This window comes from Micromonospora sp. LOL_023 (assembly GCF_048060115.1).
Lineage (GTDB): Bacteria > Actinomycetota > Actinomycetes > Mycobacteriales > Micromonosporaceae > Micromonospora_E.
This window is the reverse complement of the sequence record NZ_JBHMIM010000023.1, coordinates 1-57,671: the sequence shown is the minus strand read 5'-3', so window position 1 is coordinate 57,671 and position 57,671 is coordinate 1. Positions and strand designations below refer to the sequence as shown.

Genomic DNA, 57,671 nt, shown 5'->3' with positions numbered 1-57,671 from the left:
TCCGCGACACCCGCCCGATCGAGGCGGGCGTCGCGACCAGCCTGGCCGGGATGATGGCCTACTCGTCCAACGTCGGCACGATCAAACTGGCGGATCTGCTCGGTCCCGAGCGGCTGTACGCGTACCAGGAGGCGTTCGGCCTGGGCAGCCCGACCGGCGTGGGACTGCCCGGTGAGGCCAGCGGGCGGGTGCTGCCGGTCGACGAGTGGAGCGACTCGTCGTACGGGTCGGTGCCGCTCGGGCACAGCGTCGACGCCACCCCCCTGCAGATGGCGGCGGCGTACGCGGCGATCGCCAACGACGGCGTCTACATCCAGCCCACACTGGTCCGGGAGATCATCGACGAGCACGGGGAGCGCACCCCGGCGGGCGAGCCCACCACCCGACGGGTGCTCAGCGCCGAGAACGCCGCCGCGTTGCAGACCATCATGGAAGCGGTCACCACCATTGCGGACGCCACCGGCACCGCCGCGGCGATACCGGGCTACCGGGTGGCCGGCAAGACCGGCACCGGGCGGCGGCTCGTCGGCGGCGTCGTGCAGCCCGGCGAGGTGGCCTCGTTCATTGGCATGGCGCCGGCCGACGACCCGCGCTACGTGATCGCCGTGGTCGCGCACACGCCGGGCGGTGGCGGCGGGGACGTCTCCGCACCGGCGTTCCGCGACATGATGCGCTTCACCCTGCTGCACTACCGGGTGCCGCCGAGCGGCACTGGGCCGCCCGAGTTCGTGGTGCATCCGTGACGGCGGGTGTGTCGGAGTAATGTCCGAGAGTCACCCGTACGGACGAAACGACCTGCAATGCGGCGTGGCCGGTACGCCGCTGCGCGGGCCGGGTCCACGGACCGGGTAGGGTCTAGCGCCGTGCCCGGCAATCCACGACCTCGCGCCAACCATCCGGTTCCGCTCGCCGGACTCGCCGCCGCGCTGGCAGTGCCGCCGCCGGTCGGCGCAGACCCGTCCATCAGCGGAATCACCCATGCCAGCGGCGAGGTTCGCCCCGGTGACATCTATGCGGCGTTGCCCGGCGCACGCCGGCATGGCGCCGAATTCGTCGCCGACGCCGCCGGCCGGGGCGCGGTGGCCGTACTGACCGATCCGGCCGGGGCCGCCGCTGCCGAGGCCGCCGGGCTGCCCGCCCTGATCGTGTCCGATCCGCGGCACGTGCTCGGGCCGTTGGCCGCGATCGTGTACGGCGAACCGAGCCGGCAGCTGACGATGATCGGCCTGACCGGCACCGCCGGCAAGACCTCCACCGCGTACCTGGTGGAGTCGGGGCTGCGGGCTGCCGGGCAGAGCACCGGGCTGATCGGTACGGTGGAGACCCGTCTCGGCGATCTGGTGGTCTCCAGCGCGCGGACCACCCCGGAGGCCACCGACCTGCACGCCATGCTGGCGGTCGCCCAGGAGAGCGGGGTGCACAGCGTGGTGATGGAGGTGTCCAGCCACGCGCTCGCCCTCGACCGGGTCGGCGGGGTGCGGTTCGCGGTCGGCGGCTACACCAACTTCGGCTCCGACCACCTGGACTTCCACACCGACTCGGCCGACTACTTCGCCGCCAAGGCCCGGCTCTTCGACGGCCGCTGCGCCGTCGAGGTGCTCAACCACGACGACCCGGCGTTGGCGCCCCTACGTCGCCCGTACACCGTCACCTACTCGGCGAGCGCCGCTGCCGGCGCCACCTGGCGGGCCGCGGCGATCAGCGACGACGGTTACCGGCAGCACTTCATCGCGCTCGGCCCGGACGGCATCTCGATCGAGGCCGGGGTGGGCCTGCCGGGCCGGCACAACGTGGCGAACGCGCTGCTGGCCATCGCCACCCTGGTGGCGGTCGGCGTCGATCCGGCGACAGCCGCCGCCGGGGTGGCCGCCTGCCCCGGCGTCCCGGGCCGCCTGGAACGGGTCACCGCCCCCGGGCCGGTGCTCGGCGTCGTCGACTACGCGCACAAGTCGGATGCGATCGTCGCCGTGCTGGCGGCGCTGCGCGGGCTGAGCGACTCCCGGCGCGGTCGACTCATCTGCGTCGTCGGCGCGGGCGGCGACCGGGACCGGGGCAAGCGCCCGACGATGGGCGACGCGGCCGCGCGCGGCGCGGACCTGGTGATCGTCACCGACGACAACCCTCGCACCGAGGACCCGGCGACGATCCGGGCGCAGGTACGGCGCGGCGCCGACGCCGTCGCCGGTGCCGAGGTGGTGGAGATCGCCGGTCGACGGGCCGCGATCGACGAAGCGGTCCGGCTGGCCGGCGCCCCGGACGTGATCGCGGTGCTCGGCAAGGGCCACGAACAGGGCCAGGAGATCAACGGCGACATCCAGCCGTTCGACGACCGGATCGAGCTCGCGGCGGCGCTGACCGCCCGCTTCGGAGCATTGGTGGTACGGGCATGATCGCGATGACGCTCGCCGAGGTCGCCGAGGCGACCGGTGGTCGGCTGCGGGCGGTCGACCCGACGGTACGGGTCACCGGCGGGGTCGAGTTCGACTCTCGCCGGATCGGGGCGGGCGGGCTGTTCGTCGCCTTCGCCGGGGAGCGGGTCGACGGCCATGACTTCGCCGCCACGGCGCTGGCCGCCGGCGCGATCGCGGTGCTCGGTACCCGGCCGGTCACCAGCGACGCCGGGCCGGTGCCGATGGTGCTGGTGGACGATCCGCTCGATGCGATGGCCCGGCTGGCGCGGGCCGTGCTGGACCGGCTGCCGGAGCTGACCGTGATCGGCCTGACCGGGTCGTCGGGCAAGACCACCACCAAGGACCTGATCGCGCAGCTCGCGGCTGGCCTGGGCCCGACCGTGGCACCGGCCGGCTCGTTCAACAACGAACTGGGCCATCCGTACACGGTGCTGCGGGCCGACGCCTCGACCCGGTTCCTGGTGCTGGAGATGGGTGCGCGGGGGATCGGCCACATCCGGCACCTCTGCGCCGTCGCCCCGCCCCGCGTCGGCGTGGTGGTCAACGTCGGGGTGGCCCACATCGGCGAGTTCGGTTCGGTCGACGCGATCGCCACCGCCAAGGGTGAGTTGGTGGAGGCGCTGCCGGCCGACGGCGTGGCGGTGCTCAACGCCGACGACCCACGGGTGGCGGCGATGGCCAGACGCACCGGTGCCCGGGTGGTGCTTGCCGGCGAGGACCCGGCCGCGACGGTGCGCGCCGAGCAGATCACTGTCGACGCGCGGGGTCGCGCCGCGTACCGGCTGGTGACCCCGGCCGGTGCGGCGCCGGTGCGGCTCGCCGTCAGCGGCCGCCACCAGGTCGGCAACAGCCTGCTGGCGGCGGCGGTCGCGATCGAACTGGGCCTGACCGACCCGGCGGCGCTGGCCGCCGCGTTGGGCGAGCTGCGGTTGGTCTCCACCCGCCGGATGGACGTCTTCGACCGGCCGGATGGAATTACCGTGATCGATGATTCCTACAATGCGAATCCGGCTTCCACCGCGGCGGCGTTGCGTTCGCTGGCGGATCTGGGCCGGGACCGACGGACCTTCGCGGTGCTCGGCTATCTGGCCGAGTTGGGCGACTACGAGCACGAGGGGCACGCCGAGGTCGGCCGGCTGGCCGCCGAACTCGGCGTGCATCGGCTGTTGGTGGTAGGTGAGCAGGCCGCGTCGATCCGACAGGGGGCGGCCGCGGTGGCGACATGGGAAGGGGAGTCGGTGCTGGTCACCGATCAACAGGCGGCGATCGACCTGCTCCGGCGGGAGATCACCGCCGGGGACGTGGTGCTGGTCAAGGGTTCGCGGTACCGCACCTGGGAGGTTGCCGACGCGCTGCGCGACGGCGTCGGGGAGGCGACGGCGTGAGGGCGGTCATCGTCGCGGCCGCGGTGGCCTTCCTGGTGTCGCTGTTCGGCACCCCGGTGGCCATCAAGGTCTTCACCCGGCTCAAGGCCGGCCAGCCGATCCGGTCCGACGGCCCGGTGATGCACCAGGGTAAGAAGGGCACGCCGACGATGGGCGGCGTGGTGTTCATCGTGGCCACGGTGATCGCGTACGTGGCCGGGCATCTCGCCCTGACCACGTTGCCGGAGCAGCAGATCGCCCAGGTCGGACCGACCATCACCGCGTTGGTGCTGCTCGGCCTGCTGGTCTTCTCCGGCGCGGTCGGCTTCATCGACGACTTCCTCAAGGTCCGCAAACGCAACAGCGCCGGGTTGAACAAGCGCGGCAAACTGTTCGGCCAGATCATGGTCGGCGCGGTGTTCGGGATCATCGCGTTGTACTTCCCGAGCACGATGGTGGACGCCACCGGCGACGCGACCAACACCGAGACGGTCGGCAGCACCACGCTGTCGTTCATCCGGGACATCGACGTCCTCGACGTCGGCAAGGCCATCTCGGTGGTCATCTTCATCCTGGTCGTGATGGGGACGACCAACGGCGTCAACCTGACCGACGGGCTCGACGGGCTGGCCACCGGTGCTTCGGTGATGGTGCTCGCCGCGTACGCGTTGATCGCGTTCTGGCAGTACCGCCACTGGTGTGCCGACCCGAACTACACCGCCCAGTACTGCTACGAGGTGCGGGATCCGCTGGACATCGCGCTGATCGCCGGGGCCGCCGCCGGGGCCTGTGTGGGCTTTCTGTGGTGGAACACCTCACCGGCACGGATCTTCATGGGCGACACCGGCGCGCTCGGGCTCGGCGGGCTGATCGCGGGCATGGCGATGGCCACCCGGACCGTGCTGCTGCTGCTGATCATCGGCGGGTTGTTCGTCATCATCACCATGTCGGTGGTCATCCAGATCATCTCGTTCAAGACCACCGGCAAGCGGGTGTTTCGGATGTCGCCGCTGCAGCACCACTTCGAACTCGCCGGCTGGAGCGAGGTCAACATCGTCGTCCGGTTCTGGATCATCGCCGGCATCGGGGTGGCGATCGGCCTGGGACTGTTCTACAGCGAGTTCCTCGCGGTGGTGGGATAGTCGGGGCCCGCCCGGGGTAATCGACCACCAGTGCGCTGCCACGCTCGGTCGCCTGCTGCCTACCCATCGGACATCCGCGACACGCCGGTGCCGACCCGTTGCCGGGCGGGCGCCGGCGTGAGCGCCGATGATGGACCGATCGGGAGGACGGGGAGGCTGCCCAGGTGACCGCTGAACCCGGCCGTACGGCCGTACAACGGCCGGCGGCCCCGCCGCCGGCCGGTCCGGCCAGCCAGCCGGCCGCCGGTGGCGGCTGGGATCCGGTCGCCGGGCTTGCGGCGTTGCGGGGCCTGCTGGCCAGGCCGCTCGCCTCGTACTATTTGTTGATCTTCAGTAGCGGGCTGCTGCTGATGATCGGCCTGACCATGGTCTTCTCCGCGACCAGCATCAAGGCCTACATCGATGACGGTAGCGCGTTCAGCGTGCTCAGCCGGCAGGCGACGTTCGCGGTGATCGGGCTGGTCGCCTTCTGGCTCTGCCAGCGGCTGCCCTGGCGCACCTTTCGGGCGCTGGGCATCGTGGTGCTCGGTGCCGCGGTCGCGCTGCTGCTGGTGCTCAACGGGATGCTGCTGATCGCCTCGCTGCTCGGCTGGCCGGCGGCGCGGATCGGGCCGGTCGAGGCGGACCTGCTCTGGCTCTACTTCGGCTCGTTCCAGCTGCAGCCCTCCGAGCTGGCCAAGCTGGGTCTGGTGCTCTGGGGGGCCGACGTGATCGCCCGCAAGGGCACCGAGCTCGGTCAGTGGCGGCAGTTGGCCATTCCGCTGTTCCCGACGGTCGGCCTGCTCTTCCTGCTGGTCGGCTACAACGATCTGGGCACCATGCTCTGCATTCTGGCGCTGGTCGTCGGGCTGCTCTGGGCGGCGGGCGTACCACTGCGGATCTTCGCCACACTGGGCGCGGTCGGGCTGACCGGCATCGGGCTGCTGGTCGCCGCCGCCTGGCAGGGCGCCGGATCCGGCGAACAGGACGCGAGCAACTACCGGCTGGCCAGGCTGACGTCGTTCTTTGTCCCGCCGGAGCAGTGCGTCGACGACTGCTACCAGGCGCTGCAGGCCCGGTACGCGATCGCCAACGGCGGCTGGTTCGGCGAAGGGCTCGGCTCCAGCCGGTTGAAGTGGGGCTACCTGCCGCAGGCCGAGGACGACTTCATCTTCGCCATCGTCGCGGAGGAACTCGGGGTGGTCGGCTGTGTCGTGGTGTTGACGCTGTTCGCGGTGCTGGCGTACACCGGGTTGCGGATCGCCCGCCGGGTCGACGACCCGTTTCGCCGGCTGGCCGCAGCCGCTGCGGCCAGCTGGCTGATCAGCCAGGCGGTGATCAACATCGGTGGGGTGGTCGGACTGCTGCCGATTACCGGCATCCCGCTGCCCTTCATCTCGGCCGGCGGCAGCGCCCTGGTGGTGACGCTCGCGGCGATCGGCATGCTGGCGTCGTTCGCCCGGGCCGAACCGGACGCAGCGCGGGCGCTCAACGCCCGCCCGCCGGCGCGCTGGGTGCGACTACTCTGGGCCCCGTTGCCGCCGGTGCCGCGTCGCCGGCATCCGGCGAAACCCCGGATGACCGGGGTAGAGCCGCGTTCCGGTCCGGCAGCAGCAGCCGATCGCGGCGGGCGTTCCGGCGGCGCGACGGGCTCACGGGCCGCGTCCGGAGGGTCGCGTCCGGAGGGGGCGGTGGGCTCACGCGCCGCATCCGGGCGGTCGCGGCCCACCGGCGGCGCAGGCTCTGCGGTGCCCCGTGCGTCGGCGCCGCGCGGCGAGCGTTAACGTACCCCGCGACACCGCGCGCCCGATTCGGTGGCCCGCAGGTGTCGGCGGTGGCACGCGCCGCCGCCGCGCCCGACTGGCTGGTACGCCAGCCCGGTCGCGTCCACCGAGCCGAGCGAGAGGAGATGCTGATGGGTCCGCTGCGATCGGTGGTGCTGGCAGGTGGAGGGACCGGTGGGCACATCTACCCGCTGCTCGCGTTCGCCGATTGTCTACGCCGGCACGATCCGAGCGTCCGGATCACCTGCCTCGGCACCCCGAAAGGGCTGGAGAACGAGCTGATTCCGCCGCATGGCTACGATCTGCGGCTGATCCCCGCACATCAGCTGCCGCGGTCGGTCAACATGAACCTCGTGCGTACTCCGGACCGGATGTTGAAGGCCGCCCGCGCCGCCGGCAAGGTCATCGACGAGGTGCAGGCCGACGCGGTGGTGGGGTTCGGCGGCTACGTCTCCGTTCCGGCGTACCTGGCGGCCTGGCGCCGCGAGCTGCCGATCGTCGTGCACGAGGTGAACGTGCCACCAGGAGTGGCCAACCGGATGGGAATGAAGTTCACCAAGCATGTGGCGGTGGGTTTTCCCCACCAGCCGGTGCAGGCCGAGTCGCTGCGCGACGCCCGGGTGGTCGGCGTGCCGCTGCGCCGGTCCATCGCCGGTCTGGATCGGGCGGCGGCCCGCGACGCGGCCCGTGCCCACTTCGGGCTGCGCCCGGACCTGCCGGTCGTCTTCGTCTCCGGCGGGTCACAGGGTGCCCGGTCGATCAACCTCGCGGTCTCCGGGGCGGCCAAGGAGCTGACCCAGGCGGGCGTGCAGGTGCTGCACGTGATCGGGGCCCGCAACGAAGCGATCTCCGTGCCGAGCGACCTGCCGGTGCCGTACGTGACGCTGCCGTACCTGTCGGAGATGGAGCTCGGTTACGCCGCCGCCGACCTGATGGTGTGCCGCGGTGGCGCGATGACCTGTGCCGAGGTGGCCGCACTCGGGCTGCCCGCGATCTACGTCCCGTACCCACACAGCAACCAGGAGCAGAAGCGCAACGCGCTGCCGGTGGTCGAGGCGGGCGGTGGGTTGCTCGTTGACGACGGCGAGATGACGCCGGCCTGGGTGGAGCAGGTCGTCCTGCCGTTGGCGCGGGATCCGCAGCGACTGGCCATGATGGGCGCGGCGGCTGCCGCGTACGGCCGGCGCGACGGCGACGAGGCGCTGCTCGACTTCGTCTACGAGGCGGTGTCCCGTTGACCCGCCAGGGAAGGTGACCACGTGAAGTCCACCGAGCTCGCACCGACCGGCACACTTGCCGCTGAAGACCTGGGCACCGTCCATCTGATCGGTATCGGCGGCGTCGGGATGAGCGGCCTTGCCCGTCTCCTGCTCACCCGCGGCATCCCGGTGACCGGCAGCGAGTTGCGCGACTGGCCGTCGCTGGCCGGGTTGCGGGCGCTCGGTGGGACCATCCACACGGCCCACGTGGCCGGCAACCTCGACGGGGTGGACACGGTGGTCTACTCGACCGCCATCCCGGCCGACCACGTGGAACTGGCGACCGCCCGTGAGCGTGGTCTGCGGGTGCTGCACCGTTCCGAGGCACTCGCCGCCGCGATGACCGGGCGCCGGACCATCGCGGTCGCCGGTACGCACGGCAAGACCACGACCACCTCGATGATCACGCTGATCCTGCAGCAGGCCGGTGAGGACCCGTCGTTTGTGATCGGCGGGGAGATCTCCGAGGTCGGGTCCAACGCCCACCACGGCACCGGTGATCTGTTCGTCGCCGAGGCGGACGAGAGCGACCGGTCGTTCCTGCTCTACCGACCGTTCGTGTCGATCATCACGAACATCGATGCCGACCATCTCAACACCTACGGTGACCTGGCCGGTCTGGCCGCCGGGTTCGCCGAGTTCGCCCGGCTCACCGATCCTGCCGGATTCGTGGTGACCTGCGCCGACGATCCGGCCACCCGCCAGCTCACCGAGGCGCTGCGCGACGAGGGCCGGACCGTCCACACGTACGGCGAGTCGGCCGACGCCGACCTGCGGTTGACCGAGATCGCCTTCGACGCCCACGGCGTCCGCTACCAGGCCAGCCTGGACGGTGTGTCGCTGGGCGAGATCGCGCTGCCGGTGCCGGGTCGACACCTGGGCCTCAACAGCGCGGCAGCGGTGCTCACCGCGTTGCGCCTGGGCCTGCCGTTGGCCGCGGCGGTCGCCGCGCTCGGCGCGTTCCCCGGCGTCCGTCGCCGGTTCGAGCGCAAGGGGTCGGTGGCCGGGGTGACGGTCTATGACGAGTACGCCTACCATCCGACGTCGATGACCGCCGCCCTGAGCACGATGCAGGAGGTGGCCGGGGCCGGCCGGCTGGTGGTGGTGTTCCAGCCGTACCGGGTCTACCGGACCCGGGACCTGCAGTTCGAGCTCGCCGAGGCGCTGGCGATCGCCGATGAGGTGATCGTCATGGAGGTGTTCGGCCCGGGCGAGTTGCGGGAACCAGGCGAGGGTGGGGTGTCGTTGACGGCGGCGGTGCCGCTGCCACCGGACCGCAAGGTCTTCGTGCCCTCCTGGGAGGACGTCGCGGCGGAGGTGCTGCGTCGGGCCAACCCGGGCGACATCGTGGTCACGATGGGCGCACCACCCATTTCGCTGCTCGGCGACGAACTGCTGGCCGCGCTGGCGGTCGACGCGGGATGACCCCGGAGGCCCGGCCTGGCCTGGCGGACCGGCCGCCGCGCCGCTGGCGGCTGGTCCGGGCCAGCCGGGAGGCGGTGCCGCCGTCGGTGCGGCGGTTCATGCGCCGGGCCCGACAGCGTCGGCTGCGGTCCGCCCTGCCCTGGGCCGTTGTCGGTGGACTGGTCGTGTTGGTAGCGACCGGCTGGTGGGTGGTGGCGGCCACCTCGGTGTTCGGCGTGGACCAGATCCGGGTCACCGGATCGGTGGTGCACAGCGAAGAAGAGGTGCGCGCGGCCGCAGATGTCGCGGTGGGAACGCCGCTGGCCCGGGTGGACCTGGCCGCGGTGGCGGGCCGGGTGGCGGGGCTGCCCGCTGTGGAGCGTGCGGTGGCGAGTCGTGACTGGCCCGGTACACTGGTGCTCACTGTGGTCGAGCGGGTGCCTGCCGCGGTGGTGCCAGTGGGTGACGAGTTCGTGGTGGTCGACGCGGCCGGGGTGGGGTTCCAGACCGTCGCGTTCCGGCCGGACGGGCTGGCGGTGATCCGGCTCGCGACACCAGAGGTGGATCAGACGTTGGCCCGGGACGCGGTGAGTGTGCTGGCCGCGTTGACGGCACAGTTGCGCGAGGCGTTGGTCGAGATCGCGGTGAGCGGTCCGGCGGGCATCGAGTTGCGGCTGGCCGACGACCGGGTGGTCATCTGGGGTGACGCCACCGAGAACGACGTCAAGGCGGGGGTGGCCGACGCGTTGCTGGCCCAGGAGGGCACGGTGATCGACGTCAGTGCGCCCGACGTGGTGACGATCCGCTGAGCAAAGTTGACGTCCGCGTGATTTCAGGACGGCTCGCCTCAGAAGGTACATTACGGTGTGCCGGGGTGGACTCCGTCCGGTGCGGCGGGCGACACGCCGTCGCGGTCCTTGGATCGCGCGGTACGTGCGCATACGTTGCCCCGAGAGGTTTAGTGGTTGACATAACCCTAACCCTCTAGTAGAGGGTTAGGGTTCCGTCCCGCTCTCGGCACCGACGGGTCCGTCCTGCCTGATCCACCTGGGTCAGGTCGGGCCGGCGCCCGCCAATCTCGAAGGGAAGGCACCCGATGACACCTCCGCACAACTACCTGGCGGTCATCAAGGTCGTCGGCATCGGTGGCGGCGGCGTGAACGCCGTCAACCGGATGATCGAGGTTGGTCTCAAGGGTGTCGAGTTCATCGCGATCAACACCGACGCGCAGGCCCTGCTGATGAGCGACGCGGACGTCAAACTCGACGTCGGCCGGGAGCTGACCCGTGGCCTCGGTGCCGGAGCGAACCCGGATGTGGGCAAGAACGCGGCCGAGGACCACCGCGACGAGATCGAGGAGGTCCTCAAGGGCGCCGACATGGTCTTCGTCACCTGTGGCGAGGGCGGCGGCACCGGCACCGGCGGGGCCCCGGTGGTCGCCAACATCTCCCGCAAGCTCGGCGCGTTGACCATCGGGGTGGTCACCCGGCCGTTCTCCTTCGAGGGCAAGCGGCGACAGGTGCAGGCGGAGGCCGGCATCGAGGAGCTGCGCAACCAGTGCGACACCCTGATCGTCATCCCGAACGACCGGCTGCTCGCGCTCGGTGACCGCGGCATCAGCATGATGGACGCCTTCCGCCAGGCAGACCAGGTGCTGCTCTCCGGTGTGCAGGGGATCACCGACCTGATCACCACGCCGGGCCTGATCAACCTGGACTTCGCCGACGTCAAGAGCGTGATGAGCGGTGCCGGCAGCGCCCTGATGGGCATCGGCAGCGCCCGGGGCGAGAACCGCGCGGTGGAGGCGGCCGAAGCGGCCATCTCCAGCCCGCTGCTGGAGCAGAGCATGGACGGTGCCCGGGGTGTACTGCTGTCCATCGCCGGCGGCTCGGACCTGGGTCTGTTCGAGATCAACGACGCGGCGCAGCTGGTCACCGACGCTGCCCATGCCGACGCCAACATCATCTTCGGGGCGGTCATCGACGACGCGCTCGGCGACGAGGTGCGGGTCACCGTGATCGCCGCCGGGTTCGACGGCGGCGCGCCCGCTTACAAGCCGGCCGAGGCCCCGCGCAAGATCTCACCCGCGCCGGTCTCGCCCGCCGCGCCCGCCGGCCCGGCGGTCACGCCGGCTCCGCAGGCACCCACCCAGCAGACCCGGCGGGTGCTCTTCGACGACGTGGACGTGCCGGACTTTCTCAAGAACGGCTCGTGACCGACGCCCGGGCGGGTCAGACCCCCGTCGGCGCCGGCCATCCGCCCGGCACCGCGCCGCTGCCCGAGGCGCTCGCCCAGCGGCAGATGGAATTGGCGAACCGGCTAACTCAGGTCCGTGCCCGACTCGCTGACGCGGCGGCGGCCGCCGGCCGGGCCCCGGACGAGCTGACGCTGGTCGCGGTGACCAAGACCCATCCGGTGACCGACGTGCGGTTGCTCGCCGGCCTCGGGGTCACCGATTTCGGTGAGAACCGGGACCAGGAAGCGGCGCCGAAGGCCGCGGCGGTCGCCGCCGATCCGGCGGTACCACCGCCGCGCTGGCACTTCATCGGGCAACTGCAGCGCAACAAGTGTCGTTCGGTGGTGGCCTACGCCGACCTGGTGCAGTCGGTGGACCGGGTGCCGCTCGTCCGGGCGCTGGCGGCCGCGGCGGGTGGGCTGCGGGACCGGCCGCTCGACGTGCTGGTCCAGGTCAGCCTCGACGGCGGGACCGGCCGCGGCGGCGCGTCGGTCGACTCGGCAGACCCCGCGTACGGGTTCTGGCCGGTCGTCGACGCCGTCGCGACCCAGTCCGATCTCCGACTGGCCGGGGTGATGGCGGTGGCGCCGTTGGACAAGCCGGCCGAGCCGGCGTTCGTGCGGCTCGCGGAGATCGCCGCCCAGGTCAGGGCGGCGGTTCCGGGTGCATCGATCATGTCGGCCGGGATGAGCGGCGACCTGGAGGCGGCGATCGCCGCCGGCGCGACACATGTACGTGTCGGAAGTGCGTTGCTCGGAAACCGTCCAACGCTACGGTAGCCTGGCGCCGGGGTACCAAACTACATCAGTGTTGTTTGAGACGGGCTCCCCGTAGTCGGGGGTCGACGTCCGTGACTGGGTACAGGTTACGGACGGGGGGACGACTCGGACCGGTGGGCACTGCAGTGTTCACGCGCGACAGCGGCACGGCGGGGGTGCGGGCCGCACGGCGGACGGAGGGGCGCGGCATGGGTGCACTGCGCAAGGCGGGGGTCTGGCTAGGCCTGGTCGAGGAGGACGACGACCGGGGCTACGACGACGGTGGGTACGAGAAGGGTGGGTACCGCGAGTCGCGTTACCGCGACAGCCGGTACGCCGACGAGTTCGCCGACGACGAGGAGCCGGACGATCCACCGCCGCGTGCCCGCCCTGCGGTGGAGCGGCTGCGCCCCTCGGATCGGATGCACGCCCGGGCCGCCGAGCGCGAGCACCGGGCTGTCGACCGGGAGTCCCGGGTCGCGGAGCCGGAGCGCACCGAGCGGGCGAGTGTGCGTTCGATCACCCGCACCGGTGCCGATAGCTCGGCCGGATCTTCCTACCCGACCAGGGACAACCTGGCTCTCGCGCCACAGCCGGTGGTGCGCGAGCGGGTGGTGGTCGCCGAGGAGGAGCAGCGTTACCAGATCACCACGCTGCACCCCACGACCTACCGGGAGGCCCGTACGATCGGCGAGCACTTCCGGGACGGCACCCCGGTGATCATCAACCTCACCGAGATGGATGAGGCTGATGCCCGCCGTCTGGTTGATTTCGCTGCCGGTCTGGCGTTCGGTCTGCGCGGTACGATCGAACGTGTGACCAACCGGGTGTTTCTACTCTCACCGGCCAACGTCCAGGTCACTGCGGAGGACAAGGCCAAGATCGCCGAGGGTGGATTTTTCAGCCTGAGCTAACAACCAGACCCGAGGACCTCACCTGCTGTGTTGTCGATCTTGTTCCAAGTCCTGTATCTGCTCCTGTACGTATTTTTGCTCACCCTGTTGGCGAGGTTTGTCCTGAGTGCGGTACTGCAGTACGGGAGGCGTTGGCAACCCGGGCGGGGGGCCGCCGCTGGATTGGAATCGGTGTGGAGCGTCACTGATCCCCCTCTCAAGGCGTTGAGGCGGGTGATCCCACCACTGCGAATTGGTACCGTGAGCTTCGACCTGGCCTCCCTTGTGCTCCTGGTTATCCTGTTCGTGCTGATGAGGTTCGTGGTGGAGCCGCTGATCAGGGCAACCAACTGACCGGCGCGCTACGCGGCCGCAACTGACCCGAGGAGTTTCGATGCCGCTTACCCCGGCCGACGTCCACAACGTCGCCTTTAAAAAGCCTCCGATCGGCAAGCGGGGGTACGACGAGGAGGAGGTCGATGCCTTCCTTGACGAGGTCGAGCGCGAGCTCGCCCGTCTGATCGAGGAGAACAACGAGCTGCGCGCCCAGGTGGAGCGCGGTGGACGCGGCGGGCCAGCCGGCCCGGGTGCCGATCCACGCCTCGCTGCCGAGCTGAACGACGTCAAGGCCCAGCTCGACCGAGTACAGCGGGACAAGGCCGCCGCTGAGCAGGCGGCCCGAGCCATGCAGGCGGAGCTCGAGCAGGTCCGCTCCACCGGCGGCCCCGGCGGAGTCGGTGGCGACGGCGAGCAGCAGGCACTGCGGGTGCTGATGATGGCCCAGCGCACGGCGGACGACCACGTCTCCGACGCTCGCCGGGAGGCCGACAAGCTGCTCACTGACGCGCGGACCAAGGCCGAGGAGGTCACCCGCGAGGCGCGGGCCAAGGCCGACGCGCTGGAGCGGGACGCGCGCCAGCGTCACCAGGAGGCGATGGGCGGGCTGGACGCCAAGCGCACCGCCCTGCAGAAGCACATCGAGGAGCTCAAGCAGTTCGAGCGCGAGTACCGCACCCGGCTCAAGGCCTACCTGGAGAGCCAGCTGCGGGACCTCGACGGTCGCGGGCAGGGCCTCGAAGCCGAAATGGGCCGGGTCGAGGGCGGGCGGTCCGCTGCCGGCTCGGGTGGTCTGGCCGCTGCCGGCCTGGCCAGCTCGTACGGCGGGGGACGCTCCAGCGCTCTCGAGGCCGGCCGCTGAGGCCGGGTTTCCCACGGGGGACAAGCCAGCAACGGTGTGGCGGGGGTGAGCCGTGATAGTCGCGAGTCTGCTGCTCATCCTCGTCGCCGTCACGTTGCTCGTCCTCGGGCTGGCGAGCGGTTCCAGCATGCTGCTGGTCGGATCGATCGTGGCGAGCCTGCTCGCCGCGGTCGCCCTGGTGGCCGGAGCCCGGCAGGCGGCGGCAGCGCGGTCGGCCTCGCTCGACCCCGACGGCGGTGTCGCGCCCGAAACGTATCCTGGCCTGGCTGATCCCGACTCCCGGTGGCACGTCGCGGTCGGCCCGCACGGCGGCGTGGGCGGGGCCGAACCGCCACATCAGGCACCGCCGGCACACCCCGCGCCGTCGGCATCCTCGCCACACCCGGCCGCGCCGATCGCCCGGCAGTCGACCGGTCCGGTCGGCGACCTCTCCGCCGCGGAGCCCGACGATCCGGTCGAGTCCGCCAGCGGGGCCACCGCTGCGGCGGACGGCGACCCGCCGGACGAGCCGGCCGCCGAGGAGATGGCCGGGCCGGACGTGGAGCGGTTGTCCCAGGTCGACGCGGACGTCGTCGTGGTCGACGGTCGGCCCCGTTACCACCGGGCGGACTGTGTCCACCTGCTGGCCAGGCAGGGCGAGCCGCTGCCGGTGCGCGAGGCGCTGGAGCTGGGATTCACCCCATGCAGCCTCTGCGAGCCGAATCGGGTCCTGTTGGCACAGGCCGGTCGGGTCTGATCGGTCTCGGGGTATCCGGACCGTGGCCGACTCATCGTCGCCGGCTGCCGCGAGGCCGCTGGTGGTCGCCGTCCGGGTCAAGCCGGGCGCGTCGCGAACCCGGGTCGGCGGTGCCCACGCCGGGGCGAGGGGTCTCGCTTTGGTGATCGCGGTGACCGCGCCGGCGGTTGACGGGCGGGCTACCGAGGCGGCCCGGCGGGCTCTTGCCGAGGCGCTCGACATCCCGGTCCGGTGGGTTGCGCTGCACACCGGTGCCAGCAGCCGCGACAAGTTGTTCTCCGTGGCCGCTCCGCCCGCTGCGGTTGCCGGGATCGCGAGTCGGGTGGACCGGCTTCGGGACGGCTGACCGGCGCGTCCAGGTCAGCGTCCTTTGGTAGATCTCGCTGTTCTTCGTGATAAGGTGCCTTTCGCCCCTTTTGCTGTGGGCGAATCATGACAGTGCGGGGCGAATGCTGCGCCGTTGTTGTCGGATGCCTTCACGTTCCGTATCCTTGCGGTTCTCCGGAGTGTGCAACGAGCATGTTGTACGCCCGTTTTGTGCTTGGAGGCAGCATGGCCGAGCTGACGCACGCGGTGCGCCGGACGGGGCCCGTGGCCCGTCCGACGATCATCCACACTGCGCCGGTAGGGCCTGCCGGCGCCGGAGGATCCCGTACAGGCACCGCTGACTGCCGCAGGTGACGCGGCCCGAGGGAGCGACGATGGCGAAGCCAGCCGACACGAAGACCGCCACCCGTAGGCCGGCGGCTCGGGCGACGCGAAGCGCGGCCGAGACCACCAAGATCCAATCTGCCCTGCAGGTCCGTCGGGACGAGTTGCGTACCGAGTATGATCAGACGTTGAGCGAGATCGCCGAGCTGCAGCGGGAGCGGCTGACCGACTCGGCCGGCGACGACCAGGCCGATACCGGTACGAAGACGTTCGAACGTGAGCAGGAGATCTCTCTCGCCAAGAACATCCTGGATCGCATCAACCAGGTGGAACGGGCACTTGAGCGGTTGGGCGAGGGCAACTACGGCTGGTGCGAGCGGTGCGGTACGGACATCCCGGTCGAACGGCTCGCCGCCTTTCCCTCAGCGACCCTCTGTGTGACCTGTAAGCAGCTTGAGGAGCGCCGCTAGCCGGCCCGGCAGACGCAGCCGGCCGCTCCCGCGATGGAGGGAGGGGCAGCTGTCCGCCGACCCACGGCAGCGCCCGGCATCCGACGGCACCCGTGCCGCCGGCCGGCCGCCGAGCAGCGCGTCCCCGGCTCCGGACCCACCAGCGGGCCCGGAGCCGGTGCGTACCCGCGCCACCGGGCGGGCGTTGTGGATCTTCGCTCTGGCTGCCGTGAGCGCCCTGCTCGTGGATCTCGGCACCAAGCAGTGGGCGCTCAGCGCCCTCGCCGACCGTGAACCCGTGCGGTTGCTCGGTGGAGCCCTCTACCTGACGCTGATCCGCAACAGCGGTGCCGCGTTCGGCATCGGGTCCGACCACACGTGGGTCTTCCCGCTGGTCACCGTCGTCGTGCTCGGCTGGATCGGCTGGCTGGCCCGTGGCCTGCGGTCGGCGCCCTGGGCTGTCGCCCTCGGCCTGATCCTCGGCGGAGCGCTCGGCAATCTTCTCGACCGTATGTTCCGCGCACCTGGTCCGTTCCTCGGACACGTGGTCGACATGTTCAGTGTCTTCCACCCTCACGGTCAGGTGTTTCCTATCTTCAACATCGCCGACAGCGCACTGGTGTGCGGCGTGCTACTCGCCGTGCTGCTGGAGCTGACCGGGCGCCAGCGCGACGGGCGCCGTCTTACTGGGAGAGCCGAACGATGAACCTTTCCGCCCGAACCGGCGAGAGCCGTTCACTGCCCGTACCGGAGGGCCTCGACGGGATCCGTCTCGACCAGGCGGTGTCCCGGCTGTTCGGCCTGTCGCGAACCGCCGCGGCGGCGCTGGTGGAGTCGGGTGACGCGGCGCTGGACGGCGTTACCCGGCAGAAGTCCGACCGGGTGAGCGCCGGCTCCTGGCTGGAGGTGGTACTTCCCGCGCCGGCCGTCGCGCCGGTGGTCGTCGCTCGGGCCGTCGACGGGCTCGGCGTCGTCCATGCCGACGAGGACATCGTCGTGGTGGACAAGCCGGTCGGCGTGGCCGCCCACCCGAGTCCGGGTTGGAGCGGCCCGACCGTGCTCGCCGGGCTGGCCGCCGCCGGGCACACCATCGCCACCAGCGGGGCGGCGGAGCGCCAGGGCATCGTGCACCGTCTCGACGTCGGCACCAGCGGGCTGATGGTGGTGGCCAAGAGCGAGCAGGCCTACTCCCTTCTGAAGCGGGCCTTCAAGGAACGTGAGGTGGACAAGCGTTACCACGCGGTCGTGCAGGGCCATCTCGACCCGTTGCGGGGGACGATCGACGCGCCGGTCGACCGCCATCCCACCCACGACTACCGTTGGGCGGTGGTCTCCGGCGGCAAGCCGAGCATCACCCACTACGAGACTGTGGAGGCATTTCCGGCCGCCAGTCTGGTCGACGTCCGGTTGGAGACCGGCCGGACCCACCAGATCCGGGTGCACTTCTCCGCGCTGCGGCATCCCTGCGTGGGTGACCTGACGTATGGTGCCGACCCGACACTCGCCGCCAGACTCGGACTGACCCGCCAGTGGTTGCATGCCCGTGCGCTCAGTTTCATACACCCCCGTACGGCCGAAGAAGTTAGCTTCCGCAGCGACTACCCTGACGACTTGAAGCGTGCTCTCGCCGTGCTCGGCGAGTGAATCCCCGTACGCGCACAGTTGTCGAGCAACCATCCCGTGACCAGGGAGGGGAGTGGTCCGTGCGTGCCGGTGACCTGTTTCGGCGGATCGACCGGCGGCTGCTGCCGTTGCTTGTGGACGCAGCCGTCGGCGTCACCCAGCGGCCGGTGCGGCCGTGGCTGCTGATCGGCGTCGCCGCGGTGTCGGTGACCTCGGTGCTCGTGACGGCGATGTGGGCGGCGGGTCATGACGGTGGCGCAGCCATTTCGACGGTTGACGACGTCGTCCAGGTAGGAGTCGCCGAGGGCGATTCCATCCCGGACTACCTGTTGGCCGCCCGCGGCGAACTCGCCACGCTTTCGGTGTGGCCGGCACCACCGGCGCCGGCCGGCGACAGCTACGCGCTCGTGACGTTCAGTGAGTACCTGCCGCCTGGTCGGCTGGCGCCGGTGCTGTCCGGAGTGTCCGCTGAGGAGATGTACCTGCGGGTGCCGTTGGCACACACCCAGACCCAGGTGATCCGGATGCCCGCCTTCCGGCTGCCCGAGGACGTCCTCGTCGGCATGGACCAGGTCGCGCAACGCAAGACCCGCGAGGCAACCGACTACCGACGTCGGGTCGCCGAACTCGGTCGGGCCGCCGAGTTGGACCTGTGGAAGGCGTACGACGAAGGCGCCCGGGTGGCCACCGCCGAGGCCGACGCCTATCGGCGGTACTGCGCCTGCGTGTTCGCGGCGGTGGTGCGCGGCACCCCCGCCGCCCTGCGTGAGCTGGCCACCCAGGTCGAGGTCCGGGCGGTGGATCCCGCGCCCGAGGTTCGGCGGTTGGACCGGGCGGTGTTCCTGCCCCCGCTGCCGGAGTACGACGAGGTGGTACCGGTCGGTGACGCCGGCCTGACAAGTGTCGGGCCTCCGTTGAGTGTCGACCCGGACCTCGCGTCGCCCGGCACCCCGCAGGTGTCCGGCGATCCGACGCCGGACAGCGCGTCGCCCGGCGGCGAGCCGGCGACCGAGGCGGTGTCCGACGAGGCCCCGACGGGCCCACCGGCGACCGAGAGTCGGCTGTCGGCCGTCCCCTCGCCGGTCGACGGGTCTCCGTCGGGTGTCGCGAGCGTACCGTCGACGGCGCCGTCGGCATCGGCGACGCTGGTACCGAGGCCCACCGTCTCCGCGACCCCGACCGCAGGACGGGACGTCGATGGGTGACCGACAGACGCCGAGCGATTACGCAAGGGCCGGTACCAACCAGGGCCGGCGCGGTTCCGTAGGCTACCCCGTGTGCCACGGTGATCATCGCCGGGTGATGGTCGGGGTGCCCAGGTGCGGGTGCCCAGCGGAGATGTCACGCCGGGGCAACCAATAGCCTTTGGTGGTGTGGCCTGAACAGGTTTAGCTTCGTAGCCTGTGAGGGGGACCGATAGCGCTGGGAGGCGAGCCGTGGACGGCACCGAGACCGGCTGGGGCCGGCCTGCGGAACCAGCGCCGCGCTGGCGTGCGCTGCTGGACCGTGCCCGCCTCGCTGGCCGCACCGGGGAAAATCCGGAGATCGCCGAGCGTAACGCGGAGGTTCCCCAGCCGAGGGATAGCCGTCGAGGTGCCGCACCGGTGCCCAACGGCGTGGCTCCGCCGCCCGGTTACCGACCCGACGAGGGGCAGCCGCCCAGCCCCGGCTGGCCTGCCGACCAAGGGCATCCCGCCGATCAGCGCCAGCCCGGCGGCCGTCAGCCGGCACCCGCGGCGCCAGAGCCGGGCCCGAGCCGGTACGCCGTACTGGCGGCACCCGGTGGCTACGCACCGAACTATCCGGTGATGCCCGGACCGACCACCGATCGGGGCGGCTACCCGCCGCAGCCGGGATACCCTGCCCCGGAACAACCGGCGATCTTCGCCCCGTCCGCCCCAGTCATGCCGGCCCAGCCGGGTGCCCTGGCGGGCCCGCAGCTACCACGTCGAGGCGAGGCGGAGCCGGGGCAGCCGCCCCCTTCGGATGCTGGCGGCTACCCGGCCCAGATCGAGTGGCGGGAGAGCCGACCCGACGCCGAGGTCGACCGGGCGGTCGGCGTGTTGCGCCGCAACCTCGGCATGCCTCGGGTGCTGGCGTTCGCGAACCCGAAGGGCGGTGTGCACAAGACCACCGCGACGGTGCTGGCCGCCGCGACGATCGGCAGCGTACGAGGCCGAGGTGTGCTCGCCTGGGACGACAACGAGCTACGTGGCACGCTCGGGCTGCGCGCCGGTAGCGCCCGGCACGCGCGGACGATCCGGCATCTGATCTCGGATCTGATGGAGATTGAGAACAGCCACGGGTACGAGTTGACCGATCGGCTCGACGACTACCTGCGGCACGCCTCGGACGGGTCGTACGACGTGCTGGCCGGTGAGGAGAGCCCCCGGTTCGCGCAGCGGCTCGACCCGCAGACGGTGCGGCGGGTGCTCGAACTGCTCCGCCGTACCCACGACGTGATCTGTGTGGACACCGGCAACAACGTGGAGAGCGCCAACTGGCAGACGGTGCTGCAGGCGGCCGATCAGCTGGTGGTCACCTGCGTGCCGCGCGAGGACGCGGCGTTCACCGCCGACTGGATGCTGGACCTGCTGCACGACGTCGGCATGGGTGATCTGGTGGAGAACGCGGTCACCCTGCTGTCGTGTCCGACCCCGGGCCCCGCGCCGTTGCTGGAGGACCTGCGCCGGCATTTCGCCACCCGGACCCGGGCGGTCGCGGTGGTCCCGTACGACCCGGCGCTGGAGACCGGGTCGTCGATCGAGTACGTGCAGTTGTTGCCGGAGACCCGGCAGGCTTGGTTGCAGGCTGCCTCGATCATGCTGGAGCCGTTCGTTCGGTGACACCGGTGCGCACCGGTGGCCATCGGATTCAGTCGGCTGGCTGGCGCTCGGACCGTGGCACGCAGCCGTGCGCCACGCCCCATCGGGAGCAGCGCCCGTCCGGGTAGGGCTTCGTCTGGGCGATCCAGGCGAAGTAGCCGGCGTGGTCGACACGTTCGTCGGGCATGTAGCGGTTCGCCGTGGCGGAACCGGCCGAGGCGAGCACGAACAGCACCGGAATCAGCAGCAGGCCGACCGGCGCGGCTGGCCGGCGGGTCTCGCCGCCGTAGAGGCGTCTGCGCCAGTGCCGGATCGCGAGCATCACCCCGAACCCGGTCAGGACCAGCAGACAGTAGAGGACGACAGCGGTGGTCCGGGGGTAGAGCCGTACGGTCTGCGTCTCCCACTGCTCGCTGGCCAGCCACATCCGCAGGAACCAGGCACTGGTGGCACAGGCTCCGGCGGCGATCACGATGCTGTGCCGCCAGCCCAGGACGATCGCCACCCCGAGACCGGCCGCGAGCAGCAGGGTGAACACCCCGACTCCGCCGAGTTCGCCGATGGGTGGCCAGACCGGTCCGACGTCCGCCGGTCGGTCGTTGCGCCACATCGCGATGTACGTCGGTTCGGTGTCGGTGTCGAAGTAGAAGTAGTCGTCCGACGTGCCGCCGGTCGGGGCGAGCAGCCCACGCAGGTGCACCCAGCCGACCGCGAGGAAGCTGGCGACGGCGGCCCCACCGAGAAGCAGCGCGGGGCGCCAGCCGCGCCGCCAGGGGGCGAGGAAGGCGCAGGCGAGCACCATCCCGCCGGCGCACCAGACGTACCACCCGGAGTAGAGCAGGAAGAGCAGTCCGAAGCCGACGCCGGCCAGCAGCCCGGACACCAGGGCCCGTCGTGGGCTCAGCCGGTCGGCACTGCGAAGCACGGACAGGAACTTGACCAGTACGGGCAGCAGCATCACCAGGGTGATCTGAGGGTACGGCTTGACTGGCTCGATCAACGGCAGCATCGCCAGCACGCCGATGGCTACCGCCCAGACCGGGCGTAGCACCAGCCGCCACGACAGGTACGCCGCCGGGCCGAACAGGGCGGTGCCGGCGAGTTGGAGGTCCTTGAGCGCGAAGAGGTGTTCCTGACCGGTCAGTCTGCCCCAGGCGCCGATCAGCCAGAACACGACCGGCGGGTAGTGGTCGGAGATCTCCTGCCCGGCCCACAGCTTCGCGGTCCAGTCCAGGATCCATTCGTAGTCGCCGCCGCCGGCCCACAGCGACGTCCGGGTGCCGTCGAGCGCCACCGCGATCCCGCCGGCCACCAGGCTGGTGGCGAGCCCGGCCACGGCGGCGCAGCCGATTCGTCCGACGTGGTAGCGGTGCGCCGGGGCGAGCAGCCGGCGGGCCACCAGCATCGCGACGACGAGCACCGCCGCGAGTACCGCGAACCGGAACTGGAGCGCGGCGAGTCCACTGACCTGTCCGCGGCGATCCATGGGATCGACATCGATGGTGCTACTCCATGCCAGGAACCCGAACGCGACACCGACGCTGACGACCACCTCGGCGCTGATCGCGCCGGCTCTGGCGGCTGACGTGAGTTTCTGGCGGGCTGCGGTCACCCCAAGACGGTAGACCCTTCGTGGTTACTGGGTCGCACTGCGTGTGCTTCGTGTCGGACTTGTCGGTGTGCGCGGTCAGTGCTGGCTGACGGATCGGGGGTGGGTCTGCGCGCCAGCGTGCGTCGCCGGTGCGCGAGGCGATAAGGTCGTTCGGTCGTAGCCGGGACGGGAGAAGGGGGGCCGGTCGGTGTCCGATTCGTTTGTGCATCTTCACGTGCACACAGAGTATTCGATGCTCGACGGGGCGGCCCGACTGAAGGAGTTGTTCGCCGAGGCGAATCGGCTGGAAATGCCGGCGTTGGCGATGACGGACCACGGAAATCTTTTCGGTGCGTACGATTTCTTCAAGCAGGCGACCGGTGCCGGGGTGAAGCCGATCATCGGCCTGGAAGCCTATCTGACGCCGGGCACGGATCGGCGGGACCGCACCCGGGTGCGGTGGGCCGACGGTGGCGAGAACGACGTTTCCGGCGGTGGCGCGTACACGCATATGACGATGCTCGCGGCCGACGCCGACGGCCTGCGGAATCTGTTCCGACTGGGCTCACGGGCCAGCCTGGAGGGCTACTTCTACAAGCCGCGCGCCGACCGTGAACTGCTGCACCAGTACGGAAAAGGGCTCATCGCGACGACCGGCTGTCCCTCCGGTGAGGTTCAGACCTGGCTGCGGATCGGCAACTTCGAGAAGGCATGTGAATCGGCCGCCGAGTTTCGTGACATCTTCGGGGCGGACAATTTCTATCTTGAATTGATGGATCACGGACTCGACATCGAGACCCGAATCCGCACCGATCTGATCCGGCTCGGCAAACGACTCAACCTGAAGCCGATCGCCACCAACGATCTGCACTACACCCATGAGCGGGACGCCGAGGCGCACGAGGTCCTGCTGTGTGTCCAGTCGGGTTCCACGATGGCGGATCCGAAACGGTTCAAGTTCGACGCCCGCGACTTCTACCTGAAGTCCGCTGCCGAGATGCGGAAGCTGTGGGACTCCGAAGTGCCGGGAGCGTGTGACAACACGCTGGAAATCGCCGAAAAGATCGGCGACTATTCGGCGTTGTTCGCCTCCCGGGATCTGATGCCGCAGTTCCCCGTTCCGGCCGGCGAGACCGAGGAGTCGTTCCTGCGCGCCGAGGTGCTGCGCGGCCTGGACCGCCGCTTCCCCGGCGGCGTCCCGGACGGTCACCGCAAGCAGGCCGAGTACGAACTCGACGTGATCCTCAAGATGGGCTTCCCCGGCTACTTCCTGGTCACCGCCGACCTGGTCGACTACGCCAAACGGGAAGGGATCCGGGTCGGCCCGGGCCGTGGCTCGGCGGCCGGCGCGCTGATCGCGTACGCCCTCGGCATCACCGAGTTGGACCCGATCCCGCACGGCCTGCTCTTCGAACGGTTCCTCAACCCGGACCGGGTGTCGATGCCCGACATCGACATGGACTTCGACGAGCGCCGACGCGGCGACATGATCCGCTACGCCACCGAGCGGTACGGCGAGGAACGTGTCGCGCAGATCATCACCTACGGCACGATCAAGGCGAAGGCGGCGATCAAGGACGCCGCCCGGGTGCTGGGCTACCCGTTCGCGATGGGCGACCGGATCACCAAGGCGATGCCGCCGCCGGTGATGGGCAAGGACATCCCGCTGACCGGCATCTTCGACGCCAAGCATCCGCGCTATCCCGAAGCGGTGGAGTTTCGGGCGTTGTACGAGTCCGACGGCGAGGTCCGCAAGATCGTGGACACGGCGAAAGGCCTCGAAGGGCTCAAACGCCAGTGGGGGGTGCACGCAGCCGGGGTCATCCTGTCCCGCGATCCCCTCGTGGACGTGTTGCCGATCCAGAAGCGGGAACAGGACGGCGCGATCATCACCCAGTGGGACATGGGCGCCTGCGAGTCCATCGGCCTGCTGAAGATGGACTTCCTCGGCCTGCGGAACCTCACCGTGATGGACGACTGCGTGGCCGGGGTCACCGAGAACCGGGGCATCGACCTCGTCCTGGAGGATCTGCCGCTGGATGACAAGGCGGCCTACGAACTCCTCGCCCGCGGCGACACCCTCGGCGTGTTCCAACTCGACGGCGGCCCGATGCGCTCGCTGCTGCGCTCGATGGTGCCGGACAACTTCGAGGACATCTCCGCGGTCCTCGCCCTGTACCGGCCGGGCCCGATGGGTGCCAACGCGCACAACGAGTACGCCGACCGCAAGAACAACCGCAAACCGGTGGTGCCGATCCACCCCGAGCTGGCCGAGGCCCTCGCCGACATCCTGGGTGACACCTACGGGTTGATCGTCTACCAGGAGCAGGTCATGGCGATCGCCCAGCAACTCGCCGGCTACACCCTGGGCGCCGCCGACCTGCTGCGCCGGGCGATGGGCAAGAAGAAGAAGGAGATCCTCGACAAGGAGTACGTGCCGTTCTCCCAGGGCATGCGGGACAAGGGTTACTCCGCCGAGGCGATCAAGACCCTGTGGGACATCCTGGTCCCGTTCTCCGACTACGCCTTCAACAAGGCGCACACCGCCGGCTACGGCCTGGTCTCCTACTGGACCGCGTACCTCAAGGCCAACTACCCGGCCGAGTACATGGCCGCGCTGCTGACCAGCGTCGGCGACGACAAGGACAAGGCCGCTGTCTACCTGGCCGAGTGCCGGCGGATGAAGATCAAGGTGCTGCCGCCGGACGTCAACGCCTCCGGCGCCCGGTTCACCGCCGTCGGCTCCGACATCCGCTTCGGCCTCGCCGCCGTGCGCAACGTCGGCACCAACGTCGTCGACGCGATCGCCCGCTGCCGCAAGGACAAGGGCGCCTACACCGACTTCTACGACTTCCTGCGCAAGGTCGACCCGGTGGCCTGCAACAAACGCACCGTCGAGTCGCTGATCAAGGCCGGCGCGTTCGACTCCCTCGGCCACACCCGTCGCGGCCTGCTGACCGTGCACGCCGACGCCATCGACTCGTTCATGCACCTCAAGAAGAACGAGGCGGTCGGTCAGTACGATCTGTTCGGCGACGCGTTCGGCGCCGCCGACGCCGACGGCGCGGGCCCGATGATCGTCACTCCACCGATCCCGGACAACGAGTGGGACAAGACCGACCTGCTCACCTTCGAACGCGAAATGCTCGGTCTGTACGTCTCCGACCATCCCCTGTTCGGCGTCGAACACGTCCTGTCCGCCGCCGCCGACATGTCCATCGCCACCCTCGCCGAGGACGGCGCGGTCGCTGACGGCAGCGTGATCAACCTGGCCGGCATCCTCTCCGGCGTGCAACGACGGATCACCAAGCAGGGCCGGGCCTGGGCCTCGGCCACCCTGGAGGACCTCGGTGGCGCCGTCGAGGTGCTGTTCTTCCCCAACACCTACGAGGTCGTCGGCCAGTACATCGCCGAGGACGCCATCGTCGTGGTCAAAGGCCGCGTCGACCGCCGCGACGACCAGCCCCGACTGATGGCCATGGACATGTCCCTACCCGAGATCACCTCGGCGGACGAGATCAAACCCATCGTCATCGCCCTGTCACCGGCCCGCTGCACACCACCCCTGGTCGACAACCTGCGCGACGTCCTCACCAGCCACCCCGGCTCCGCCGAGGTCCACGTCAAACTCGTCAACGGCACCCGCGCCACCCTGCTCCGCCTCGGCCCGCACCGGGTCGCCCCCACCACCGCACTGATGGCCGACCTCAAGGCACTCCTCGGCCCTACCGCCGTGGCGGGCTGAGCGCCGAGCGGAAGTCACTAGGATCATCGGGTGAGTTCGACGACCGACGCCGGCCCGCCCGACGACCCGACGGCCGGGTCGCCGCCCGAACCCGTGACGGCCGGGTCGCCGCCCGAACCCGTGACGGCCGGGTCGCCGCCCGAACCCGTGACGGCCGGGTCGCCGGGCGGCGTACCGCTGGATGACCTGACCGGCGGGCGCCCGCCAGCGGTGCCGCCCGGCGTCGGACCGCGATGGTGGTCCGGGCCGGTGGTCCTCGCGGCGACGGTGATCGGCGGTGTTCCGCTCGGCGTCGCCTGGTCGATGCTGGCACCGTGGATCCCGGTGGTGAAGACCGAGCAGGGGGCGGCGGTACGCGGTGCCGACCCGGAGTACTTCGTGGCCGCCGACGGCTGGTTCGGGCTGCTGGGGCTCGGATTCGGGGTCCTCGCCGCGGTCCTGGCCTGGGCGCTGCTGCCCCGGTTGCGCGGGCCGGTGGGCCTGCTCGCCGTGACCTTCGGCGGGCTGGGCGCGGCCGGCGTCGCCTGGGCAGTGGGCCGACAGATTGGCCTCGCCGGCTACCGTCAGGCGCTGGAGTCGGCCGAACTCGGTGCCCAGCTGAGCCGGCCACCGGACCTGCAGGCCGGTGACTTCGACCTGTGGTTCGGGGTGTTGCCGGCCATCACCGGCGCGTTCGGCGCTCCGGCGTTCGGCGCGGTACTGGCCTACACGCTGCTGGCCGGCTGGTCGCGCTACCCGAGCCTGCGCCCCGGGCCCGAGGCTGAATTCGGGCCCGAGGCTGAATTCGGGCCCGAGGCTGAATTCGGGCCCGAGGCTGAATCCGGGCCCGGCCCCGAGTCCACGACTGGCCCCGAGCAGCCGGTCAGTTCGGGCTCGCCGGCACCGCCAACTCCGGCAACGGGACCGGCACCGCCCGCACCCGGCGCAGCAGTGCGACCTCCCGACTGAGCATCCGTAGCTCGGTGCGCAGCCGCCGGGCGGTGTCCGGCTCCGCCAGTAGCGCCTGCCGCTCACCGATGGTCAACGCCGCCGTCGCCGCCACCAGGTGGGACAGCACCGTCGGCTGCTCCGGCAACTGCTCGGCGATTTCGGCGGAGTCGGTGCGGACCAGCTCCAGGTACTGCCGGAACACCGCGAGCACCTGGGGCGCCAGCCGGTCGGCCAGCTCCTCCGACCCGGCCGGTTCCGGCAGCCAGCGCACCGACGCGGTCAGGTACGGGGTTCCCTCGTTGGCCAGATCGGTGATCCGGAACCGGCGCCGACCCACCGTGACGATGTCGTACCGGCCGTTCGGCAACTCGGTGACCTGCCGCAGCTCGGCGGTACATCCCACCTCGTGCAGACTGACCGAGGTCGGTGCTGGCGTGCCGGGCGGGCCCGTCGTCGGCAGCGCCTCCCAGCCACGGCGGATCGCCACCACCCCGAACTCCCTGGTGACGCCCTCGGGGAGGCTGGTCAGGTGCCGGACCAGTGCCCGGTAGCGGTCCTCGAAGATGTGCAGAGGCAGCACCAAGCCTGGGAAGAGCACCGTCCCGAGCGGAAAGACCGGCAGCCGCTGACCCACTGGTCGAGCCTAGCGTGGCCCCCCACGCCGTCCCGTCCGCTGGACGGCCAGCGTCCGGCTGCTGAGAGGACGCCTAGACTCGCAGACGTGCTGAACCGGATCGACCTGCGCGGCGGGTCGCGCGACCCGCGTGGCCTGCTGCCCCGTGCCCAGCTCGACGTCTCCGTGGCCGTCGAGCGTATTCGCCCACTGGTCGAGGGGATCCGCGACCATGGTTACCCGGCGATCCGGGACGCCGCGCAGCGGTTCGACGGGGTCAGCCCCCCACGGTTGCGGGTGCCGGCCGAGGCGCTCGCCGCCGCCGAGCGCGCCCTGAACCCCGAGGTCCGCGCCGCGCTGCTGGAATGCATCGACCGCACCCGGCGGGTGCACGGCGACCAGCGCCGAGCCGACGTCACCACCCGGGTGGTGCCCGGTGGCACGGTCACCGAGCGGTGGATACCGGTCGCCCGGGTCGGGCTCTACGTGCCCGGCGGGCTGGCGGTGTACCCCTCCACGGTGGTGATGAACGTGGTCCCCGCCCAGGTCGCCGGGGTGGCGTCGCTGGTCGTGACCAGTCCGCCGCAGCAGGACAACGGCGGGCTGCCCGACTCCCGGGTACTGGCCGCCTGCGCGCTGCTCGGTGTCGACGAGGTGTACGCCGTCGGCGGTGCCCAGGCGATCGCGATGCTCGGCTACGGTGCCGACGCCGATCCGGACGGCGCGACACGGTGCGCCCCGGTCGATGTGATCACCGGCCCGGGCAACATCTGGGTCACCGCCGCGAAGCGGCTGCTGCGCGGGGTGGTCGGTATCGACGCCGAGGCCGGGCCGACCGAGATCGCCATCCTCGCCGACGACACCGCCGACCCGGTGCATGTCGCCGCGGACCTGATCAGCCAGGCCGAGCACGACCCGCTCGCGGCGAGCGTGCTGGTCACCCCGTCGACCGAGCTCGCCGACGCGGTCGACCGTGAACTCGCCCGGCAGGTGCCGGTGACCAAGCACGCCGAGCGGATCACCACCGCGCTCGGCGGCGTCCAGTCGGGCACCGTGCTGGTCGACGACCTCGACGCAGGGCTGGCGGTGGTCGACGCGTACGCCGCCGAGCACCTGGAGATCCAGACCCGCGACGCGCGGCAGTGGGCACTTCGGGTACGCAACGCCGGCGCGATCTTCGTCGGGGCGTACTCGCCGGTCTCGCTCGGTGACTACTGCGCGGGTTCCAACCACGTGCTGCCCACCGGCGGCTGCGCCCGGCACTCCTCCGGGCTGTCGGTGCAGTCGTTCCTGCGCGGCGTCCACCTGGTCGAGTACGACGCCGACGCGCTGCGTGACGTCGCTGGCCACGTGGTCACCCTGGCGAACGCGGAGGACCTGCCGGCGCACGGCCAGGCGGTCCGGGCCAGGTTCGCCGACGCGGCCGGTGCCGACCAGCCGGCGGAACCGGCGGTGACCCGGTGACCGGCGTCCCGTTCACCCTCGACGACCTGCCGATCCGCGAGGAGTTCCGGGGGCGTGACCCGTACGGGGCACCGCAGCTGGACGTGCCGGTGCGGCTCAACACCAACGAGAACTCCTATCCGCTGCCGGAGGTGGTGGTCGACGCGATCGCCACCGCGGTCACCGCCGAGCTGCGGGAGCTCAACCGTTATCCGGACCGGGACGCGACCGCGCTGCGGACCGACCTGGCCGGCTATCTCGGTCGTGGGCTCACCCCGGCCGGGGTGTGGGCGGCCAACGGGTCCAACGAGATCCAGCAGCAGCTGCTGCAGGTGTTCGCCGGGCCGGGCCGGGTGGCGTTGGGCTTCACCCCGGCGTACTCGATGCATCCGCTGCTGGCGTTGGGTACCGGCACCCGGTGGGTGGACGGCCGCCGCGGGCCCGATTTCGGGCTGACCACGGCGGACGCCGTGGCGCAGGTCGCCGAGCACCGGCCGGACCTGGTGTTCCTCTGCTCGCCGAACAACCCGACCGGGACGGCCCTGGACCCGGCGGTGGTGGACGCGGTGCTGGCCACCGCGCCCGGGATCGTCGTGGTGGACGAGGCGTACGCCGAGTTCGCCCGGCCCGGCACCCGCAGCGCGCTGGAGCTGCTGCCGGCGCACCCACGTCTGGTGGTGACCCGGACGATGAGCAAGGCGTTCGGCTTCGCCGGGGGTCGGCTCGGCTACCTGGCTGCGCATCCGGCGGTGGTCGACGCGGTCCAGTTGGTGCGGCTGCCGTACCACCTCTCGGCGTTGACCCAGGCGGCCGCCCGGGCCGCCCTGGCGCACCGGGACACGCTGCTCGGTACCGTAGCGGTGATCAAGCAGCAGCGGGACCGGATCGTGTCGCGGCTGCGGGAGTTCGGGCTGCGCGTCGCCGACAGTGACGCCAACTTCGTGCTGTTCGGCGTCGGTGGGGATCAGCGGGCGGTCTGGCGGGGGCTGCTGGAGCGCGGGGTGCTGGTCCGCGACGTCGGGCTGCCCGGCTGGCTGCGGGTGACGGCCGGTACGCCCCAGGAGACCGACGCCTTCCTGACCGCGATGGCCGAGCTGGCCGCACCGGCTGATCTCACCGCACCGGCTGATCTCACCGCACCGGCTGATCTCACCGCACCGGCTGAGGTCACCTCGATGACTGGGAACGGAGTGACGACATGAGCCGCACGGCGCGGGTGGAGCGCACCACGGCCGAGACGAAGGTGCTGGTCGAGCTGGGTCTCGACGGCACCGGCGCAGCCGACATCAGCACCGGTGTCGGCTTCTACGACCACATGCTCAACCAGATCGCCCGGCACGGCGGCTTCGACCTGACCGTGCGGACCGTCGGTGACCTGGAGATCGACGCACATCACACGATGGAGGACACCGCCATCGCCCTGGGTACCGCGCTGCGCCAGGCGCTCGGGGACAAGGCCGGCATCCGGCGGTACGGTTCGGCGACCATCCCGATGGACGAGGTGCTGGTCCGGGCCGCCATCGACCTGTCGGGCCGGCCGTACGTCGTGCACGACGAGCCGGCTCTCGCGCCGTACATCGGGCCGGTCTACCCGACCAGCATGACCCGGCACATCTGGGAGTCCCTCGGCCACTCCGCGATGATCACCCTGCACGTGTCGGTGCTGCGGGCGGCGCGCGACGGCGGGCACCCGGACGCGCACCACGTGGTCGAGGCCCAGTTCAAGGCGGTGTCCCGGGCGTTGCGCGAGGCGGTGGCGGTCGATCCGCGATCCGCTGGCGCGGTGCCCAGCACCAAGGGTGCGTTGTAACGTGGGCAGCTTCCTGCCGGTGGCGCTGTTCGCGCTCGCCGGAGTGCTGGTCGGCGGTGCCTGGTCGCTGCACCGGCAAGGTGCCGGCCGCAGCTCCGTCGGGCTGGCCGCCGGGCTGGCCCTGCTGGCCGCCGCTGGCGGCGTGTTCTGGCTGCTGCCCGGAGGTGACTGATGGTCCCGCGTACGCCTCGGGTCGTGGTGCTCGACTACGGCTCCGGCAACCTGCGTTCCGCGCAGCGTGCCCTGGCGCGGGCCGGTGCCGAGGTGACCGTCACCGCCGATCTGGCCGCCGCCGAGGCGGCCGACGGGCTGGTGGTGCCGGGCGTCGGCGCGTACGCCGCCTGCATGGCCGGCATAGACGCGTTGGGTGCCGCTGCGACGATCGCCGGCCGGGTCGCCGCCGGGCGGCCGGTACTGGGTATCTGCGTCGGCATGCAGATCCTCTTCGAGTACGGCGAGGAGCACGGCGTGGTCACCAAGGGGCTCGGACTGTTGCCCGGCGGGGTGCGCCGGTTGCCCGCCGAGCGGGTGCCGCACATGGGCTGGAACACGGTCGGGCCGCCGGCCGGCAGCGCGCTGTTCGCCGGGTTGCCGCCCGACGCCCGGTTCTACTTCGTCCACTCGTACGCGGCGCTCGCCGTCGATCCGCTGACCGCGGCCGGCGCGCTGGTGACCACGGCCGACCACGAAGGCGGTTTCGTCGCGGCGGCCGAGCGGGGGCCGCTGTCGGCGACCCAGTTCCATCCGGAGAAGTCCGCCCAGACCGGGGCCGCTCTGCTGGGTAACTGGCTGGCGAGCCTCGGCCAGGGTGGCAACGACCGGCGGGAGATCCGGTGAGCAAGGAACGGGCCCGTCGTCGGGCGGTGCGGCTCGCGCAGCAGGAGAAGGAGCGGGCGGCCCGGGCCCGCAGCACCACCCGTCGGAAGCGCCGCCAGGCGACGTTGCGCCGGCTCACCCCACGCCGCCCCGGCGGGCGGACCGGCCGACTGTTCGTCCGGCGCAGCCGGACCGAACGGGCCGGGATCGCCGTGTCGGCCGTGGCCTCGTTGGTCGTGGTGTGGCTGGCCGTGCCCGACATGGCGTTGCGCCTGCTCCTGATCGCCGTCCTGTTGCTCGTGGCGCCGGCCGCCGTGGTGATCGCGCTCGGCCGGCGTACCTGAATCCACCATCTCGAGGAGATCTTTCCGTGACGCTGATTCTGCTTCCCGCTGTCGATGTCGCCGATGGCCAGGCCGTTCGCCTGGTCCAGGGTGCCGCCGGCAGCGAAACCTCCTACGGTGACCCGCTGGAGGCTGCGCTGACCTGGCAGCGTGACGGCGCGGAATGGATCCACCTGGTCGACCTGGACGCCGCGTTCGGCCGGGGCAGCAACGCCCACCTGCTCGCCGAGGTGGTCCGGCAGATCGACGTGGCGGTGGAGTTGTCCGGGGGCATCCGCGACGACGAGTCCCTCGCCGCCGCGTTGGGTACCGGCGCCGCCCGGGTCAACATCGGTACCGCCGCGCTGGAGGATCCGGTCTGGTGTGACCGGGTCGTCGGCGAGTACGGCGACCGGGTGGCGATCGGGCTGGACGTGCGTGGGCGTACCCTCGCGGCCCGGGGCTGGACCCGCGAGGGCGGGGACCTTTTCGAGATCCTGGAACGGCTGGACAAGGCCGGTGCCGCCCGGTACGTGGTCACCGACATCACCAAGGACGGCACCATGCGGGGGCCGAACGTGGACCTGCTGCGCGAGGTCTGCGCCCGGACCGACGCACCGGTGATCGCCTCCGGCGGTGTCTCCGCCCTGGACGACCTGCGCGCACTGGCCACCTTGGAGTCGATCGGAGTGGAGGGCGTGATCGCCGGTAAGGCGCTCTACGCCGGCGCGTTCACCGTCGCCGAGGCGCTCGCCGCGCTGCGTGACGCCGCGACCTCGGGTGACCAGCCGTGACGGTGGCGGTCCGGGTGATCCCGTGTCTGGATGTCGACGCCGGCCGGGTGGTGAAGGGGATCAACTTCGTCGACCTGCGCGACGCAGGGGATCCGGTCGAGTTGGCCTCGGCGTACGACGCCGCCGGTGCCGACGAGCTGACCTTCCTCGACGTCACCGCCTCCTCCGACGACCGGGGCACGATGCTGGACGTGGTGCGGCGGACGGCCGAGTCGGTGTTCATCCCGCTCACGGTCGGCGGCGGGGTACGGTCGGTGGTCGACGTGGACACCCTGCTGCGGGCCGGAGGGGACAAGGTCGGGGTGAACACGGCGGCGATCGCCCGCCCGGAGCTGATCGCCGAGATCGCCGACCGGTTCGGCCGGCAGGTGCTGGTGTTGTCGCTGGACGTCCGCCGGGCCGGCCCGCAGACGATCGCCAGCGGCGACACGCCCAGCGGCTTCGAGGTCACCACCCACGGTGGTCGTCGGGGGACCGCGATCGACGCGGTCCAGTGGGCGCGGCGCGGCGCTGAGCTGGGGGCGGGGGAGATCCTGCTGAACTCGATGGACGCGGACGGCACCAAGAGCGGTTTCGACGTGGAGCTGATCGCCGCGGTGCGGGCGGTCGTCGACATCCCGGTGATCGCCAGCGGCGGGGCCGGCGCGACCGGGCACTTTCCGCCGGCGGTCGCCGCCGGCGCCGACGCGGTTCTCGCGGCAAGCGTGTTCCACTTCGGTGAGTTGACGATCGGCGCGGTCAAGCAGGAGCTGCGCGCCGCCGGCCACCCGGTGCGCTGACCCGCCGGCCGGGGGCGGCCCGGCGGCACGGGGTCAGCCCGGCCCGCGCTGGGCGACGGTCGAGTTCTCCACCGACTGCCGGGGGGTGGGCAGCAGCCGGCCGGTGTACTCGACCATCGCCGCGTTGTGGTCCTGGTCGTCGAGGCGCCAGTCGTTGTCCGCCGTGGCGTACCGGCGGGTCAGCACGCCGTGCACGCTGTCCACCGTCGTGGTCAGCCCGCCACGGGGGCGGTCGCGCCACAGCTGCTCACCGGAGAGGGTGACCTGGAACCAGCCGTCGGTGACCGAGATCAGGTCGGCACCGAGTAGCCGGCGTACCCCGGTCTCGATCTCCGCACGGTCGGGAATCGCCTGGTTGAGGTGTTCCGCGGTGGCGAGCACGTCGACCAGCCGTACGCCCTCGGGCCGGCGGCTCAGCGGCGAGCGCCGGTGCCGACCAACCTTGCCCGCGATGACCACCGAGACGAAGATCCACGCGTCCGACCAAGCCCACCCCTCGTCCATCATCAGCCAATGATGCCGCGCCGGGCGCGCGGGCGGAACTCCTGTGCTTGGCTGTGGACATGCTTTTGCCACGCCCCACCCGGTCGACCCGGGTGGCCGGACATTTCACAGTCGACGCGACGACCGGGCTACATGCTCCGGAAAGCGTGGCTGACCTGCTGCGCGAGCTCATCGGTCCGGCGACCGGCCTGCCGTTGGCGGCGGCCGGTCCGGGCGACGACGGCGTTGTCAGTTTGCAGCTGACCGACGACCCGACGCTGGGCGCGGAGGGCTACCGGCTCCGGATCGACCCGAGCGGGGTACGGGCGTGGGCCGGCACCGAGGCAGGCCTGCGGTGGGCGGTGCAGACGCTGCGCCAGCTGCTGCCCGACCAGGTGTACGCCGCCGAGCCGGCCCGTGGCGTGTCCTGGCGGTTGCCGGCGGTCGAGATCGTCGACGTGCCGACGTACGCCTGGCGGGGCTCGTTGCTGGACGTCGCCCGCTGGTGTCATCCGCTGCCGTTTCTCTACCGCTACGTCGATCTCCTCGCCCTGCACAAGCTCAACACCCTGCATCTGCACCTCACCGACGACCAGGGGTGGCGCTTCGAGGTACGCCGGTTTCCCCAGCTGACCGAGGTGGGCGGTTTCCGGGCCGAATCGCCGGCCGGGCATGCCCGCGATGGTCGGGGCGACGCAACGCCGCACGGCGGCTGGTACCAGCAGTCCGAACTGCGCGACCTGGTGGCGTACGCCGCCCGGCGCGGGGTGCGGATCATGCCGGAGATCGACCTGCCGGGCCATGCCCAGGCGGCGATCGCGGCCTACCCGGAGTTCGGCAACGACCCGGGCCGGCGGTTGGCGGTCGGCACCACCTGGGGCATCTCCACCCATGTGTTGAACCTGGAACCGGCCACCCTGACCGCGGTCTGCGACATCCTCGACGAGGTGGTCGACGTCTTTCCGTTCGAGTACGTGCACGTCGGCGGCGACGAGGTACCGACCGCCGAGTGGGTGGCGAGCCCGGCCGCCACCGCCCGTGCGGCAGAGTTGGGCCTGGGCCGGGTGGCCGACCTGCAGGGTTGGTGGACCGGCCGGCTGGCCGCGCACCTGGCCGGGCACGGTCGGCGGATCGCCGTCTGGGACGAGTTGCTCGACCGGGGCGTGCCGGCGGGGGCGACGGTCTTCGCCTGGCGGGGCACCGACCGGATTGCCGCCGCCCGGGCCGCCGGCCTGCCGGCGGTGGCCGCCCCGTTCAGCCACACCTATTTCGACTGGGCCGAGTCCGACGATCCGGCGGAACCGCTGGCGATCGCCGGGGTGCTGCCGCTGGACACGGTGTACGGGTTCCAGCCCGGTGACGTGCTCGGCGTGCAGGGCCAGCTGTGGAGCGAGTACCTGCCGACCGGGCCGAGCGTGTGGTGGCGGGCGTTCCCCCGGTTGGCGGCGCTGGCCGAGGTGGGGTGGTCGGGGCCGGTGCCGGTGGACGCCGACGGCGCACTACCGCCGGGGAGGCGGGCCGAGTTCCGTGGCCGCCTGGCCGGGCACCTGCGCCGGCTGGATCAACTCGGGGTCGGCTACCGGCCGCTCGACTGAGCGCCGCGGCTGGGCCGGGCGCTGTGGCCGGTCTGTGCGCCGTGGCTCGACTGAGCACAGCGGGAGGAAGAACTGCGCCAACGGTCCGATACAGAGGGCATACAGCACGGTGCCGAGGCCGACCGTGCCGCCCAGTAGCCAGCCGGTGCCCAGCACGGTGACCTCGATCACGGTGCGGACCAGGCGGACCGAGCTGCCCGGGTGGCGGGTCACCCAGCCGGTCATCAGCCCGTCGCGGGGACCGGGTCCAAAACGGGCGCCGATGTAGAGGCCGGTCGCCAGACCGTTGAGCACGACGCCGGCGATTAACCAGCCGATCCGTACGGGGAGTCCGGTCGGGCTGGGCAGTACGGCGAGGGCGGCGTCCACCGCGATGCCGATGACCACCACGTTGCTGACGGTGCCCAGCCCGGGGCGTTGGCGCAGCGGAATCCACAGCAGGAGGACGGCGGCTCCGGTGATCACGGTCACCGTGCCGAAGCTGAGCCCGGTCCGCCCGGCGAGGCCTTGGTGGAAGACGTCCCAGGGGTTGAGTCCGAGGTGCGGTTCGATCATCAGCGCCATGCTGACCCCGTACAGCACCAGACCGAGGTAGAGCTGTCCGAGTCGGCGGGGGAGCCGGTCGCCACCGTTGCCAATCTTCTTCACGCATGCCACTCTGAAGGCCAATCGATCCGGATGGCTACGGCCAATTGGGGGTAGGTGGCATGGCTGTCGTGGTGCGAGGGAGCCAATTGGCCCGACTGCTCGGTCAGTGGCACGCGCTGCCGGGGCGGCGGCGCAACCCGGACTACGCCGCGCTGGCCGGGGCGGTCCGGGGGCTGCTCGCCGACGGACGGCTGGCGCTCGGTGTCCGGTTGCCGGCCGAGCGGGAGCTCGCCGAGGCGCTGCGGGTCAGCCGGACCACCGTCACGGCCGCGTACCGCAGCCTGCGCGAGTCCGGGCACCTGACCAGCCGCCGGGGTGCCGGCAGCTGGACCACGCTGCCCAGCGGGCACCAGGTCGCCAGCTCCGGGCTGTGGACCGCCGACACCGACCTGGACATGATCGACCTCGGGTACGCGGCGTTGGCGGCTCCGCCGGAGTTGGTGCCGGCGGCCCGGGCCGCCGCCGAGGACCTGCCCCGTTACCTGCAGCACGCCGGCTACTTTCCGACCGGACTGGCCGAGCTGCGGTCGGCGATCGCCCAGACCTACACCCGTCGCGGACTGACCACCAGCCCCGAGCAGATCATGGTCACCAGCGGCACTCAGCATGCCCTCGACCTGGTGCTACGGCTGCTGCTGCCGCCCGGTGCGACGGTGCTGGTGGAGTCGCCCACGTACCCCAACGCGTTGGCCGCGTTGGCGGCCCGTCGTGCCCGTATCGCCACCCATGGCCTGGCCACGACCGGCGACGGTGGCGGCTGGGACGCCGAGTTGCTGCTCGGCGCGATCCGTCAGGACCGGCCCCGGCTGGCGTACCTGATTCCCGAGTTCCAGAACCCGACCGGTTATCTCATGTCGACGGAGCTGCGTGAACGGGTCGTCGCGGCGGCCCATGCCATCGGCACCGACCTGGTTGTCGACGAGTCGTTCGTCGACCTTCCGCTCGACGGCACGGTGGTGCCACCGCCCACCGCGCTGTTCGACCGGCACTCGCGGGTGATCTCCATCGGCGGGATGAGCAAGCCCTACTGGGGTGGGCTGCGGATCGGTTGGGTACGGGCCTCCGCGCCCCTGGTGCAGCGCCTCGCCGCGCTACGGGTCGGCGTGGACATGGCCGGTCCGGTGCTCGACCAACTGGTCGGGGTGCACCTGCTGGCCGCTGCCGACACCATCGTGCCGGCCCGGCTGGCCCAGCTTGCCGCTCAGCGCGACGCGCTGCTCGCCGAGTTGGCCGCCGCGTTGCCGGAGTGGCGGGTGACCGTGCCGCACGGTGGAGTGACGCTCTGGGCGGAGCTGGACGGCCCGATCTCCAGCGCGTTGGCGCGGGCCGCGGAGGAGGCCGGGGTACGGCTGGCACCCGGCCCCAGGTTCGGCATCGACGGCACCCTGGAGCGGTTCCTGCGGCTGCCGTTCACCCTACCGGTGCCGGTGCTGACCGACGCGGTGCGGCGTATCGCGGCGGTGCGCTATGACCTGGACCGCACCAGCCGCCGCCAGTGGCGGGAGCCCGCGATGATCGCCTGACGGCGGCTGGTGCCCGACCCCACGGTCAGATCTCGGCGAGTTGCCCGGCGTACATCTGGTCGATCTGGGTGGCGAAGTTGCTCTCCACGCTGCGGCGCTTGACCTTCATCGACGGCGTCATCTCGCCGTCCTCGATGGTCAGGTCGCGGTCGAGGACAGTGAACTTCTTGATCGTCTCCCAGCGGTTGAGTTTGCTGTTGAGCTCGTTGACGTAGCCCTCGACGAGGGTGTGCATCTCGGGTGAGGAGACGATCTCCGAATACGGTCGGTCGGCCAGCGGGCCACCGGCAGCCCAGTCGGCGACGGCGTCCGGATCCAGGGCGATCAGCATGGTGCAGTAGTTGCGGGCCTGTCCGATCACCACCGCCTGCGAGGTGTACGGGCAGATCGCCTTGAAGATACCTTCGATGTGCGACGGCGCGACGTACTTGCCGCCGGAGGTCTTGACCAGGTCCTTCTTGCGGTCGGTGATGTTGAGGAACCCGTCGCTGTCGAGGGTGCCGATGTCGCCGGTGCGGAAGAACCCGTCGGCGGTGAACGCCTCGGCGGTCTCGTCCGGCAGGTTGTGGTAGCCGCGCATCACCGGCGCGCCGCGCAGCAGGACCTCGCCGTCGTCGTCGATGCGGCACTCCAGGTCACCGAGCGCCTGCCCGACGCTGCCGATCTTGATCTGCGCCGGCCGGTTGACGAAGTTCGCGGCGCTGGCCTCGGTCAGTCCGTAGCCTTCGCAGATCGGCAGGTTGGCGGCGGCGAAGAACTCGGCGATGTCCGGACTCAGCGGAGCCGAGCCGGACACCAGGGCCTTGATCTGCCCGCCGAGGCGGGCCTGCAGCTTGCTGAAGACCAGCTTCTCGGCGATCGCGTACTTGATCTTCAAACCTCCGGGCACGGCCAAGCCGGCCTGCTCCAGGTCGACCTTTCGCCGGCCGACGCCGACCGCCCAGCTGAAGATCTTCGCCTTGGCGCCGCCCGCGTCCTGTGCTGTGGTGACGGCCTTGTTGTAGACCTTCTCGAAGACCCGTGGAGCCGCGCACATCAGGGTCGGCCGGACCACCGACAGCATCTCGACGAGCTTGTCCACCCGCCCGTCCACGTAGGTCGGCAAGCCGACGTGGATGATGCTGCACAGCAGGGTCTTGCCGAACGAGTGCGACAGTGGCAGCCAGAGGTACTGCAGGTCGTCGGCGTTCATGATGCCGCATTGCGACTGGGCCACCGCCTCCCAGCACCAGCCCCGGTGCAGCAACTCGACGCCCTTGGGTCGGCCGGTGGTGCCGGAAGTGTAGATCAACGTGGCCAGGTGCTCGGGCTCGATCGTGGTGGCGATCCGCTCGATGAGTCCGGGTTCGGCGGCCAGCGCCACTGCGCCGCGTTGCTCCAGTTCCGCCAGGGTGAGCTGGGGGACCGCCGCGGAGGGGTCGGCCGTCCCGTCGATCAGGACCACGTGGGTCAGTGCCGGCAACTGTGCGCCGGTGATCTTGCTGGCCTGGGTGAGGTTCTCCGCGATCAGGACCTTCGATCCGGAGTCTTCGATGATGAAGGTCGCGTCCGCAGGCTCGGTGGTCGGGTAGACGGTCGTCGTCGCCCCGGCGGCGCACATGATGCCCAGGTCGGCGAGGACCCATTCGAGTCGGGTGTTGGCCAGGATCGCCACCCGGTCCTCGTTGCCGATGCCCAGGGAGTAGAGGCCGGCGGCGATCGCCTTGGTGCGCTCGGCGACCTGGCTCCAGGTCAGCCAGGTCAGGCCGGAATCGCCGGGTGCGGGGGAGGCGAAGGCGTTCTTGGCCGGCGTCGCCGCCACGCGCTGCAGGAACATGTCGGGAATCGACCGGTATGGGACATCGATCGCCATCGGGTGCGTCGCCTCCGTATATGTGATAGTGAGCGCCGTCACGTAAATTCGGTGTTACCGAAGGGTAGTGCCAAGGCGGCGCTTCGGCTAGTCCGTGGCGTCCGTCGGCAGCGGTCACCAGCTCGTAGCCTGCGGTTCTCTGCCAGTGGGCCCGCTCGGTGGATCCGGTGCACGCGACACCGGACCCGACGGACGCGTCACCCAATGCCGACGGTATAGAGGTTTCGGTATATAAGACTGCCGAGCCGCCCCGCATACGATCCCATCGATCGATATCCCGATCGTCCACCCGCGACCCAGAGGGCCACAAGCCGACGCGGGTGTCCGCATTGAGGAAAGGACAGGGATGACAGTTCTCCGTACCCACAGCCGCCGGCTGATGCTGGTCGGCTGTGCCGCCGCGGTCGCCACCGCACTGATCGGCAATCCGGCCGCCGCCGCTCCGGCTGGAGAGATCCAGCTCGCCGGTGGCGCCACCGCGGTCACGGACAGCTACATCGTGGTACTGAAGGACGCCGCCGTCGCCGGCAGGGCCGACGCGGCCCGCGCCGCCGCGGTCGCCGACCGGGCCGGCAGCCTCGCCGGACAGTACGGTGGTGCCGTCAACCGGGTGTTCGGCACGGCGGTCAACGGCTTCGAGGCCAAGCTTTCCGCCTCCGCCGCCCGTCGACTGGCCGCCCACTCGTCGGTGGCGTACGTCGAGCAGAACCACACCGTGTCGATCGCCGCGACCCAGACCAACCCGCCGTCCTGGGGCCTGGACCGTATCGACCAGCGCAACCGTCCGCTGAACAACTCCTACACGTACCCGAACACCGGCAGCAACGTCACCGCGTACATCATCGACACCGGCATCCGTACCACCCACAACGACTTCGGTGGACGGGCCCGCGCCGGCTACGACGCCTTCGGCGGCACCTCGGCCGACTGCAACGGCCACGGCACCCACGTCGCCGGCACGGTCGGCGGCACCGCGTACGGGGTGGCCAAGGGCGTGAGGCTGGTGGCTGTCCGGGTGCTCAACTGCTCCGGCAGCGGCACCACCGCCGGTGTCATCGCCGGCGTCAACTGGGTCACCGCCAACGCCGTCAAGCCGGCCGTGGCGAACATGAGCCTCGGCGGCGGCGCGAGCAGCACGCTGGACAGCGCGGTGGCCAGCTCCATCTCCTCCGGCATCAGCTACGCGGTCGCGGCCGGCAACTCCAACGCCAACGCCTGCAACTCCTCGCCGGCCCGGGTCGCCAACGCCATCACGGTCGGCGCCACCACCAGCACCGACGCCCGGGCGTCCTACTCCAACTACGGCACCTGCCTGGACATCTTCGCGCCGGGGTCGTCGATCACCGCGCCGTGGTACACCAGCAACACCGCCACCAACACCATCAGCGGCACCTCGATGGCCGCCCCGCACGTGGCCGGCGCCGCCGCTTTGGTGCTCGGCCAGTTCCCCGCCTACACCCCGGCGCAGGTGACCAGCTACCTGGTCGCCAACGCCACCACCGGAGTGGTGACCAGCCCGGGCACCGGCTCCGCCAACCGCCTGCTCTTCGTGGTCAACTGACCTCACGGCCTGGCTGACCCACCCGACGAATCGAGCAGTGCGCGCGGCCCCCGGGAACCCCCAGCGCCCGGGGGCCGCACCTTGTCCGTCCGTCGGCCACCCTCGGCCACCGGTGGCCGACGGTGGCCGACGGTGGCCGACGCGACGATGCCGCGACGAAGATCAGTCGTCGTGACGGTCGTCGTCCCGACCCCGCCGGTCGTCGTCGCGGTCGTCGTCCCGGTCGCCGTCGCCGTCGTCCCGGTCGACGTCCCAGATGTCGCCCGTGGTCCGGTCGACGTCGAGATCCCACTCGACCGCGCCGGCCCTGATCTCGACCTCCCAGACCGGCCGGCCGTCCTCATGGTCGCGTTCGATCTCGGTGACCCGGCCGCCGCCGACGTGGTCCAGCGCGATCCGCTTTGCCTGCTCGACGTCGATCGGAGCAGTGGTGGTGGTGCCGTCCTGGCGACTGCGTGCGCCGGTGCCGGCGGTGCCGGTGCCGGTGGTGGCGGCCGAAGCCGGTGAGACGGTCGCGTCGACCGGGCGGGCGGGCGTGGCCGCACCCGACGTCTGCTGCGCCGCGGCGCCGAGGGCCGTACCGGCCCCCGCCAACGCCGCCACCACACCGACGCCGGCCATCACGATCACAGACTTGCGTGCCATCTCGAACCTCCTGGTGTCGTCGTGTCGACGTGAAGGTTCGCGCGACGTCCGATAGCGGCGCGCTGTACGAGCGCTAAGGCCCGGTTAAGGCCGGGCCGGTGGTCCCAGCCGCAGCGTCACGACGGTCCCGGGCGACCCGCTGGCCAGCTCGAGGCGTCCGCCGCTGGACATCGCCGCCCGGGCGGCGATGTCCAGACCGAGTCCGGTTCCACCGGCCGGGGAGACGCCCCGGCCGGCCAGCCCGGCCGGCATACCCGGACCACGGTCGGTCACCACCAGCGTGGCCCCGGCGGCGGCATCGCCGTGCGCCACCAGGGTGACCGCGAAGCCGGTCCCGTCCGGCGTGTGCGCGAAGACGTTGCCCAGCAGCGCGTCGACGGCGGCGGCCAACTCGTCGGCGTCCACCCCGACCGGCAGCGGACCGGGCACCAGATCCATGCTGACTGTCCGGCCGGTGTCCTCGGCCAGCACCGACCAGAACTCCACCCGGTCGCGGACCACCGCCGCGGCGTCGGCTACGGCGGCCCGGCCGGGGATCGCAGCCGGCCCGCAACTGCGCCGACGCGCCTGACGGATGAGCGCGGTGACGGCGCGCTCCAACGAATCCACCCCGGCGGTCACCCGAGCCGCGTCGGCGGGCTCGGGCAACGATTCGGCCTCCAGCCGCAGCGCGGTCAGTGGAGTACGCAGCCGATGTGACAGGTCGGCGATCTGTTCCCGCTCGTCGCGCAGCAGTTCCTGGATCCGCGCGGCCAGGTGGTTCAACGCGCCAGCGACCTCGCGCAGCTCCGGCGGGCCGCCGGGCTGTGCCCGGGCTGACAGTTCCGCGTTGGCCAGCCGGTGCGACACCGCCGACAGCTCGGTGATCGGCGCCACCAGACGCCGGGCCAGCCGGTCGGCGACCAGCAGGCCGACCAGGACCAGTACGGCGCCGAGCCCGGCCAGCACCGCCCACGCCTGGCGGACCCCGCGCTCCAACTCGGCGGCCGGGACAAAGGCGCGGATCACCGCCGTACCGTCGGGTCGGCCCTGCACCGCGACCAGGATCTCGCGTCCGCCGGTGCCCGCCGCAGTCAGGCTGCGGCCATTGCCGGCCAGCTCGACCGCCGGGGTCGGTGCGACCTGGTCGCCGAGGACGGTGCCGTCGGGCAGGTAGACCGTGACCGGACGGTCGGTGGTGGCGGTCAGCTGGTCGATGGTCAACCGCAAGGTGGCGGCATCGGCGGTGCCGACCAGCGACACGATCGACTGGACGTCCGCCGTGGCGGCGACGATCGCCCGGTCCTGCGCGACGGTCCGCAGCAGCAGTGCCAGCGGCACCAGGAACGCGACCAGCACCAGCGTGGTGGTGGCGGCGACGAGCAGGGTCAGCCGGCGTCTCACGGCGCGCCGTCCGGAGCGGCCAGGCGCACCCCGACCCCGCGTACGGTGCGCAGGTAACGTGGCTGACCAGCGGTCTCGCCGAGCTTGCGGCGCAGCCACGACAGGTGGACGTCGACGGTCTTGTCCGCGCCGCCGTACGGCACCCGCCACACCTCGGTGAGCAGCTCCCGTTTGGTGACCACCTGTCCGGCCCTGGCCGCCAGGTAGTGCAGCAGATCGAACTCGCGTGGCGTCAGCTCCAGCCCGGCGCCGGCCAGGCTCGCCTGGCGGCTGCGGGCGTCGATGTGCAGGTCGCCGACGCGAACCGCGTCGTCGGTCGACTCGCCGGCACCCCGCCGCAGCACCGCACGGATCCGGGCGTCGAGCTGCGCCGCCGTGAACGGCTTGACCACGTAGTCGTCGGCGCCGGCGTCGAGACCACGGACGATCTCGGACTCGTCGTCGCGGGCGGTGGCGATGATCACCGGGACCCGGTTGACCGCGCGCAGCATCCGGAGCATCTCCAGCCCGTCGAGGTCCGGCAGACCCAGGTCCAGGACCACCAGGTCCGGCCGGTCGTCCAGTGCGTGCTGCAGTCCGGCCATCGCGCTGTGCACGGCGGCGACCGCGTGTCCGCGTTCGCGCAGCGCCCGCATCAGCGGGGTACGGATCGCCAGGTCGTCCTCGATGAGCAGCAGCCGGGCCACAGCAGTGCACGCTACCCGGCCGCAAGATCGGCAGCGGCCCGCGTTAACGGTTCTTTATACGCCCCCGGCGTTGCCGTTAACGCTGCTCGGGGCATCATCGCGGGATGAACCGTCGAGTCCTGCTCGCCGTCGCCGGCTGGTGCCTCGCCGCCGTCGTGGCGACCCTGATCGGACTGGCCGCGCTGCGGGTGGTCGGCGAAGGGTTGACCGGCGGTCCGGCCGGCGAGGTGCTCAGCCAGGAGGAGATCGCCCACGACCTCGCGGCCGCGCCGACGGCGGCCTCGGCCGCGTCGGGTGCCGTCCCGCCCGGTTCAGGCACCGCATCTGCACCGCCGAGCGCCGCCCCGCCGTCGGCGTCGCCGGGTGCCGGTGGTCCCGAACCCTCGCCCACCGCCACCGCCACCCGCCAGGTGGCGGCCACCCCCGGCGGCACCGTGGTCGCCCAGTGTGCCGACGGGTTGGCCAGTCTGGTCTCCTGGGCCCCGGCGCAGGGTTACCGGGCGATCGACGGGGACCGGGGTCCGGACGACGACGCAGAGGTGAGCTTCCAGGGCCCGGCCGGGGAGTACGAGGTGACCGTCGGCTGCGTCGCAGGCCGGCCGGAGATCACCTGGGAGTTGGACGACTGATCCGGCCCGGGTCACTGGTAGCGGCTCGAGTTGACCGACCAGTCGTAGGTGGCACGGACCCAGTGCCGCCGGGTGGCGACCAGCCGGACCACCGCTGGCGGCGCGTCGGTCAGCACGTCGGCCTGCAGCCGCAGGAACTGGGCGAGGCCGTCGTTGAACCGCTCGGCGGCGTCGAGGAGCGCGGAGGCCGGGTCCCGGCCGGTCTCGTGGGCGATCACAGAGGCCAGATTGTGCTGGTCCTGGCCGTGTTCCTTGGCGTAGGAGAACAGGTCGTTGCACCAGCAGACCAGATCCGCGGCGACAGTGTTCAATTCCGCGAGCTTCGAGTCAACTCGGTGACGGGAATGCGGCAGTCCGCTTTCGGCGAGGTCGGTGAGCGCGAAACTGGGCAGTACCGCGCCGGTGTGCCGGCGCATCTGTACGTACTCGGCGATCGCCGGCACCCGGCCCTGTTGACGGTTGCTGGCTTCCCAGAGCAGGGCGAAGAGGTAGTGGTGCAGCGAAGCGGCGAATCGCAACAGGACCCCGGGCTGGCCGAACCGGCGGATCCGGAAACAGAGGTCTGCGAGCGCGGCCGCCAGCGGCGCGGGCCCGTCCTCCGTCGGGCCGGCCGGTGCCCCGTACCGGTCAAGGACCTGCATCAGCGGGCTGATCACCGGCGAGACCCGGCAGGGGTCGGCGCCGAGGCCGTCCTCGTCGCAGACGTCGTCGAGCGCGAACAGCCAGGTGATCAGGTCGCTGAGCAGTTGCGCGCGGGGCGGGTCGGCGTACGGCGCGGCCCGCGCCGCGAGTTCGGCGGCGTTGGCCCGCCGCAACCGGAGCGCGGTGTGCGGCTTGGTGATCAGTCCGAATTGGTCGGCCCAGCCGATCGAGGACTCGGCCATCGTCGACTGGTGCGGGTTGGCCCGCGGACGGAACGGCGGCGTCACCACCGACGCCAGCGCGAACGTGGGCATGCGACCTCCAGCCGGGCGCCCGGGGGAGGGGTGGCGTACCGGTGTGATCATCATCGCGGTCGGCGCCCGCTGCGGCGAGTGCCGCCGCTAGAAGCCGAAGCCGGCGTTACGCAATCGTTCTTCGATCGTCGCCGGACAGTCGATCTGGACCTGGGCCACCCGCTGGCGGCCGGTCAGGAACATCACGAGCTCACCGGGAGCCGCGCTGATCAGTACGGGGTCGCTGCCGGTGCCGGTGGTCACCTCGCCGTAGCCGTCGGCGACCACCCGCACCGCGCCGTCGAACCGGCGCAGCCGCAGCTTGCTGACCCCGACGACGCGCTTCCACAGCGCCGCCTGCTCGCCCGGCGGGATCTCCCGGGGTTCCCAGCCCTGCTGGGCGCGGCGGACGTCCTCATGGTGGATGAAGAATTCCATCAGGTTGACGAGCTCGTCGGTGATCGGGTTGCTCAGCGGGCTCCACACCGGCGGCTGGCGGACCATCTGTACGAGGTCCGGGAACGGCCGGGCGGCCAACTCCGTCCGGACGCGTTCGCTGTATCCGCGCAGTACCGGCAGCCAGATGCCCGGACCCGCGTCAGGGCGTCGTTCCCGCACCACCAGATGCGCGGCGAGGTCGCGCGTCGTCCATCCATCGTTGATGGTGGGAGCATCCGGGCCGACCGCGAGGAACAGGTCGGCGAGGGCTTGACGTTCCATCTGTGCAAACCGCGCCATGTACCGATCCTAGGGGCGCGGCCCGGGTGGTGCCGGGGAGTCGGCCATTGGGCTCGATCGGCGACATCTCGGGCCTGTGGCGGTCGCCACAGTCACCGCTTCCCGTTGGCGTTGGCGACCGGTAAGGACAAGATTTGAAGTTCAGGACTTACAGTCGGGGGAAGTGTGGCCAATCGAACAAGCCGTGACGTGCTGCTGCGCGGGCTGTGGGTGCTCGGTCAGGGCATCCGGGAACAACCCGGATTGTTCACCCTGGGCGTCGGCGGCAGCGTGGTGTTCGGGCTGCTCACCATCGCCAGCGCGTACGTGGTCGGTGCCATCGTCGGTGAGGTGGTCGTTCCGTCGATCGAGACCGGGCGGATCGAAGACGGGTTGCTGGCGGCCGGCGGTGCCGCCCTGCTGGCGGTGAGCGTCGTCAAGGTCGTGGGCATCTTCGGCCGTCGCCTCGGTGCCGGCTTCATGCAGTACCGGCTGCAGGCTTCCTACCGGCGTCGGGTGACCCGGCGCTACCTCGATCTGCCGATGTCCTGGCATCAGCGGCACCCTACCGGCACTCTGCTGTCGAACGCGAACTCCGACGTCGAGGCGACCTGGTTCCCGGTCGCCCCGCTGCCGTTCGCCGTCGGGACCGTGGTGATGCTGTTCACCGCGATCGCCGCCCTGTTCGCGACCGACTGGGTGCTAGCCATGGTCGGACTAGCGGTGTTTCCCGCGCTGTTCGCCCTCAACGTCGTCTACTCGCGTCGGATGGCGCCGCGCCAGGTACGGGCCCAGCGGCTGCGGGCTGAGGTCAGCGGGATCGCCCACGAGAGCTTCGACGGCGCGCTGGTGGTCAAGACCATGGGCCGGGAGGCCGAGGAGACGGTGCGGTTCGCCGACCGGGCAGCCGAGCTGCGCGACGCGCTCATCTCCGTCGGCCGGCTGCGGGGAATGTTCGATCCGCTGCTGGAGACACTGCCCAGCCTCGGTACCCTCGCCGTGCTGCTGGTCGGGGCCGTCCGGCTGCAGCAGGGCGCGGTCAGCATCGCCGACCTGGTCAGCGTCGCCTTCCTGTTCACGGTGCTGGCGTTCCCGATCCGTGCGATCGGCTGGGTACTGGCCGAACTGCCGCGCAGCGTCGCCGGCTGGGACCGGCTGCGTCATGTGCTGATCGCGACCGGTGAGATGCCCTACGGCGACACCGAGCTGCCGGTCACCGCCACCAGCCCGGCGGACCTGGTCTTCGACCGGGTTTGGTTCAGTTACCGCCCGCCCGCCACCGAGGCCGTCGGCCCCGCCACGGTGGGTTCCGGCCCGGATCCGGCCGCCGATCCGACGGCGGAAGCCACTGCTACCACCGTGCTGCCGCCGGTGCTGCGTGACGTGTCGTTCACCGTGCCCGCCGGACGCACCGTCGCGTTGGTCGGCCCGACCGGCTCCGGCAAGTCGACCATCGCGGCGCTGGCCGCCCGGCTGGTCGACCCGACCGGCGGGCGGATCGCCGTCGACGGCGTCAACGTCCGGGAACTCACCGCCGAATCGTTGGCCCGGACCGTCGCCCTGGTCGCCCAGGTGCCGTTCGTCTTCGACGACACGGTCCGGGCCAACGTCAACCTGGACCGGACCGGGCTGACCGACGAGTCCGCCTGGTCCGCGCTGCGGCTGGCCGAGGCGGACGGCTTCGTCGCCGCCCTCGACGGCGGACTTGACACGATGGTCGGTGAGCGCGGCACCACGCTGTCCGGTGGTCAGCGGCAGCGGCTGACTCTGGCCCGGGCACTTGCCGGGCACCCCCGTCTGCTGGTGCTCGACGACGCGACCAGTGCCGTCGACCCACGGGTCGAAGCGGCGATCCTGGCCGCGCTGCGGGCCGCCGAGGTCGCCACGTCGATCCTGGTCGTCGCGTACCGTCGGGCGACCATCGCGCTCGCCGACGAGGTCGTCTATCTCGACCAGGGCCGGGTGGTCGACCACGGTACGCATCAGCAGCTGCTGGGCCGCTGTCCCGGCTACGCCGATCTGGTCACGGCGTACGAGCAGGCGGAGGCGGAGCGGGAACGTGACCGGGCCGGTCTGCCCGACGTCGGTGGCCCGTCGCTGACCGCACAGGTGACAGCGTGAGCGCGAGGAGTGAGCTTGCGAGCCCCGCAGTCGCGAACGGAAGGCTGGACCTGTGAGCGCGAGGAGTGAGCTTGCGAGCCCCGCAGTCGCGAACGGAAGGCTGGACCTGTGAGCGCCCCTACCGTGGACCGGCCGGCGCGGTCGGCCAACCCGCTCGCCGCTGACGAGGGTCGCACCGAGTCGACGTGGCGAACGCTGCGCCGAGGGTTGGCGTTGTCGCCCGAGCTGCGGATCGGGCTGGTCGGCACCCTCGCGTTGGCGTTGGTGTCGATGGTCGGGCGGGCGGCGATCCCGGTCGCCGTGCAGCGGGCCATCGACGACGGGTTGCGGGCCCCGGGTGGACCGGATCTCACCGTCGTCGGCTCCATCGTCGCGATCACCGGCGCGGTACTGGTCGTCACCACCGTGGCCGGCTACTTCATGATGCGTCGGCTGTTCACCGTCAGCGAGACCGCCCTGGCGGCGGTGCGGACCAGGGCGTTCCGACACGTCCACGACCTGTCGATGCTGCATCAGCAGGCGGAGCGGCGTGGTTCGCTGGTCAGCAGGGTGACCAGCGACGTGGACCAGATCACCCAGTTCCTGCAGTGGGGCGGGGTGATCCTGCTGATCAGCACCGGCCAGGTGGTGGTCACCGCGATCGTGATGGCGGTCTACTCCTGGCAGCTCACTCTGGTGGTCCTCGCCGCCTTCGTGCCCGCGCTGCTGATCATCCGCGCGTTCCAGCGGCGACTGGCCGCGGCGTACGGCGTGGTCCGGCAGCGGACCGGCGCGTTGCTCGCCGCCGTCGCCGAGAGCGTCGTCGGCGCGGCGGTGATTCGGGCGTACGGGGTGTCCGGGCGCACCGCCGGCCGGCTGGACGAGGCGATCGAGGGGCAGCGCCGGGCTCAGCAGCGTGCGCTGCGGACCAGCGTGATCAGCTTCTCGGCCGGCGAGATCGCGGCGGGTCTGGCGCTGGCCGGCGTGGTGGTGATCGGCGTGCGGATGGGAGTGGATGGTGGCCTGACGGTCGGTCAGCTCACCGCGTTCCTGTTCCTGGTGACGTTGTTCATCCAACCGGTGCAGATCGCCACCGAGGTGCTCAACGAGGCGCAGAACGCGATCGCCGGCTGGCGCCGGGTGCTGGATGTGCTCGACGTCGAGCCGGACGTGGCCGATCCCGGCGGCGAGGGCGTCGCCTTGTCGCGTGGCCCGTTGGACATCCGGTTCGAGCAGGTGTGCTTCGCCTATCCGGGCGGTCCGCAGGTGTTGTCCGACGTGACGCTGGAGATTGCGGCGAAGACCCGGGTGGCGGTGGTCGGGGAGACCGGCAGCGGCAAGACGACCTTCGCGAAGCTGCTCACCCGGTTGATGGATCCGGTGTCCGGCCAGGTGCTGCTCTCCGGGGTCGTGCTGGACCGGGTCCGGTTCGACTCGCTGCGCGCCCGGGTGGTGATGGTTCCGCAGGACGGCTTCCTGTTCGACGCGACGGTGGCACAGAACGTCCGCTTCGCCCGGCCCGAGTTGACCGACGAGCAGTTGGCGGGGGCCTTCGTCGAACTGGGCCTGGCCGACTGGGTCGCCGGCCTGCCGGAGGGGGTGCACACGCCGGTCGGCGAGCGCGGCGAGGCGCTCAGTGTCGGCGAGCGGCAGCTGGTGGCGCTGGTCCGGGCGTACGTGGCGGACCCGGATCTGTTGGTGCTCGACGAGGCGACCAGCGCGGTCGACCCGGCGACCGAGGTGCGGTTGCAGCGTACCCTCGACGCGGTCACCCGGGGGCGTACCACGGTCGCGATCGCGCACCGGTTGTCGACCGCACAGGCCGCCGACGAGGTGATCGTCGTCGACCGGGGCCGGGTGGTGCAGCGTGGCCCGCACGAGGACCTGCTGGCCGATCCGGACTCGGTCTACGGCCGGTTGTTCGCGTCCTGGCTGGAGCAGACCCGCTGACCCAGCCAGGTCCGCGTACGGGTGGCGGCCGTGGCGGTCGGCCTCAGCGGGAGTAGAACTCGACGACGAGTTGCTCGTCGCAGATGATCGGGACCTCGCTGCGGGCGGGCTCGCGGACGAGGGTCGCGGTCAGGTCGGTGAGACTGACCGACAGGTACGGTGCGCCCGGTCCGTCGCCGGTGTGCGCTCCAGCTGCGGCGAGCTGGAACGGCGGTTTGGTCCGGCTGCGGTCGCGGACCCGGACGGTCTGTCCGGGGCGCAGCCGGTACGAGGGGCGGTCCACCTTGGTGTCGTCCACGGCGAAGTGGCCGTGGGCGACGAGCTGTCGGGCCTGGTAGATGGTCCGGGCCAGGCCGGCCCGGTGCACCACCGCGTCGAGTCGCCGCTCCAGCAGGCAGACCAGCGCTTCGCCGGTCTTGCCGGTGCCGCGTACGGCGTCGTCGAACGCCCGGCGCAGCTGGGTCTCGCTGACGTTGTACTGGTGGCGTAGCCGCTGCTTCTCCAGCAGCCGCACCTGGTAGTCGGAGGGCTTGCGGCGGGCCCGGCCGTGCACGCCCGGCGGATACGGCCGGCGTTCGAAGTACTTGGTGCACTTGCGGGTCAGCGGGATGCCGAGGGCGCGGGAGATTCGCGCCTTGGGACGTGGGTGGTTCACGTGGACGTCTCCGGATTCATAGGTTAGCCTGCCCTCACTAAGGTGAGCCTAACTGATCTCGGAGGTCCGTGTCATGCAGCCCAGCCCCGCAGAGATCGCCCGGACCCTGGCCGCGGGCCGGTTGCCCGGCACGGCCCACATCGCCTGCCGCCCCGGGCCGCACGCCGTCGCGCACGCCGCCGACCCGATGGGCCGGATTCTGATCCTCGCCAACGACACGACCGATCCGATCGCCGCCGCGTTGCGCCCGGTGGCCGGCACTGACGACACCGCGATGGTGATCGAGGTGACCGACGTACCGCCGGTGGCCGGATCTCCGGTGCACGGCCGACTCTGGGTGTCCGGCTGGATAAGGCCGCTCGACGGCGCGTCGGCCCGACTGGCCGCGTTGGACTACGCCGACGTGCACGCCTGCGGCGACTTGCTGGACGTCGGCCGCGGCGCGACCATCTTTCGGATGGAGGTGGCCGAGGTCCGGATCGAGCGCTGCGGCGTCACCACCGACGTGGACCCCGACGAGTACGCCGCCGCCGAACCGGATCCGCTCGGGGCGATCGAGTCGGACCTGCTGGTCGACCTCGCCGATCACCACCAGCCGGAGATGACCGCGTTCATCCACCGCCAGTTGCGCGACGCCGGTCGGAACTCAGCCGGTGCGGACCCGCGCGTCGTCCGCCTGGACCGGTACGGCTTCGTCGTCTCCCTCGGCGTCGACGGCCCCCGGGCCCGGCTGGCGTTTCCCGCGCCGATCGCCGACCGCGCCGAGCTCGCCCGGCTGCTGCACCCGGTGCTCTGCCGGCGCTGTACGTCGACGACCGCAGGGTCCTGACCGCCCCGGGCGCGCATGGCGGTCAGCGGCCCGGTGCCATCGCGGTCACCTCGCCGGTGAGGTAGCGCTGGATGGTCGGGCCGACCGCCGTGGCCACCGCCTCCGGTGCCATCGATGCGAGCGGCTCCAAGCGGAGTACGTACCGGGTGACCAGCAACCCGGCCATCTGCGACGCGGTCAGCGACATGCGCAGCGGCACCTCGGCCGGGTCCAGCTCCAGCTGGCTCAGCACCCGGCGCAGGATCTGGGTGGTGACGAACTCGCGCATCAGCCGTGCGGTCCAGTCGTTGCTCAGCGCCGAACGCAGCAGCGCCAACGCGGCGACCCCGGCGGGTGAGTCCCAGACGCCGAGCACCAGCCGGACCAGGCGCTCGCCGACCTGGTCCGGTCCACCGGCGAACGCCTGCGGTAGCAGTTCACCCGGATCCACTGGGGCGTCCATCGCGGCCAGGAACAGTTTTTCCTTGGTGCCGAAGTAATGGTGTACCAGCGCCGGGTCCACACCGGCAGTGGTCGCGATCGCCCGGATCGAGGCCTGGTCGAACCCGCGCTCACCGAAGATCTGCCGGGCGGCGGTGCGGATGGCCTCGCGGGTGTCGGGATTGCCCGGCCGCCGCCCGGTCCGTCGTACCATCGGTCGCGCTCACTCCTGTCACAGGTCGGCCGTCGCCGCCGTGGGCCGGTCGGCTGCGGCTCGGCCGGTCGGCCGTGGTCCGGTTGGTCAGCCGCTGCGCCGGCGCAGCGTGCCGGCCGCCAGCGCCAGCGCCGCCAGCACCGCGCTGGCGACGACCACCACGTCCCGCCAGAACGTGGTGGTCGGTTCGACGTTGGCACCGATCTCGGTCAACGCCGACACCGCGTACGACAGCGGCAGGACGTTGCTGAGGGCTTCGAGCCAACCGGCCATCTGGTCACGGGCGACGAACAGCCCACAGAGCAGGATCTGCGGGATCACCACCACCGGCATGAACTGTACGGCCTGGAACTCGGTGCGGGCGAAGGCGCTGCACAACAGGCCCAGGGCCACCCCGAGCAGGGCGTTGAGCACGGCGACGAGGATCACCAGGGCGGGGCTGCCGGCGGTCGACAGGTCGAACAACCAGTACGCCGCACCGGCCGCGACGCTCGCCTGCACCGTGGCGGCCAGGCCGAACGCGATGCCGTAGCCGAACAGCAGGTCCAGCTTGCCCAGCGGAGTGGTGAGCAGCCGTTCCAAGGTGCCGGTGGTGCGCTCGCGCAGCATCGCGATGCTGGTCACCAGGAACATGATCACGAAGGGGAAGACGCCGAGCATCACGAGCGCGACCCGGTGGAACATGGCGGGCTGCCCAGGCGCGGCGGGTTGGTCGCCGTACATGTAGTAGAGCAGGGCCAGCAGCAACGTCGGCACGACGATCAACAGCGCGACCGTACGCCGGTCGTGGCGCAGTTGGCGCAGCACGCGCCCGATGGTCGCGGCGAGGATTCGCGGATTCATCGGGTCCCTCCGGCGGTGCTGCTCGGGTCGGCACTGGCCGGGTCGGCGGGTCGCAGATCGCGGATCAGCCGCAGGAAGGCATCGTCGAGATCGTCGGTGCCGGCGGCGGCGCGGATCGCCGCCGGGGTGTCGTCGGCGATCAGCTGACCGTCGCGGATCAGCAGCAGCCGGTCGCACCGACCGGCTTCGTCCATCACGTGGCTGGAGACCAGCAGCGTCGTGCCGGCGGCGGCCAGGGCGTGGAAGCGGGCCCACAGGTCGGCGCGAAGCACGGGATCCTGGCCGACCGTCGGCTCGTCGAGCACGACCAGCTCCGGGCGGCCGAGCAGCGCGCAGGCCAGCGAGGCTCGGCTGCGTTGGCCGCCGGACAGTTTCCCGACGAGTTGCCCGGCGGCGGGGGCGAGCCCGACGTCGGTGACGGCCTGATCGGCCTCGGCGCGGGGCAGGCCGTAGAGCGCGGCGAAGTACCGGGCGTTTTCCGCCACGGTGAGGTCGGAGTAGACGCTCGGCGCCTGGGTCAGATAGCCGACGGTACGCCGTAGCGCGGGGGACCCGGCGGGCCGTCCGAGGACCTGGACCTGCCCGGAGCGGACCGTCTGTACTCCGACGACCGACCGCATCAGGGTCGTCTTGCCGCTGCCGCTGGGCCCCAGTAGACCGGTGACGCTGCCCCGGCCGACGGTGCAGGAGATGCCGTGCAGGACACGGCGTCGCCCTCGTTCGACCACGAGGTCGTCGATCTCGACGACGGGTTCCATGGTGCCTCCCTAATTCATCATGCGTTGAACTCAACGATAGATGAATTGTGCGCCCGGCCGTCGACCGGCATTCCCCGTTCTCGGTGGCGTAGGTCACCGCGGCTATCTGGATGCCTGCTGAGCAGCAGCTCGATCTGGCCGCAGCCGAAGACACCCCGGTTGCTGGCCGGCGGGACCTTTGGTTGTTGTCAACTCCAGGCTGAGCGGAGACGTCTCGCTGCCCGGCCCGCCAGCATCGCGGGCGGGCGGTCGCACATTTTGGGAGTCGGCTCCTACTCGGCGGCCAGCTGCTGCGCCAACCGATCCAAGCCACCCCGGATCAGCCGCCCGTACGCGTCGTCGCCGAGCGCGCCGATCCCCGCGCGGGCGTGCGCGAGGCACTCGCGGGCCCGGTCGAGGTCGCCGAGCTTCCGGTGGCACTCACCCAGGTTGAGATACAACGACGGGTACAGACCGGCCACCGACACCGGCACCCCGGCTCGGGCCACCCGGGCCTCGGTGAGCAGGTCGGCCGCGGCCAGAGCCCGCTGGTCCCAGAGCAACTCCTGATGGACGTCGTCCTGCACGTCCGCCATCGAATGCGCCAGGACGCAGACGTGCAGCGGGTCGCCCTGCTCCCCGCCGATGTCGTCCCAGATCTGCGCGAACAGGTCGCGGGCGGCGTCCCGCTGGCCCTGCTGATGGTGCAACTGCACGCCCTCGTTGATGCGGATTAGCGTCGCATCGGTGAACATCGGCCTGCTCCTGTGTGGCTGCGACCTGAGACCCTGGACGGGTGCACACGCCAGCAGAAGCTACCGTGACTGTCAGCGAGGCCGCTTGTCGGGTCGGGCTCAGTACGCACACCCTGCGCTGGTACGAGCAGGAAGGGCTGGTCGCGCCGGTGGCGCGGGACTCGGCCGGCCGCCGCCGCTACACCGACGCCGACATCGGCTGGTTGGTCCTGCTGACCCGGTTGCGACGCACCGGGATGCCGGTGCGGGACATGCGCCGGTACGCGGAGCTCGCCAGACAGGGCGACGACACGTTGCTGGACCGCGTCGCCCTGTTCGAGCAGCACCGGGCGCGGGTGCTGGCCCGGATCGACGAACTGCAGGAGGATCTGGCCGTCCTCAACTTCAAGATCGACGCCTATCGGCAGATCGCCGGCGATCGCTGACGTCGACCGGTGCGGGTCGCGGTCGGCAGACCGCGACCCGCACCACCGGGGATCAGATCGCCAGCAGGCGGTCCAGGAATTCGCGGTAGTGCCGCAACGCCATCCGCATCGACTCGGTGTCCGGTAGCTCGCTGTGCCGGTGGGGGTCGAGTTCGAGCTGCTCGGCGAGCAGCCGCTCGGCCAGGGTACGGACAGTGTGCGCCACCAGCGACTGGGCCTGCATCACGGCGACATCGGGTTCGTCGACGAACCGGGCCTTGATCTCGTGCCACTCGTCGCGTAGGTCGTCGGCGGCAGCCTCGCTCCAGATGGTGATCGGCGGCATCGACACGTCACCAGGCCGCTTGGCCGGCGCCGAGTCGGATCCGGCCGCCGCCGACTCGTCTACTGCCGACTCGTCTACTGCCGACTCGTCTACTGCCGACTCGGTCTCCGCCGCCGGTTCGGTGTCCGCCTGCCCGTGCGACTCCTGCCCGTGCGACTCCTGCGTGTCAGCGACTGGCTCGTCCGCCGCCAACGCGTCCGCCGCCGGTTCGGTGTCCGACCCGACGGCTGGTTCGACCTGCTCGTCAACTGTGGTCAACACTGCGGCTCGCTCCTCGTCCTGTTCGTCGTCATTGTCGTTGGTGACCTCGTCGTCGGTGGTGGCCGGGTCGCCGACGGCGCCCGGTGCGGTAGCGGCTCGCGGCTCGACATCGTCCTCGACCGTCGGGTCGGTGTCCACGACCGCGTCAGTGCTGTCCGGGTGCTCGTCGGTTGCCGTGGTCCCCGGTTCGGCGTTCGCCGACAGGCCGGTCTCCTGATGCTGCGCCGCGTCGGATTCCGGCGCGTCGGGGTCGCGCAGCGCGACCTCCGCGTCGGCATCGGACGCAGCGGCGTCCGCGCCGGCCCGGGCCTCGTCCGCGCCGGCCCGGGCCGGTCGGTCGGCCGGCGGTTCGGGTGCCGGCAGGTGGGTGACGCCGCCGAGCAGTTGGGTCGCGATCGGCGGCAGCGGGCTCGGGCCGCGTCGATCGGCGGAGTTCGGCACGATCAGCGGCATCTCGGTGGTCGCTTCAGTGATCGGGCTCGCGCCGACGACGTGCCGGGGAGTGGGAACCGCGGTGCCGTGGACCGGGGCCGCCGGACCGGAGTCGTCCGGTCCCGCCGGCCCCGGATGCTGAGAGGTGGGCATGGGCTGCATCGATGATCCTCCGTCCGCGTCGGCGGTTGACCCGATCGGCGGTGCCTGCCGGTGTCGTCCGCGCGTACGTGTGGCTGGGGTGGTGCGCCGACTCGCCGTACCGGACCGGTAGGGCAGGCCGGACGGACACGGGTGACCCGCTCTGGCAGGGAGCCAGAGCGGGGTGTGGTCGGCGGGTGTCGGAACCGGGGCGGGGCGGAGTTCGGTGTGGTGCGTGACCGCAGACCTGGACCGTGTCGGCGCATCGCCAAGGTACTACTCCCGCCACACCCGCACGACCCCCGAACCGCCGTTTTCGGCCGACCGGGAGTTGCCGGGTGTGTACAATCGACGGCGAATTCGCTGATCCAGGATGATACGTCAGATGACGACCGAGATCAGCATCGAGCAAGGGCCGGCTGGCGGGGTCGGTGGGTACGTTCAGGATGAGCAGCTGATCGTGTTGCTGGATGGGACATGCGGCGAAGTGCTGCGTACGCGTGGACGGTTGCAAGAGGTCCGGGAACGAGATCCCGACCAAGTGCGGGAACCCGGATCGATGCGATCGGCGGGTGCGCCAATGTTGCCCCCTGGGCACACGGCTTCCTGCCCTCGCGCGGCACCGGTCATCTGGTACGCCGAGGCGCGTAGTGAGGCTGGCGGGGGAAACCCCCTGATGTTTGGTCAGCGTGGGTGGCCCGCCGGGCCCCGCCCGTCGGCTGTGGAAAGGTCTACCGTCGGCGAGGAAGCACACCCGGCAGAAATGGGGAGATCGGTCCTGGTATCTGTGACGGGTGGTCGAAACCCGCTGGAGCGCCGGGCGGTCGGCGTAGCCTTGGCGGAGGTCACGCTGGGCGCATCCGTCGAGGTGGAGACGGCACCTCCGTCGATGCTGTTGACCATGGGGTACGGACCGCTGCATCGCCGGACACCGTCGACAACGATTGCTGGGCGCGTGCGAGTGGATGCTCGATGAGCGCGCTGAGGTGAAACCGCGACACCGGGGTGGGAACGACCGAGTCACGAAGGTTCGCAGCCACCTGACCTGGTACCACTGCCCTCTTGGTTCGCCGCCGCTTCCCGCACCGCCCGCGCTGGCACCGGCCACGTCGACTCCGATGACACCGGTGGTGAAGATGTCCGGCCGGGACCTGGGCGATGCCGACCTGCTGCCGCGGTCCTGCCGGGCGATGCTCTACGACGCCACCGGCTCGGCGATCGACGGTGCGCAGCCGCGACGATCCCGAGACCTTGGTGCCCGAAGAAGTGACGTTGGTGCCCGAAGTAGTAAGTGAGCCATCTTGGATGTCCAGATTCCGTCGTGGCTGAATCATATTTTGGAGTTCTTCGTCGGTCAGCGGTGGCCGGTCG

The 57,671-nt window shown here is 71.2% G+C and carries 53 protein-coding genes and 1 pseudogene (1 of these 54 running past the window's edge); 38 read left to right on the top strand and 16 right to left on the bottom strand.

Translation table 11 applies throughout. The features are described 5' to 3' along the window. The 20 genes and pseudogenes from ACFHVL_RS14710 to ACFHVL_RS14615 all read left to right on the top strand — a co-directional run. On the top strand, positions 1–743 hold the final stretch of the coding sequence (locus ACFHVL_RS14710) for a peptidoglycan D,D-transpeptidase FtsI family protein (RefSeq protein WP_416628362.1). The gene continues 1,492 nt to the left of window position 1, outside the view; only the last 743 of its 2,235 coding nucleotides appear in the window; the start codon falls outside the window, past its left edge; the stop codon is at positions 741–743. Positions 744–800: 57 nt separating this feature from the next. Beyond that, positions 801–2,390, top strand: coding sequence for a UDP-N-acetylmuramoyl-L-alanyl-D-glutamate--2,6-diaminopimelate ligase (locus ACFHVL_RS14705; protein ID WP_416628360.1), 1,590 nt, complete (start codon positions 801–803; stop codon positions 2,388–2,390). Further along, a complete protein-coding gene (locus ACFHVL_RS14700) occupies positions 2,387–3,796 on the top strand; it encodes a UDP-N-acetylmuramoyl-tripeptide--D-alanyl-D-alanine ligase (RefSeq protein ID WP_416628359.1) in 1,410 nt (469 codons plus the stop codon). Before ACFHVL_RS14705 ends, ACFHVL_RS14700 begins: the two co-directional genes overlap by 4 nt. Beyond that, the gene (gene mraY / locus ACFHVL_RS14695; protein WP_416628357.1) at positions 3,793–4,917 is read left to right on the top strand and encodes a phospho-N-acetylmuramoyl-pentapeptide-transferase; all 1,125 of its coding nucleotides are present in this window, start codon (positions 3,793–3,795) and stop codon (positions 4,915–4,917) included. The genes ACFHVL_RS14700 and mraY overlap by 4 nt, the downstream gene beginning before the upstream one ends. Before the next feature lie 164 nt (positions 4,918–5,081). Then, positions 5,082–6,542, top strand: a pseudogene (locus ACFHVL_RS14690) (FtsW/RodA/SpoVE family cell cycle protein); the annotation flags it as partial. A 269-nt stretch (positions 6,543–6,811) separates the two neighbouring features. Further along, positions 6,812–7,918, top strand: a complete 1,107-nt coding sequence (gene murG / locus ACFHVL_RS14685) for an undecaprenyldiphospho-muramoylpentapeptide beta-N-acetylglucosaminyltransferase (RefSeq protein WP_416628399.1) — start codon at positions 6,812–6,814, stop codon at positions 7,916–7,918. Between the two features lie 21 nt (positions 7,919–7,939). Next, positions 7,940–9,364, top strand: a complete 1,425-nt coding sequence (gene murC, locus ACFHVL_RS14680) for a UDP-N-acetylmuramate--L-alanine ligase (RefSeq protein WP_416628355.1) — start codon at positions 7,940–7,942, stop codon at positions 9,362–9,364. Further along, the gene (locus ACFHVL_RS14675) at positions 9,361–10,152 is read left to right on the top strand and encodes a cell division protein FtsQ/DivIB (protein WP_416628354.1); all 792 of its coding nucleotides are present in this window, start codon (positions 9,361–9,363) and stop codon (positions 10,150–10,152) included. Before murC ends, ACFHVL_RS14675 begins: the two co-directional genes overlap by 4 nt. Positions 10,153–10,439: 287 nt before the next feature. Then, positions 10,440–11,558: a cell division protein FtsZ gene (gene ftsZ, locus ACFHVL_RS14670; protein ID WP_416628353.1), complete on the top strand. Its 1,119-nt coding sequence runs from the start codon at positions 10,440–10,442 to the stop codon at positions 11,556–11,558. 86 nt (positions 11,559–11,644) lie between these two features. After that, positions 11,645–12,358 carry a YggS family pyridoxal phosphate-dependent enzyme gene (locus ACFHVL_RS14665; protein WP_416628397.1) on the top strand — a complete coding sequence of 238 codons (714 nt, stop codon included), beginning with the start codon at positions 11,645–11,647 and terminating at the stop codon, positions 12,356–12,358. Positions 12,359–12,546: 188 nt separating this feature from the next. After that, a complete protein-coding gene (locus ACFHVL_RS14660) occupies positions 12,547–13,251 on the top strand; it encodes a cell division protein SepF (RefSeq protein WP_416628351.1) in 705 nt (234 codons plus the stop codon). A gap of 27 nt (positions 13,252–13,278) precedes the next feature. After that, complete coding sequence (locus ACFHVL_RS14655) at positions 13,279–13,584, top strand: YggT family protein (protein ID WP_416628350.1); 306 nt, start codon at positions 13,279–13,281, stop codon at positions 13,582–13,584. A 40-nt stretch (positions 13,585–13,624) separates the two neighbouring features. Continuing rightward, on the top strand, positions 13,625–14,428 hold the full coding sequence (locus ACFHVL_RS14650) for a DivIVA domain-containing protein (RefSeq protein ID WP_326552820.1): 804 nt from the start codon (positions 13,625–13,627) through the stop codon (positions 14,426–14,428). Between the two features lie 52 nt (positions 14,429–14,480). Beyond that, the gene (locus tag ACFHVL_RS14645) at positions 14,481–15,164 is read left to right on the top strand and encodes a hypothetical protein (protein WP_416628348.1); all 684 of its coding nucleotides are present in this window, start codon (positions 14,481–14,483) and stop codon (positions 15,162–15,164) included. A 22-nt stretch (positions 15,165–15,186) separates the two neighbouring features. Next, entirely contained in the window at positions 15,187–15,510 is a 324-nt protein-coding gene (locus ACFHVL_RS14640; RefSeq protein WP_416628346.1) for a DUF167 domain-containing protein, read from the top strand. Between the two features lie 355 nt (positions 15,511–15,865). Beyond that, positions 15,866–16,285 (top strand): TraR/DksA family transcriptional regulator, encoded by a 420-nt coding sequence (locus ACFHVL_RS14635; protein ID WP_416628345.1) that lies wholly within the window; start codon positions 15,866–15,868, stop codon positions 16,283–16,285. Between the two features lie 49 nt (positions 16,286–16,334). Further along, on the top strand, positions 16,335–16,970 hold the full coding sequence (gene lspA / locus ACFHVL_RS14630) for a signal peptidase II (RefSeq protein ID WP_416628395.1): 636 nt from the start codon (positions 16,335–16,337) through the stop codon (positions 16,968–16,970). After that, a complete protein-coding gene (locus ACFHVL_RS14625) occupies positions 16,967–17,908 on the top strand; it encodes an RluA family pseudouridine synthase (protein ID WP_416628344.1) in 942 nt (313 codons plus the stop codon). Before lspA ends, ACFHVL_RS14625 begins: the two co-directional genes overlap by 4 nt. Before the next feature lie 59 nt (positions 17,909–17,967). Further along, positions 17,968–19,092, top strand: coding sequence for a hypothetical protein (locus ACFHVL_RS14620; protein WP_416628342.1), 1,125 nt, complete (start codon positions 17,968–17,970; stop codon positions 19,090–19,092). Positions 19,093–19,323: 231 nt separating this feature from the next. Continuing rightward, complete coding sequence (locus ACFHVL_RS14615) at positions 19,324–20,733, top strand: AAA family ATPase (protein WP_416628340.1); 1,410 nt, start codon at positions 19,324–19,326, stop codon at positions 20,731–20,733. A gap of 28 nt (positions 20,734–20,761) precedes the next feature. Here the strand turns inward: ACFHVL_RS14615 and ACFHVL_RS14610 are convergent, their stop codons facing one another. Continuing rightward, positions 20,762–22,324, bottom strand: a complete 1,563-nt coding sequence (locus ACFHVL_RS14610) for a hypothetical protein (protein WP_416628339.1) — start codon at positions 22,322–22,324, stop codon at positions 20,762–20,764. 187 nt (positions 22,325–22,511) lie between these two features. Between ACFHVL_RS14610 and dnaE the strand changes: the two genes are divergently transcribed. Both dnaE and ACFHVL_RS14600 read left to right on the top strand, forming a co-directional pair. Next, positions 22,512–26,048 carry a DNA polymerase III subunit alpha gene (gene dnaE / locus ACFHVL_RS14605; RefSeq protein ID WP_416628337.1) on the top strand — a complete coding sequence of 1,179 codons (3,537 nt, stop codon included), beginning with the start codon at positions 22,512–22,514 and terminating at the stop codon, positions 26,046–26,048. A 30-nt stretch (positions 26,049–26,078) separates the two neighbouring features. Beyond that, positions 26,079–26,996, top strand: coding sequence for a DUF2567 domain-containing protein (locus ACFHVL_RS14600; protein WP_416628336.1), 918 nt, complete (start codon positions 26,079–26,081; stop codon positions 26,994–26,996). On the opposite strand, the gene ACFHVL_RS14595 is transcribed toward ACFHVL_RS14600, so the two are convergent. Beyond that, positions 26,911–27,612, bottom strand: coding sequence for an LON peptidase substrate-binding domain-containing protein (locus ACFHVL_RS14595; protein WP_416628334.1), 702 nt, complete (start codon positions 27,610–27,612; stop codon positions 26,911–26,913). The two genes, ACFHVL_RS14600 and ACFHVL_RS14595, sit on opposite strands and share 86 nt — an antisense overlap. Before the next feature lie 87 nt (positions 27,613–27,699). On the opposite strand from ACFHVL_RS14595, the gene hisD reads away from it, so the two are divergent. From hisD to hisF, 8 genes are read left to right on the top strand one after another with little or no spacing between them, the layout of a single operon-like run. Then, positions 27,700–29,055 carry a histidinol dehydrogenase gene (hisD, locus tag ACFHVL_RS14590; protein ID WP_416628332.1) on the top strand — a complete coding sequence of 452 codons (1,356 nt, stop codon included), beginning with the start codon at positions 27,700–27,702 and terminating at the stop codon, positions 29,053–29,055. Next, a complete protein-coding gene (locus tag ACFHVL_RS14585) occupies positions 29,052–30,236 on the top strand; it encodes a histidinol-phosphate transaminase (protein WP_416628331.1) in 1,185 nt (394 codons plus the stop codon). The genes hisD and ACFHVL_RS14585 overlap by 4 nt, the downstream gene beginning before the upstream one ends. Next, a complete protein-coding gene (gene hisB / locus ACFHVL_RS14580; RefSeq protein WP_416628330.1) occupies positions 30,233–30,844 on the top strand; it encodes an imidazoleglycerol-phosphate dehydratase HisB in 612 nt (203 codons plus the stop codon). Before ACFHVL_RS14585 ends, hisB begins: the two co-directional genes overlap by 4 nt. Position 30,845: 1 nt before the next feature. Continuing rightward, positions 30,846–31,016, top strand: coding sequence for a hypothetical protein (locus tag ACFHVL_RS14575; RefSeq protein ID WP_416628329.1), 171 nt, complete (start codon positions 30,846–30,848; stop codon positions 31,014–31,016). Then, positions 31,016–31,681, top strand: a complete 666-nt coding sequence (gene hisH / locus ACFHVL_RS14570) for an imidazole glycerol phosphate synthase subunit HisH (RefSeq protein ID WP_416628328.1) — start codon at positions 31,016–31,018, stop codon at positions 31,679–31,681. The genes ACFHVL_RS14575 and hisH overlap by 1 nt, the downstream gene beginning before the upstream one ends. Next, complete coding sequence (locus ACFHVL_RS14565; RefSeq protein WP_416628326.1) at positions 31,678–32,004, top strand: hypothetical protein; 327 nt, start codon at positions 31,678–31,680, stop codon at positions 32,002–32,004. Before hisH ends, ACFHVL_RS14565 begins: the two co-directional genes overlap by 4 nt. 26 nt (positions 32,005–32,030) lie before the next feature. Further along, complete coding sequence (gene priA / locus ACFHVL_RS14560) at positions 32,031–32,777, top strand: bifunctional 1-(5-phosphoribosyl)-5-((5-phosphoribosylamino)methylideneamino)imidazole-4-carboxamide isomerase/phosphoribosylanthranilate isomerase PriA (RefSeq protein WP_416628324.1); 747 nt, start codon at positions 32,031–32,033, stop codon at positions 32,775–32,777. Next, on the top strand, positions 32,774–33,556 hold the full coding sequence (hisF, locus tag ACFHVL_RS14555; protein ID WP_416628322.1) for an imidazole glycerol phosphate synthase subunit HisF: 783 nt from the start codon (positions 32,774–32,776) through the stop codon (positions 33,554–33,556). Before priA ends, hisF begins: the two co-directional genes overlap by 4 nt. A gap of 33 nt (positions 33,557–33,589) precedes the next feature. Here hisF and ACFHVL_RS14550 read toward each other — a convergent pair whose 3' ends face one another. Beyond that, complete coding sequence (locus tag ACFHVL_RS14550) at positions 33,590–34,063, bottom strand: hypothetical protein (protein ID WP_416628320.1); 474 nt, start codon at positions 34,061–34,063, stop codon at positions 33,590–33,592. Between the two features lie 56 nt (positions 34,064–34,119). On the opposite strand from ACFHVL_RS14550, the gene ACFHVL_RS14545 reads away from it, so the two are divergent. Further along, the gene (locus ACFHVL_RS14545) at positions 34,120–35,634 is read left to right on the top strand and encodes a beta-N-acetylhexosaminidase (RefSeq protein ID WP_416628318.1); all 1,515 of its coding nucleotides are present in this window, start codon (positions 34,120–34,122) and stop codon (positions 35,632–35,634) included. Here the strand turns inward: ACFHVL_RS14545 and ACFHVL_RS14540 are convergent. Next, a complete protein-coding gene (locus ACFHVL_RS14540; RefSeq protein ID WP_416628317.1) occupies positions 35,539–36,282 on the bottom strand; it encodes a YczE/YyaS/YitT family protein in 744 nt (247 codons plus the stop codon). The two genes, ACFHVL_RS14545 and ACFHVL_RS14540, sit on opposite strands and share 96 nt — an antisense overlap. A 59-nt stretch (positions 36,283–36,341) precedes the next feature. Here ACFHVL_RS14540 and ACFHVL_RS14535 point away from each other — a divergent pair, with 59 nt between their 5' ends. Then, a complete protein-coding gene (locus ACFHVL_RS14535; protein WP_416628316.1) occupies positions 36,342–37,805 on the top strand; it encodes a PLP-dependent aminotransferase family protein in 1,464 nt (487 codons plus the stop codon). A 25-nt stretch (positions 37,806–37,830) separates the two neighbouring features. Here ACFHVL_RS14535 and ACFHVL_RS14530 read toward each other — a convergent pair whose 3' ends face one another. Then, entirely contained in the window at positions 37,831–39,657 is a 1,827-nt protein-coding gene (locus tag ACFHVL_RS14530; protein WP_416628315.1) for an AMP-dependent synthetase/ligase, read from the bottom strand. A 346-nt stretch (positions 39,658–40,003) separates the two neighbouring features. Here ACFHVL_RS14530 and ACFHVL_RS14525 point away from each other — a divergent pair, with 346 nt between their 5' ends. After that, positions 40,004–41,218, top strand: coding sequence for a S8 family peptidase (locus ACFHVL_RS14525; RefSeq protein WP_416628314.1), 1,215 nt, complete (start codon positions 40,004–40,006; stop codon positions 41,216–41,218). Positions 41,219–41,380: 162 nt separating this feature from the next. Here ACFHVL_RS14525 and ACFHVL_RS14520 read toward each other — a convergent pair whose 3' ends face one another. From ACFHVL_RS14520 to ACFHVL_RS14510, 3 genes are all read right to left on the bottom strand, one after another. Further along, positions 41,381–41,863 carry a PepSY domain-containing protein gene (locus ACFHVL_RS14520; RefSeq protein WP_416628313.1) on the bottom strand — a complete coding sequence of 161 codons (483 nt, stop codon included), beginning with the start codon at positions 41,861–41,863 and terminating at the stop codon, positions 41,381–41,383. An 84-nt stretch (positions 41,864–41,947) separates the two neighbouring features. Then, positions 41,948–43,246: a sensor histidine kinase gene (locus ACFHVL_RS14515; protein ID WP_416628312.1), complete on the bottom strand. Its 1,299-nt coding sequence runs from the start codon at positions 43,244–43,246 to the stop codon at positions 41,948–41,950. Beyond that, positions 43,243–43,932: a response regulator transcription factor gene (locus ACFHVL_RS14510; RefSeq protein WP_416628311.1), complete on the bottom strand. Its 690-nt coding sequence runs from the start codon at positions 43,930–43,932 to the stop codon at positions 43,243–43,245. Before ACFHVL_RS14510 ends, ACFHVL_RS14515 begins: the two co-directional genes overlap by 4 nt. A 104-nt stretch (positions 43,933–44,036) precedes the next feature. On the opposite strand from ACFHVL_RS14510, the gene ACFHVL_RS14505 reads away from it, so the two are divergent. Then, entirely contained in the window at positions 44,037–44,561 is a 525-nt protein-coding gene (locus ACFHVL_RS14505; protein ID WP_416628309.1) for a septum formation initiator, read from the top strand. A gap of 11 nt (positions 44,562–44,572) precedes the next feature. Here ACFHVL_RS14505 and ACFHVL_RS14500 read toward each other — a convergent pair whose 3' ends face one another. Both ACFHVL_RS14500 and ACFHVL_RS14495 read right to left on the bottom strand, forming a co-directional pair. Then, positions 44,573–45,517, bottom strand: a complete 945-nt coding sequence (locus ACFHVL_RS14500; RefSeq protein WP_416628308.1) for a terpene synthase family protein — start codon at positions 45,515–45,517, stop codon at positions 44,573–44,575. 87 nt (positions 45,518–45,604) lie between these two features. Then, positions 45,605–46,234, bottom strand: a complete 630-nt coding sequence (locus ACFHVL_RS14495; RefSeq protein WP_416628307.1) for a TIGR03085 family metal-binding protein — start codon at positions 46,232–46,234, stop codon at positions 45,605–45,607. Positions 46,235–46,399: 165 nt separating this feature from the next. Here ACFHVL_RS14495 and ACFHVL_RS14490 point away from each other — a divergent pair, with 165 nt between their 5' ends. Continuing rightward, positions 46,400–48,334, top strand: a complete 1,935-nt coding sequence (locus tag ACFHVL_RS14490; RefSeq protein ID WP_416628306.1) for an ABC transporter ATP-binding protein — start codon at positions 46,400–46,402, stop codon at positions 48,332–48,334. Between the two features lie 123 nt (positions 48,335–48,457). After that, complete coding sequence (locus tag ACFHVL_RS14485; RefSeq protein WP_416628394.1) at positions 48,458–50,263, top strand: ABC transporter ATP-binding protein; 1,806 nt, start codon at positions 48,458–48,460, stop codon at positions 50,261–50,263. Between the two features lie 43 nt (positions 50,264–50,306). On the opposite strand, the gene rpsD is transcribed toward ACFHVL_RS14485, so the two are convergent. Then, positions 50,307–50,918, bottom strand: a complete 612-nt coding sequence (gene rpsD, locus ACFHVL_RS14480) for a 30S ribosomal protein S4 (protein WP_416628304.1) — start codon at positions 50,916–50,918, stop codon at positions 50,307–50,309. A gap of 73 nt (positions 50,919–50,991) precedes the next feature. Here rpsD and ACFHVL_RS14475 point away from each other — a divergent pair, with 73 nt between their 5' ends. Next, positions 50,992–51,747: a DUF2470 domain-containing protein gene (locus ACFHVL_RS14475; RefSeq protein ID WP_416628302.1), complete on the top strand. Its 756-nt coding sequence runs from the start codon at positions 50,992–50,994 to the stop codon at positions 51,745–51,747. A 22-nt stretch (positions 51,748–51,769) separates the two neighbouring features. Here ACFHVL_RS14475 and ACFHVL_RS14470 read toward each other — a convergent pair whose 3' ends face one another. The 4 genes from ACFHVL_RS14470 to ACFHVL_RS14455 form a co-directional block, all read right to left on the bottom strand. Next, on the bottom strand, positions 51,770–52,381 hold the full coding sequence (locus ACFHVL_RS14470) for a TetR/AcrR family transcriptional regulator (RefSeq protein ID WP_416628300.1): 612 nt from the start codon (positions 52,379–52,381) through the stop codon (positions 51,770–51,772). Positions 52,382–52,468: 87 nt separating this feature from the next. Continuing rightward, positions 52,469–53,224 carry an ABC transporter permease gene (locus ACFHVL_RS14465; protein ID WP_416628298.1) on the bottom strand — a complete coding sequence of 252 codons (756 nt, stop codon included), beginning with the start codon at positions 53,222–53,224 and terminating at the stop codon, positions 52,469–52,471. Further along, positions 53,221–53,982 carry an ABC transporter ATP-binding protein gene (locus ACFHVL_RS14460; protein ID WP_416628296.1) on the bottom strand — a complete coding sequence of 254 codons (762 nt, stop codon included), beginning with the start codon at positions 53,980–53,982 and terminating at the stop codon, positions 53,221–53,223. Before ACFHVL_RS14460 ends, ACFHVL_RS14465 begins: the two co-directional genes overlap by 4 nt. Positions 53,983–54,254: 272 nt before the next feature. After that, positions 54,255–54,716: a hypothetical protein gene (locus tag ACFHVL_RS14455; protein WP_416628294.1), complete on the bottom strand. Its 462-nt coding sequence runs from the start codon at positions 54,714–54,716 to the stop codon at positions 54,255–54,257. Positions 54,717–54,781: 65 nt separating this feature from the next. On the opposite strand from ACFHVL_RS14455, the gene ACFHVL_RS14450 reads away from it, so the two are divergent. Beyond that, positions 54,782–55,141: a MerR family transcriptional regulator gene (locus ACFHVL_RS14450; RefSeq protein WP_416628292.1), complete on the top strand. Its 360-nt coding sequence runs from the start codon at positions 54,782–54,784 to the stop codon at positions 55,139–55,141. 52 nt (positions 55,142–55,193) lie between these two features. Here ACFHVL_RS14450 and ACFHVL_RS14445 read toward each other — a convergent pair whose 3' ends face one another. Then, entirely contained in the window at positions 55,194–56,321 is a 1,128-nt protein-coding gene (locus ACFHVL_RS14445) for a hypothetical protein (RefSeq protein WP_416628290.1), read from the bottom strand. Positions 56,322–57,671: the final 1,350 nt, after the last annotated feature.

Coding starts and splice junctions, on each gene's coding strand:
- ACFHVL_RS14635 (WP_416628345.1), top strand. CDS start 15,866: ATGGCGAAGCCAGCCGACACGAAGACCGCCACCCGTAGGCCGGCGGCT.
- ACFHVL_RS14705 (WP_416628360.1), top strand. CDS start 801: ATGCGGCGTGGCCGGTACGCCGCTGCGCGGGCCGGGTCCACGGACCGG.
- ACFHVL_RS14465 (WP_416628298.1), bottom strand. CDS start 53,224: ATGAATCCGCGAATCCTCGCCGCGACCATCGGGCGCGTGCTGCGCCAA.
- ftsZ (WP_416628353.1), top strand. CDS start 10,440: ATGACACCTCCGCACAACTACCTGGCGGTCATCAAGGTCGTCGGCATC.
- ACFHVL_RS14550 (WP_416628320.1), bottom strand. CDS start 34,063: ATGATGGACGAGGGGTGGGCTTGGTCGGACGCGTGGATCTTCGTCTCG.
- ACFHVL_RS14525 (WP_416628314.1), top strand. CDS start 40,004: ATGACAGTTCTCCGTACCCACAGCCGCCGGCTGATGCTGGTCGGCTGT.
- ACFHVL_RS14675 (WP_416628354.1), top strand. CDS start 9,361: ATGACCCCGGAGGCCCGGCCTGGCCTGGCGGACCGGCCGCCGCGCCGC.
- ACFHVL_RS14625 (WP_416628344.1), top strand. CDS start 16,967: ATGAACCTTTCCGCCCGAACCGGCGAGAGCCGTTCACTGCCCGTACCG.
- ACFHVL_RS14505 (WP_416628309.1), top strand. CDS start 44,037: ATGAACCGTCGAGTCCTGCTCGCCGTCGCCGGCTGGTGCCTCGCCGCC.
- ACFHVL_RS14470 (WP_416628300.1), bottom strand. CDS start 52,381: ATGGTACGACGGACCGGGCGGCGGCCGGGCAATCCCGACACCCGCGAG.
- ACFHVL_RS14495 (WP_416628307.1), bottom strand. CDS start 46,234: ATGGCGCGGTTTGCACAGATGGAACGTCAAGCCCTCGCCGACCTGTTC.
- ACFHVL_RS14500 (WP_416628308.1), bottom strand. CDS start 45,517: ATGCCCACGTTCGCGCTGGCGTCGGTGGTGACGCCGCCGTTCCGTCCG.
- ACFHVL_RS14520 (WP_416628313.1), bottom strand. CDS start 41,863: ATGGCACGCAAGTCTGTGATCGTGATGGCCGGCGTCGGTGTGGTGGCG.
- ACFHVL_RS14650 (WP_326552820.1), top strand. CDS start 13,625: ATGCCGCTTACCCCGGCCGACGTCCACAACGTCGCCTTTAAAAAGCCT.
- ACFHVL_RS14455 (WP_416628294.1), bottom strand. CDS start 54,716: ATGTTCACCGATGCGACGCTAATCCGCATCAACGAGGGCGTGCAGTTG.
- ACFHVL_RS14445 (WP_416628290.1), bottom strand. CDS start 56,321: ATGCAGCCCATGCCCACCTCTCAGCATCCGGGGCCGGCGGGACCGGAC.
- ACFHVL_RS14700 (WP_416628359.1), top strand. CDS start 2,387: ATGATCGCGATGACGCTCGCCGAGGTCGCCGAGGCGACCGGTGGTCGG.
- ACFHVL_RS14545 (WP_416628318.1), top strand. CDS start 34,120: ATGCTTTTGCCACGCCCCACCCGGTCGACCCGGGTGGCCGGACATTTC.
- hisH (WP_416628328.1), top strand. CDS start 31,016: ATGGTCCCGCGTACGCCTCGGGTCGTGGTGCTCGACTACGGCTCCGGC.
- ACFHVL_RS14475 (WP_416628302.1), top strand. CDS start 50,992: ATGCAGCCCAGCCCCGCAGAGATCGCCCGGACCCTGGCCGCGGGCCGG.
- ACFHVL_RS14665 (WP_416628397.1), top strand. CDS start 11,645: ATGGAATTGGCGAACCGGCTAACTCAGGTCCGTGCCCGACTCGCTGAC.
- ACFHVL_RS14660 (WP_416628351.1), top strand. CDS start 12,547: ATGGGTGCACTGCGCAAGGCGGGGGTCTGGCTAGGCCTGGTCGAGGAG.
- ACFHVL_RS14460 (WP_416628296.1), bottom strand. CDS start 53,982: ATGGAACCCGTCGTCGAGATCGACGACCTCGTGGTCGAACGAGGGCGA.
- hisB (WP_416628330.1), top strand. CDS start 30,233: ATGAGCCGCACGGCGCGGGTGGAGCGCACCACGGCCGAGACGAAGGTG.
- murG (WP_416628399.1), top strand. CDS start 6,812: ATGGGTCCGCTGCGATCGGTGGTGCTGGCAGGTGGAGGGACCGGTGGG.
- ACFHVL_RS14530 (WP_416628315.1), bottom strand. CDS start 39,657: ATGGCGATCGATGTCCCATACCGGTCGATTCCCGACATGTTCCTGCAG.
- ACFHVL_RS14535 (WP_416628316.1), top strand. CDS start 36,342: ATGGCTGTCGTGGTGCGAGGGAGCCAATTGGCCCGACTGCTCGGTCAG.